General features: G+C 45.7%; 43 protein-coding genes (2 of these 43 cut by a window edge). 20 read left to right on the top strand and 23 right to left on the bottom strand.

The genetic code is table 11. The features are described 5' to 3' along the window. The 7 genes from panC to sfsA all read right to left on the bottom strand — a co-directional run. On the bottom strand, positions 1-591 hold the 5' portion of the coding sequence (gene panC, locus L1D23_RS07870; protein WP_239865232.1) for a pantoate--beta-alanine ligase. It extends 312 nt beyond the left edge of the window; 591 of the gene's 903 nt are visible here — the first part of the coding sequence; the start codon lies at positions 589-591; its stop codon lies beyond the left edge, outside the window. 11 nt (positions 592-602) lie between these two features. Next, a complete protein-coding gene (panB, locus tag L1D23_RS07865; RefSeq protein ID WP_239865231.1) occupies positions 603-1,397 on the bottom strand; it encodes a 3-methyl-2-oxobutanoate hydroxymethyltransferase in 795 nt (264 codons plus the stop codon). 23 nt (positions 1,398-1,420) lie between these two features. After that, positions 1,421-1,906, bottom strand: a complete 486-nt coding sequence (folK, locus tag L1D23_RS07860; protein WP_239837799.1) for a 2-amino-4-hydroxy-6-hydroxymethyldihydropteridine diphosphokinase — start codon at positions 1,904-1,906, stop codon at positions 1,421-1,423. Continuing rightward, on the bottom strand, positions 1,903-3,273 hold the full coding sequence (gene pcnB, locus L1D23_RS07855; RefSeq protein ID WP_239865230.1) for a polynucleotide adenylyltransferase PcnB: 1,371 nt from the start codon (positions 3,271-3,273) through the stop codon (positions 1,903-1,905). The genes folK and pcnB overlap by 4 nt, the downstream gene beginning before the upstream one ends. A gap of 115 nt (positions 3,274-3,388) precedes the next feature. After that, complete coding sequence (gluQRS, locus tag L1D23_RS07850; protein ID WP_239865419.1) at positions 3,389-4,279, bottom strand: tRNA glutamyl-Q(34) synthetase GluQRS; 891 nt, start codon at positions 4,277-4,279, stop codon at positions 3,389-3,391. Between the two features lie 70 nt (positions 4,280-4,349). After that, positions 4,350-4,796: an RNA polymerase-binding protein DksA gene (gene dksA / locus L1D23_RS07845; RefSeq protein ID WP_006958112.1), complete on the bottom strand. Its 447-nt coding sequence runs from the start codon at positions 4,794-4,796 to the stop codon at positions 4,350-4,352. Positions 4,797-4,935: 139 nt separating this feature from the next. Further along, the gene (sfsA, locus tag L1D23_RS07840) at positions 4,936-5,649 is read right to left on the bottom strand and encodes a DNA/RNA nuclease SfsA (protein ID WP_239865229.1); all 714 of its coding nucleotides are present in this window, start codon (positions 5,647-5,649) and stop codon (positions 4,936-4,938) included. 54 nt (positions 5,650-5,703) lie between these two features. Between sfsA and hrpB the strand changes: the two genes are divergently transcribed. From hrpB to L1D23_RS07790, 10 genes are all read left to right on the top strand, one after another. After that, positions 5,704-8,163 (top strand): ATP-dependent helicase HrpB, encoded by a 2,460-nt coding sequence (hrpB, locus tag L1D23_RS07835; RefSeq protein WP_239865227.1) that lies wholly within the window; start codon positions 5,704-5,706, stop codon positions 8,161-8,163. Further along, positions 8,160-10,520, top strand: a complete 2,361-nt coding sequence (gene mrcB, locus L1D23_RS07830; RefSeq protein ID WP_239865225.1) for a penicillin-binding protein 1B — start codon at positions 8,160-8,162, stop codon at positions 10,518-10,520. The genes hrpB and mrcB overlap by 4 nt, the downstream gene beginning before the upstream one ends. 100 nt (positions 10,521-10,620) lie before the next feature. Then, a complete protein-coding gene (locus L1D23_RS07825) occupies positions 10,621-12,873 on the top strand; it encodes a patatin-like phospholipase family protein (RefSeq protein ID WP_239865416.1) in 2,253 nt (750 codons plus the stop codon). A 298-nt stretch (positions 12,874-13,171) separates the two neighbouring features. Continuing rightward, positions 13,172-15,760, top strand: a complete 2,589-nt coding sequence (acnB, locus tag L1D23_RS07820) for a bifunctional aconitate hydratase 2/2-methylisocitrate dehydratase (protein WP_239865223.1) — start codon at positions 13,172-13,174, stop codon at positions 15,758-15,760. A 105-nt stretch (positions 15,761-15,865) separates the two neighbouring features. Further along, the gene (locus L1D23_RS07815; RefSeq protein WP_239865220.1) at positions 15,866-16,237 is read left to right on the top strand and encodes a YacL family protein; all 372 of its coding nucleotides are present in this window, start codon (positions 15,866-15,868) and stop codon (positions 16,235-16,237) included. 189 nt (positions 16,238-16,426) lie between these two features. Further along, on the top strand, positions 16,427-16,765 hold the full coding sequence (gene glnK / locus L1D23_RS07810) for a P-II family nitrogen regulator (protein WP_004742633.1): 339 nt from the start codon (positions 16,427-16,429) through the stop codon (positions 16,763-16,765). Positions 16,766-16,791: 26 nt separating this feature from the next. After that, the gene (locus L1D23_RS07805; RefSeq protein ID WP_239865218.1) at positions 16,792-18,021 is read left to right on the top strand and encodes an ammonium transporter; all 1,230 of its coding nucleotides are present in this window, start codon (positions 16,792-16,794) and stop codon (positions 18,019-18,021) included. A 154-nt stretch (positions 18,022-18,175) separates the two neighbouring features. Next, complete coding sequence (locus tag L1D23_RS07800) at positions 18,176-19,189, top strand: Fe(3+) ABC transporter substrate-binding protein (protein WP_239865216.1); 1,014 nt, start codon at positions 18,176-18,178, stop codon at positions 19,187-19,189. Between the two features lie 165 nt (positions 19,190-19,354). Next, the gene (locus tag L1D23_RS07795; protein WP_239865215.1) at positions 19,355-20,980 is read left to right on the top strand and encodes an iron ABC transporter permease; all 1,626 of its coding nucleotides are present in this window, start codon (positions 19,355-19,357) and stop codon (positions 20,978-20,980) included. Beyond that, positions 20,980-22,011, top strand: a complete 1,032-nt coding sequence (locus L1D23_RS07790) for an ABC transporter ATP-binding protein (RefSeq protein ID WP_239865213.1) — start codon at positions 20,980-20,982, stop codon at positions 22,009-22,011. Before L1D23_RS07795 ends, L1D23_RS07790 begins: the two co-directional genes overlap by 1 nt. A gap of 48 nt (positions 22,012-22,059) precedes the next feature. Here the strand turns inward: L1D23_RS07790 and L1D23_RS07785 are convergent, their stop codons facing one another. The 14 genes from L1D23_RS07785 to hemL form a co-directional block, all read right to left on the bottom strand. Continuing rightward, the gene (locus L1D23_RS07785) at positions 22,060-23,472 is read right to left on the bottom strand and encodes a phosphoglucomutase/phosphomannomutase family protein (RefSeq protein ID WP_239865212.1); all 1,413 of its coding nucleotides are present in this window, start codon (positions 23,470-23,472) and stop codon (positions 22,060-22,062) included. A 54-nt stretch (positions 23,473-23,526) separates the two neighbouring features. Continuing rightward, positions 23,527-25,935 carry a N,N'-diacetylchitobiose phosphorylase gene (locus L1D23_RS07780; RefSeq protein ID WP_239865211.1) on the bottom strand — a complete coding sequence of 803 codons (2,409 nt, stop codon included), beginning with the start codon at positions 25,933-25,935 and terminating at the stop codon, positions 23,527-23,529. An 88-nt stretch (positions 25,936-26,023) separates the two neighbouring features. Further along, complete coding sequence (locus tag L1D23_RS07775) at positions 26,024-27,931, bottom strand: family 20 glycosylhydrolase (protein WP_239865210.1); 1,908 nt, start codon at positions 27,929-27,931, stop codon at positions 26,024-26,026. A 9-nt stretch (positions 27,932-27,940) separates the two neighbouring features. Next, the gene (locus L1D23_RS07770; RefSeq protein ID WP_239865209.1) at positions 27,941-28,816 is read right to left on the bottom strand and encodes an N-acetylglucosamine kinase; all 876 of its coding nucleotides are present in this window, start codon (positions 28,814-28,816) and stop codon (positions 27,941-27,943) included. 1 nt (position 28,817) lies between these two features. Continuing rightward, positions 28,818-30,539: a glycoside hydrolase family 9 protein gene (locus L1D23_RS07765; protein ID WP_239865208.1), complete on the bottom strand. Its 1,722-nt coding sequence runs from the start codon at positions 30,537-30,539 to the stop codon at positions 28,818-28,820. A 57-nt stretch (positions 30,540-30,596) separates the two neighbouring features. After that, positions 30,597-31,592 (bottom strand): ABC transporter ATP-binding protein, encoded by a 996-nt coding sequence (locus L1D23_RS07760; RefSeq protein WP_239837783.1) that lies wholly within the window; start codon positions 31,590-31,592, stop codon positions 30,597-30,599. Between the two features lie 41 nt (positions 31,593-31,633). Then, positions 31,634-32,617: an ABC transporter ATP-binding protein gene (locus L1D23_RS07755; protein ID WP_239837782.1), complete on the bottom strand. Its 984-nt coding sequence runs from the start codon at positions 32,615-32,617 to the stop codon at positions 31,634-31,636. A gap of 2 nt (positions 32,618-32,619) precedes the next feature. Then, positions 32,620-33,645, bottom strand: a complete 1,026-nt coding sequence (locus L1D23_RS07750) for an ABC transporter permease (protein ID WP_239865207.1) — start codon at positions 33,643-33,645, stop codon at positions 32,620-32,622. A 2-nt stretch (positions 33,646-33,647) separates the two neighbouring features. Continuing rightward, positions 33,648-34,634 carry an ABC transporter permease gene (locus L1D23_RS07745; RefSeq protein WP_239865206.1) on the bottom strand — a complete coding sequence of 329 codons (987 nt, stop codon included), beginning with the start codon at positions 34,632-34,634 and terminating at the stop codon, positions 33,648-33,650. A gap of 171 nt (positions 34,635-34,805) precedes the next feature. After that, on the bottom strand, positions 34,806-36,488 hold the full coding sequence (locus tag L1D23_RS07740) for an ABC transporter substrate-binding protein (RefSeq protein ID WP_239865205.1): 1,683 nt from the start codon (positions 36,486-36,488) through the stop codon (positions 34,806-34,808). Positions 36,489-37,172: 684 nt separating this feature from the next. Beyond that, positions 37,173-40,559, bottom strand: a complete 3,387-nt coding sequence (locus L1D23_RS07735; protein ID WP_239865203.1) for a response regulator — start codon at positions 40,557-40,559, stop codon at positions 37,173-37,175. A 192-nt stretch (positions 40,560-40,751) separates the two neighbouring features. Further along, positions 40,752-41,774 carry a 16S rRNA (guanine(1207)-N(2))-methyltransferase RsmC gene (gene rsmC, locus L1D23_RS07730; protein ID WP_239865200.1) on the bottom strand — a complete coding sequence of 341 codons (1,023 nt, stop codon included), beginning with the start codon at positions 41,772-41,774 and terminating at the stop codon, positions 40,752-40,754. Positions 41,775-41,851: 77 nt separating this feature from the next. Continuing rightward, the gene (locus L1D23_RS07725; RefSeq protein WP_239865199.1) at positions 41,852-42,937 is read right to left on the bottom strand and encodes an AI-2E family transporter; all 1,086 of its coding nucleotides are present in this window, start codon (positions 42,935-42,937) and stop codon (positions 41,852-41,854) included. Between the two features lie 261 nt (positions 42,938-43,198). Then, positions 43,199-44,491, bottom strand: coding sequence for a glutamate-1-semialdehyde 2,1-aminomutase (gene hemL, locus L1D23_RS07720; protein ID WP_239865198.1), 1,293 nt, complete (start codon positions 44,489-44,491; stop codon positions 43,199-43,201). Positions 44,492-44,746: 255 nt separating this feature from the next. Here hemL and erpA point away from each other — a divergent pair, with 255 nt between their 5' ends. From erpA to L1D23_RS07705, 3 genes are all read left to right on the top strand, one after another. Then, the gene (erpA, locus tag L1D23_RS07715; RefSeq protein ID WP_239837774.1) at positions 44,747-45,088 is read left to right on the top strand and encodes an iron-sulfur cluster insertion protein ErpA; all 342 of its coding nucleotides are present in this window, start codon (positions 44,747-44,749) and stop codon (positions 45,086-45,088) included. Positions 45,089-45,270: 182 nt separating this feature from the next. Beyond that, positions 45,271-46,347: an efflux RND transporter periplasmic adaptor subunit gene (locus L1D23_RS07710; RefSeq protein WP_239865197.1), complete on the top strand. Its 1,077-nt coding sequence runs from the start codon at positions 45,271-45,273 to the stop codon at positions 46,345-46,347. Between the two features lie 15 nt (positions 46,348-46,362). After that, positions 46,363-49,476 (top strand): efflux RND transporter permease subunit, encoded by a 3,114-nt coding sequence (locus L1D23_RS07705; protein WP_239865196.1) that lies wholly within the window; start codon positions 46,363-46,365, stop codon positions 49,474-49,476. Between the two features lie 90 nt (positions 49,477-49,566). Here L1D23_RS07705 and L1D23_RS07700 read toward each other — a convergent pair whose 3' ends face one another. Beyond that, positions 49,567-50,589 (bottom strand): porin, encoded by a 1,023-nt coding sequence (locus tag L1D23_RS07700; protein ID WP_239865195.1) that lies wholly within the window; start codon positions 50,587-50,589, stop codon positions 49,567-49,569. Positions 50,590-51,120: 531 nt separating this feature from the next. Between L1D23_RS07700 and greA the strand changes: the two genes are divergently transcribed. Next, on the top strand, positions 51,121-51,594 hold the full coding sequence (gene greA, locus L1D23_RS07695) for a transcription elongation factor GreA (RefSeq protein WP_239837770.1): 474 nt from the start codon (positions 51,121-51,123) through the stop codon (positions 51,592-51,594). A gap of 72 nt (positions 51,595-51,666) precedes the next feature. On the opposite strand, the gene yhbY is transcribed toward greA, so the two are convergent. Then, entirely contained in the window at positions 51,667-51,963 is a 297-nt protein-coding gene (gene yhbY, locus L1D23_RS07690; RefSeq protein ID WP_239837769.1) for a ribosome assembly RNA-binding protein YhbY, read from the bottom strand. A gap of 113 nt (positions 51,964-52,076) precedes the next feature. On the opposite strand from yhbY, the gene rlmE reads away from it, so the two are divergent. The 6 genes from rlmE to rimI form a co-directional block, all read left to right on the top strand. Further along, entirely contained in the window at positions 52,077-52,706 is a 630-nt protein-coding gene (gene rlmE, locus L1D23_RS07685; RefSeq protein WP_239837768.1) for a 23S rRNA (uridine(2552)-2'-O)-methyltransferase RlmE, read from the top strand. Between the two features lie 107 nt (positions 52,707-52,813). Continuing rightward, positions 52,814-54,778: an ATP-dependent zinc metalloprotease FtsH gene (gene ftsH / locus L1D23_RS07680; protein ID WP_239837767.1), complete on the top strand. Its 1,965-nt coding sequence runs from the start codon at positions 52,814-52,816 to the stop codon at positions 54,776-54,778. Positions 54,779-54,826: 48 nt separating this feature from the next. Continuing rightward, complete coding sequence (gene folP / locus L1D23_RS07675) at positions 54,827-55,657, top strand: dihydropteroate synthase (protein ID WP_239865194.1); 831 nt, start codon at positions 54,827-54,829, stop codon at positions 55,655-55,657. 26 nt (positions 55,658-55,683) lie between these two features. After that, a complete protein-coding gene (gene glmM / locus L1D23_RS07670) occupies positions 55,684-57,024 on the top strand; it encodes a phosphoglucosamine mutase (protein WP_239865192.1) in 1,341 nt (446 codons plus the stop codon). 85 nt (positions 57,025-57,109) lie between these two features. Next, the gene (locus tag L1D23_RS07665) at positions 57,110-57,508 is read left to right on the top strand and encodes a DNA polymerase III subunit psi (protein WP_239865191.1); all 399 of its coding nucleotides are present in this window, start codon (positions 57,110-57,112) and stop codon (positions 57,506-57,508) included. Between the two features lies 1 nt (position 57,509). Next, positions 57,510-57,671, top strand: partial view of a ribosomal protein S18-alanine N-acetyltransferase gene (rimI, locus tag L1D23_RS07660; RefSeq protein ID WP_239865189.1) — the 5' end (the start) only. 279 nt of this gene lie beyond the right edge of the window; the window shows 162 of its 441 coding nt (coding positions 1-162); its start codon is at positions 57,510-57,512; its stop codon lies beyond the right edge, outside the window.

The following is a 57,671-nucleotide window of genomic DNA, read 5'->3' as shown; positions in this document are numbered from 1 at the left end:
CTCATCAATCGTCAGGAGGCCATTACGTGAGCTCATGGCAAGGCCATCCATTTCACGCACTGTGGCCACACCGATAATATCAATATCCATTGCGAGATCTGCGGCCATTTTACGAATGACGGCTAACTGCTGGAAATCTTTTTCGCCAAAGCAAGCCACATCTGGCTGAACGATGTTAAACAGTTTTGTTACTACGGTTGCGACACCACGGAAGTGGCCAGGACGAGAAGCGCCCTCAAGGATATTTGATAACCCTGGGACCTCAATAAAGGTTTGTTTTTCTAGCCCTTCAGGGTAAATGACCTCTGGTGTTGGAGTGAAAACGATCTCGACGCCTTCACCGCTCAACTTACTTAGGTCTTCATCTAAAGTTCTAGGATAATTATTAAGATCATCGCTGCGATCAAACTGCATAGGGTTAACGAAGATACTGACGATGACAATGTCAGCATGTTCGCGCGCTTTGCGTACTAAAGTTAGGTGTCCTTCGTGGAGGTTACCCATGGTCGGAACAAAAGCGATTGTACGACCATCACGCTTATACTGTTTGATCTGCTCACGGAGAGCGGCAATTTCAGCAAAAGTTTGCATCAGTCAAATCCTTACGCAATTGTGTGAGCTTCGCTTGGGAATGCACCACTTTCAACTTCGTCTTTGTACATAGCTACAGCTTTACGCATGTCACCTGTTTCAGCAAGGAAGTTCTTTGAGAACTTCGGCATGTAGTTGGCTGAAATACCAAACATATCATGCATGACGAGGATCTGCCCGTCGGTCACATTGCCAGCGCCAATGCCAATAACAGGTACATCGCAGACTTCAGTGATGCGTGCTGCTAGCTCTTGAGGAACACATTCAAGGAGAATGATTTGCGCACCAGCTTCTTGTAGAGCGAGGGCGTCACGTACCATACGATCGGCTTTTTCTTGCTCACGACCTTGAACTTTAAAGCCGCCGAAGATGTTGACTGATTGAGGTGTTAAGCCAAGATGAGCACAGACTGGAACGGCACGCTCTGTTAGCATTTTTACGGTTTCGACTAACCAGTCACCCCCTTCAATTTTTACCATGTTTGCACCTGCACGCATGATTTGTGCAGCGCTGTCACACGCTTGTTCTGGAGTGGCATAACTCATGAATGGCATATCCGCCATTAGCAAGCAGTTAGGGCTTCCAGCACGTACGCAACGTGTGTGATAAGCGATTTCTTCTACGGTGACAGGTAACGTATCGCGGGTACCTTGCAGTACCATTCCTAGTGAATCACCCACTAGCAGTACTGGCATTTCTTCACTTTCAAATAGCTGGGCAAAGCTAGCATCGTAAGCAGTTGAAGTCGCAAATTTACGACCTTCCTGCTTCCATTTCATCAGGTCGTTAATGGTAATTTTTTTCATGATTTTTCCTTTTAAGGAGTTGGCTATGATTGCCAAATACGCAGACCGTTTTGATCGACAACTTTGAGTAAGTCTTCCAGTCTGGTCCCACATGGGAGGGTTAAATTTGGTGCGATTTCTGCGAGCGGATAAAGCACGAATTCGCGCTCTTTCATTCCATAGTGTGGAACTGTCAGACGCTCGGAATCAATCACCTCATTGCCATAAAGAACAATATCTAAATCGAGAGTTCTTGGCCCCCAACGTTCATCTTTACGGACACGCCCTTGTTCTTGCTCGATCGCTTGAGTACGGTCAAGCAGCTCAAAAGGCGTTAATTCAGTGTGGATTTCGACCACCGCATTAATGTAATCCGGCTGGTTTTGTGGCCCCATCGGAGTGCTACTGTACAGCATCGATGCCTGACTAAACTCAGATCTTGGTAGCTTTTTCAATGCATCAATCGCACTTTCTGCTTGGGCCACAGGATCGGCAAGGTTACTGCCGACAGCAATGTACGCCGTGATCATGATGTTGAAGCCTTGTTCTTTTTCTTACGAAATGGCTTACGACGACGTTTTTTACCTTGTTCTGGTGCGTCCGAATCCAGTTCGGCGACCATAGCTTGGCGCATGTTGCGTCCAGCATTTTGGAAGGTTTCCCACCATTTGGCTAATTGTTCCGTTTCACCGCCTTCTATTTCTCCTCTCATTTCAAGGAAATCGTAGCCGGCTCTAAACTTATTTAGCTCCATCAGTCGGAAAGCACGCTTGCCATTTCGACGTGGCATACGCAGTTGTAATTGCCAAATCTCACGAATAGTCGCGGTGTGACGGCGAGGAATTGCAATCGTGCGAACTTGCTCATCAAGAATGTAGTTACTCGCTTCCATGATAGCGTCGTAGTAAGACAGCTTACGCTTTTCCATCAGTAAGGCTGCGCGTTCTTGTAACGGGTACCACAACATAGCCGCGAACATAAATGCAGGGTTGATGCGTTTACCTTCTTCGATTCGTTGATCCGTTGAATCAAGAACCAAGTCAAGCATCTGCTCTGTTTTTGACGAATACTCTTCCGTGAAGTCAGCAGAGATTATTGGGAATAACTGCTGGAAAAGATTGTATTCACGCATCAGGTGATAGGTTTCCAGTCCATATCCTGACTGGAGCATTTTTAGTGATTCTTCGTATAGTCGTGCGGATGGAATATCACCCAGCAGTGAAGACATTTCTTCGATCGGTGCTGCGGTGTCTTCTTCGATATCAAAGTCTAACTTTACAGCAAATCGAATGGCGCGAAGCATTCGTACTGGGTCTTCGCGGTAGCGTGTCTCTGGGTCGCCTATCAAACGTACCAGTCGATCTTCGAGGTCTTCATTACCGCCAGCGTAGTCGTGAATCGCATAGTCAGCAATGTTGTAGTACATGGCATTGATGGTGAAATCACGGCGCTCTGCATCTTCATCGATAGTGCCATAAACATTGTCACGTAGTAGCATTCCTTCTTTGGATTGCTGAGAGATATTTTTGCTGGTTTCTTGATGGTGGCCACGGAATGTCGCCACTTCAATGATGTCGCGGCCAAACATGATGTGTGCGAGACGGAAACGGCGGCCGATGAGGCGGCAGTTTTTAAACAGCTGACGAATTTGTTCTGGTGTGGCATTGGTTGCGATATCAAAATCTTTAGGGTTTTGTCCCAGTAGCAGATCGCGCACACCACCACCGACTAGGAAGGCATCAAAGCCTGCACCATGAAGTCGGTATAGCACCTTCAATGCATTGTCACTGATTTGTTTGCGAGAGATATTATGCTCTTGGCGAGTAATAATGTTCAGAGATAACTCTGGATAACTGTCTTTTTCGCTTGGTGTATAGTCGTTTTTATTCATGTGCATTAATGACTCGTTACGCTGATTCCGCTTGGCGTGAACAGCGGTTGAGTGTGTCTAGTTAGGACTAGCTTATGATTCCGTTTATTGCCCTTGGGGCGAATTTGCGGCTAATAATAGCTTACAGTGAGCGGTTTGAGAATCTTGGTGTGAGCTCTGTTGATTCTGGTAGCTGGTCAATTCGCCAGTTTGAGACGCCCCACTCAATGATTTCTGCCACACTAGCCTGCGTGATTTCTTTATGTATATCAAAACCTAAAAAGTGCATTGCTTCGATAAGAGCTGGCCGAGGCTGGCTGTTGTCGATAGCTGGAGCATGGTTTTGCTTGGATAACTTATGACCATTCTCATCCAATGCCAGTGGCAGATGAAGGTAACGGACAGGTGTCTTACCTAACATCTTATACATACTGATTTGGCGGCCTGTCGGCTCAATCAGGTCTGCGCCGCGAACCACCTCTGTGATGCCTTGGTCAATATCATCCAATACTACTGCAAGGTTGTAAGCAAATAATCCATCCCGACGTTTTATAATAAAATCTTCATCTGCTAAGGGTTTAGGAATACTCAATTTACCGTGTTTTTGGTCATCAAAATCATAAACAGGATGTGTCATGGTTAAACGCACAGCACAATCTTTAGGATTGTTGAGGGCAAGGTGACGACACGCGCCATTATAAAAACCGCCCAGAGCTTTGATTTGCTTACGGGTGCATTGGCAATAATAGGCTTGCTGTGAGTCTAACCATTGCTCAATTTGGCCTTGATATAAGTCGTGGCGTTGACTTTGGAAGACGATTTCTTGGTCCCAGTGGAGTTGATAGGCTTCTAATGTCCGCAAGATCAAATCTGACGCACCGGGCATTTCTCTTGGTGGGTCAAGATCTTCTATTCGGACTAACCACTGTCCCTGTTGAGATTTTGCCTGAAAATAACTGCCCAAAGCGGCAACCAAAGAACCAAAATGCAATGGGCCAGAGGGAGAAGGGGCAAAACGGCCTATATAACTCATCATTTCCTGTCGTATCAAAATCAAAAAGGGAGCTTATGCTCCCTCTTACCTTAATGATTAAAAGCGCATGCTAGCCTTGCATCTGCTTTTCTTTGATTTCTGCCAGTGTCTTACAATCAATACACAGGTCAGCTGTCGGACGTGCCTCAAGGCGACGAATACCGATTTCAATGCCACAAGAGTCACAGAAGCCAAATTCATCTTCTTCGATCTTGTTAAGCGTTTTCTCAATCTTCTTGATTAGGCGACGCTCGCGATCACGGTTACGAAGCTCAAGGCTGAATTCTTCTTCTTGAGAAGCACGGTCAACTGGATCTGGGAAATTTGCCGCTTCATCCTGCATGTGGTGCACGGTGCGGTCAACTTCTTCCCTGAGCTGGTTGCGCCATGCGGTCAAAATTTTTGTGAAATGAGCCAGTTGCTCTGGTGACATGTACTCTTCACCAGCTTTTTCTGTGTATGGCTCAACCCCTGCAATGGCTAGGATGCCTAGCGCTTTTTTCTTCGATTCTGGCATGCAGCATCTCCTACTAACACCTAGTCAACTGCGCTCGCAGTTAGATTTTAAGGCGGGTATCTATAGCAAAAAGAACAATTTGAGGCAAACTCTAGAGAGTAAAGTTGTTGTCAATGTGAAGGTGACATCATTTTTTCTCTCAATAGGTGAAATTGATGCGCTCCACCAGTTTCATCTCAGTGTTTGAAAGTTCTGCTTTATAGCACAGAACTTCAACTCCTTGGTCTTGTGCGTTTTTCAACAATTGTGAATAATTTGCGTCTATATGGTGTGCCGGAGAGACTTTTTCAATCCCTGAATGTAAAACAGTGAATAAAAGTACCGCTCTGCTTCCATTTTGTGCCATTTCTGTGAGCTCTCTCAGATGCTTTTGACCACGTGTGGTCACCGCATCGGGAAAGTAGCCCTGCCCGTGCCGTTCTTCATCAAGCAACGTCACGCTTTTTACCTCTATATAGCACGTTGGCTGATGTTGTGACTTGAGCAAGATATCAATCCGACTATTTTCATTGCCGTATTTGACCTCTGTCTTTAACTGTTCATAGCCTTGCAGCTCACTAATGACACCTGATTCTATCGCTTCCACTGCTAATTGGTTGGCTCTTGCAGTATTAATGCATATACGGTGCCCAAGCGTTGTCTGTGTCAGTTCCCAGCTATTGGGGTATTTACGCTTCGGGTTGTCTGACGTTGAGTACCAAACGGTGTTGCCTACAGTAGCGCAGCCGGTCATCGCTCCGGTATTGGCACAATGAATAGTACGCTCGCTGCCGTCGGGTAGGGTAATGTCTGCCAAAAAGCGTTTGTAGCGTTTAATTAAGATGGCAGATTCAAGTTGGGGATCAAACTTCATTTGGGACTGGATTTATGTACAATATTCACATTATTACACCATAAGGTTTTTCCATTGTCACAGCTGCCTATCGAGAGCGTGATGCCTGAGTTGCTCTCGGCTGTACGCGACAGCACTCAAGTCATCCTTAAAGCGGCGCCCGGTGCCGGTAAATCGACATACTTTCCCTTACAACTACTACGCAATAATGTGGTCGAAGGCAAAATTATTATGCTTGAGCCTAGGCGACTAGCGGCGCGCAATATTGCCCGTTACTTAGCCCAGCAATTAGGAGAGAGTGTAGGTCAGCAGGTTGGCTATCGAGTTCGTGGAGAAACTAAAGTCAGCCCTGAGACAAAACTTGAGATCGTGACCGAGGGCATCATGACCCGAATGATTCAATCTGATCCAGAACTCAATGGTGTCTCTCTACTGATTTTTGATGAGTTTCATGAGCGCAGCATTCATGCTGATACCGCGCTCGCGTTTAGCTTGGAAATTCAAGAAGCCTTAAGAGAGGATCTTAAGTTAGTCGTTATGTCTGCGACATTGGATGAGCGAGCATTGGGCCGATTGATGCCGGAAGCGAGCTACATTGAGTCGCAAGGACGCAGTTTTCCGGTTGAGTACAGATACCACCCGTTACGTCCCAATGAGCGATTTGAAGATGCAATGGTCAAACATATCAGTATGTTGCTCCATTCAGAGTCAGGGTCGTTGTTGGCGTTTCTCCCCGGTGTGGCGGCAATCAAGCGCATTGAAGAGCGGCTGACTGCATTGCCAGATGAGGTAGAGGTGTGTCCTTTGTACGGGCAGTTGGGTTTCACTCAGCAGCAAGCTGCGATTCAGCCTGCAGCTTCAGGTAAGCGCAAAGTGGTGTTAGCGACGAATATTGCTGAAACTTCGCTGACCATTGAAGGTATTCGATTGGTGGTTGATGCAGGGTTGGAGCGAACCGCAAAGTTTGACATTAAAAGCGGTATTACTAGGCTTGAGCAAGTTCGGATAGCACAGTCGTCTGCGGAACAGCGGGCTGGACGTGCAGGGCGAGTTGAGCCTGGTATTTGTTTACGCTTATACAGTGAAGGTCAGTTAAATCAGCAGCCTGAAGTACCTCAAGCCGAAATCTTGTACTCTGACCTTGCCGCTTTAAGTCTTGAACTTGCTCAGTGGGGAACGGTAGATTCGGCTGAACTAAACTGGCTCGATGAACCGCCTGTGAGCGGTTTGAGCCAATCTCGTTCTCTTTTACACAAGCTGGGATTATTGGATACCAATCATAAGTTAACGGAACGAGGTCGGTTAGCGAGCGAGCTTAGTGTTGAGCCACGCATCGCAGCTATGCTGACGCATTCAGCACAGCAAGATTGGGCTAATACTGCGGCGGCTGTTGCCGCTTTATTAGAAGAGCCTGAGCGTCATATTTTGGACTTTCTGCAGAGCATTGACCGCCTGAAGCGCGGCCAGCACAGCAAGCAAAAAATGGTTTTCCAACGGGCGCAAACATTGGCGCGCAAGTTGTCTGTCAACTTTTCTCTGGCGTCTGTTGATGAGGCTTTGGTTACGGCAGCTCTGGCTATCGCATTCCCTGACCGTATTGGGCAATTAAGAACTGGGCAGGCAGGTAAATTTCTTTTGGCTAATGGTCACGGGGCTGAAATGGCGGATGATGAACGATTGTCCAGCTCGGAATACATAGTCGCGATTGAGCTCATGCGCAGTCACTCTGAGGCTTCCAAAGTATTCTCTGCAGTAGAGTTGGATTTATTGGCTGTCGAATCGTGGCTTTCTTCCCTGATTGATGACAAAGAGAATGTAGATTGGGATGAAAATAAAGGTCGACTGATTGCTGAGCAACATAGAACAATTGGTCGCTTGGTCATTAGTCGTCGCTCACTTCCAGAGCCAGATAAGCAAAAAATGACTCAAGCTTTACTCAACTATGTCCGCCGCAAAGGACTCGATGCATTAAACTGGTCGGAAAAAAGTAAAGAAACCCTCGAACGCATTAGATGTGCGGCAGAGTGGTTGCCAGAGCAGCAATGGCCGGGAGTGTCGGACGTTGAGTTACTGGATAATTTAGAGCAGTGGCTGGAGCCTTATCTTGTAGGAGTGACCTCACTGAAAGCATTAGCAAAAGTGGACTTGGAGCCGGCATTACAGGCTTATATCGCTTGGCCACTCAATCAAGAAATTGAACAATGGTTACCGACACACTATGTTGTGCCCACTGGGTCAAAAAAGAAGATACGCTATCAACAAGGCCAAGAGCCGGTACTTTCTGTTCGCATGCAGGAAATGTTTGGTGAGCAAACGTCGCCTCATATTGCTGATGGCCGAAAAACACTGGTTATGGAGCTGCTTTCTCCTGCGCAAAGGCCACTGCAAGTGACACGCGATTTAGCCAGTTTCTGGGCTGGGGCTTACAAAGAGGTGCAAAAAGAAATGAAAGGGCGTTATCCCAAGCATGTGTGGCCTGATGACCCAGCTAATCATGTGGCAACGACCAAAACTAAGCGACAAATGAACTCATGACCAAGAAAAAAACTACTACGAGCAGTAAAGCGAAAACAACCAAGAGACCAACTCGAAAGCGGGCTCAAACTCAACGTAAATCGTCCTCCAAAGGCCCACACCGCTGGTTGAAGACGCTATGGAGTGTGAGTTGGAAGTTAAGCTTGGCTGGTTTTGCTGTGCTTTTGTTTGTTGGGATTTACCTCGATAGTGTGGTCAAGCAACGCTTTGAAGGTCAGTTATTTGATCTCCCAACGGTCGTGTATGCGCGCATTCTTAACCTTTCTCCTGGCGATTCAATATCCATTCAAGAAGTGCGTAATGAGTTAGACGTGCTCAATTACCGCAAAGTGCAGCAGCCGCGTTACCCTGGTGAGTACTCTTCCTCATCGACTAAGATTGAGCTGATTCGTCGCCCATTTGAGTTTACTGATGGGCCAGAGCCTGACCGTCATGTAATGCTGCATTTTGACCGTTCAGAACTGACGCGAATTCAGTCGCTTGAATCATCAGGCGATCTTGGTTATCTGCGCATTGAACCTAAAATGTTGGGCATGTTGGAAAAAAATCATGATGAGCAGCGCTTATTTTTGCGGCGAGATCAGTTCCCAGAGGTGATGGTTGATGCACTACTAGTAACCGAAGACAGAGATTTTTACCAGCATGATGGCGTATCACCTTTCGCTATTGCTCGGGCGTTAGTCGCCAATATCAAAGCTGGTCGCACCGTACAAGGCGGTAGTACGCTGACCCAGCAGTTAGCCAAGAACATTTTTCTTTCCAGTGACCGCACTTTGTGGCGTAAGATCCGTGAAGCTTACATCGCGTTGATCATTGATTATCGTTATAGCAAAGATCGCATCCTCGAAGGTTATCTTAATGAAGTGTATCTAGGTCAAAGTCGAGGTGAGGCTATTCACGGTTTTGGCTTAGCGTCGCGTTTGTATTTTGGGCAGCCGATTCAAGAGCTGAGAATCGATCAATTGGCCTTATTGGTTGGGATGGTTAAAGGTCCGTCCTATTACAATCCCATTCGCTTTCCTGAGCGTGCAAAAGAGCGCCGTGATTTAGTGTTGCGTTTAATGATGCAGCAGGGAATGTTGAGTGCTAACCAATTTGATATGGCAGCCAGCCAGCCGCTCGATATTCAAGACAATCCACGTATCGCCAGCCGTCAGCCTGCTTATTTCCAGCAACTGAAAATTGAGCTGAAAGAAAAAGTCGGTGATGCATTTCAGGCTGATATGGGGTTGAGGGTGTTTACTTCTCTCGATCCGGTTTCTCAACAAGAGCTGGAACAAGCGATTGCGAAGAAAATTCCTCAACTGAGTAAGGTAGCAGGGAAGTCTTTGGAAGGAGCGGCTATAGCCGTGGATCGACATACTGGAGAAATCCGCGCCATGGTAGGGGGAAAGAAGACCGGCTATGACGGTTTTAACCGCGCACTCAATGCCAGTCGGCAAATCGGTTCATTGGCGAAACCTGCGGTTTACCTAACGGCACTCGAACAACCTGATAAATACAACTTGGCGACCACTTTGCATGATAAACCTCTCAGCCTTAAAGGATCGAAGGGCAGCGTTTGGTCACCTCGTAATTACGATCGTAAGTTCCGGGGTGATGTACCTTTGTACATTGCATTGGCAAAGTCTCTCAATGTGCCGACGGTAGAGCTTGGGATGAAATTGGGAATCCCTAATGTAGTCAACACCTTGGAAAAGCTGGGGGTGGACCGTAATGAGATCCGTCCGGTACCATCCATGTTTCTTGGTTCATTTACTTTAACGCCGTTTCAAGTCGCGCAGATGTATCAAACGTTAACGAACTCGGGTAAAAAAGCCCCACTCTCTGCACTGCGTTCAGTCGTTGATTTGGAAGGTAATGTTTTGTATCAGTCTTTGCCTCGTATGTCGCAAACTATTGACCAACAAGCGGCATGGTTGACGACGTATGCCATGAAGCGTGGTGTGCTTGAGGGAACAGGCCGTTATCTCAACAGCCAGTTTGGCTGGGCGGCTCTGGCTGGGAAAACCGGTACCAGTAACGATACTCGAGACAGTTGGTTTGTTGGCGTAGATGGCCGGGAAGTGACAACCATTTGGTTAGGTCGTGACGATAATAAACCGACAAAGCTGACAGGCTCTAGTGGTGCGCTACGAGTTTATGCAGAATATCTCAATCACCGCATACCAGAAAAACTGACGCTACCTTGGCCAAAAGGGATCAGTACACTTGGCTTTGCTTCCACAGAGCAGGGGAGCTTACAACTGGATTGCGATAACTCGTTTAAGTTGCCCGTTTGGGATGCTAACGGTGTGCTTAAACAGCAGTGTGACAATCAACCCACACAATGGATAAAAAAAATATTCAGTTGGTAAATCGTTGGGCGTATCTATTGCTCGATTCGGTGTATGAGAATGAGAAGGGAACTCTAGAGTGAGAAAACTAGTTTGGCTTCTAATCACGAATATAGTTGTGATGCCACAAGTCGCCTTTTCTGAGACGAAAAGAAAGCCAGAACCTGTAGAGCGCCCCAAAATTGCGGTGGTTCTGGCTGGTGGTGGCGCGAAAGGCGCTGCCCATATCGGTGTTTTGAAGGCGCTTGAAGAGTTGAGAATTCCCGTCGACTTTATTACCGGTACCAGTATGGGAGCCTATGTTGGCGGTTTGTACTCGACAGGTATGAGTGCCGATGAAATTGAAGCTCTGATTGAAACGGTGGATTGGAATAGTGGTTACCGCGACCGTGTTGACCGAAGTGAACGTCGCGTGCGTGATAAAGAGTATGAAGACAGATACCAGTTGACCACTGATTTGGGGCTGCGCTGGGGAGAAGTGCATGCTGCTCGTGGTATTGTTCAGGGGCAGGGCATGTTAAAAATCTTGCGTGAAACCTCTGGTAACCTCCCCCCATTTACCTCTTTTGATGATCTTGCCATTCCTTACCGTTCGGTGGCTACCGACATTATTGAACTGACACCTGTCGTGATCGATAGCGGATACTTGGTCGATGCCATGATGGCGAGTATGTCGGTGCCAGGGGCACTGCCTCCTTACGAGTTAAATGGTCAGCTATTGGTCGACGGTGGAGTGACGAATAACATGCCAGTCAACATTGCCCGTAAGCTGGGAGCAGATGTGGTGATTGCTGTTGATATTAGTACGGACTATAAAGGCGAAGATGATTTCACGACCCTATTCACCATAGCGGATCAGTTATCCAATTATTTGGTTCGAAGTACTACCAATCGTCAAGCTAAAACTCTCACTGATCAAGATGTCCTCCTTCAACCGGAAGTTGGGGGGATGGAAACAACAGAATTCAATAAAATGCCTGAGGCTTTCGAGAAGGGCTATCAGATTGCCATTGAGAATGAAGCATTACTGAAACGCTACAGTGTTTCGTCATCTCAGTATCAGGATTACATTGATAAGAAAGAAGATGCGAGACGTCGGTTACGTTATGGCGATGAAATCCAAGTCGAGCGAATCATCATCCACAATCACACTCACTACAGTGATGATGTGCTTAAAAAGCATCTTAACTTAAAAGTTGGTCAACGATATCGCACCTCTGATGTAGAACAAAGTATCCAAGACCTTTATGCCTTAGACCGTTTTGAATTGATCACCTATCGCTATGAAAAGGTGGATGATCAAGAGGCGTTAGTGGTCAACGTTCGAGAAAAATCTTGGGGTCCTAATTATGTCAATTTCCGCTTTTTCCTCGAAGATGATTTTGATACTGACAGTCAATATTCTATCGGGGTGTCGACTAATTTTACTGACCTCAATGAATACGGTGCAGAATTTACCCTCAATTTGGAAATGGGCACGGACAAACTGATTGAAGGTCAGCTCTATAGTCCGTTGTTCTCTAGCTCAGATCTCTTTACGACGTTGGGAGTTACATTCAGTAATGAGAAGGTTAATGTACCTTTTGACGGAGTGGAAGAACCCTCATTGAAAGCGACTCAGGACTTTCTCCCGGTATCGTTTACTGAATGGGAGTCGGAGTGGGCGATTGGCTATCAAGATACTTTATGGCGCCGATTTAAAGTGGGAGTCAGGTATACGGATGGGTCAGGTGAGCTAGCTTCGGTCCCCTCATTGGGAGATGTCTCATTTAGAAGATTGGGAGCCTTTGCTAATTATCGTCTCGATACATTGGATAACTTCAGCTTGCCAAGTCGAGGGCTGTATCTCAACTTAGATTATTTAGTGTCCCATGATGAGAGTGTTGGTAGCTCCGGTAGTGTGTTTGATGGTCATGACGAAGACACGGCTTATGAGTACGGCGCTAAGATCATTTATGCTAACAGTTTTTCACGACATACTTTGGTCGCAAATCTTGATATGGGGGTTGTTGAGAGCAAAAACTCGTCATTGATTATTGACCCTAAGGAACTTGGCGGCTTCCTTAATTTGTCGGGTATCCCACGTAATAGTTTGATTGGTCAAAATAAAGCGTTTGGCAGCTTGGTATACCGTTATCGTTGGTTTGATAATGATTTCGGCTTGTTCTCATCACCATTCTATCTCGGTGCGTCTTTTGAGTATGGCGGAGTGTGGTCAGATCCAAGTATCAAGCTGGATGACGCCCCTTTATACGCGGCAGGTTCCGTATTTGCTGGGATTGATTCTCCCGTTGGGCCTATCATGCTTGGTTATGGTCGAACCGAGCAAAACTATGATTCAGTTTACCTGATCATAGGAACAAGTTTTAAATAGTTATGCAATGATTGATTTGGTCGATTATGCGTTCTCGTCACATGAGATTGACGAAATTAAGCGAAGAAAATCATAGAACTTTAGTCTTAAGTTGCTATGTTGGTCAAAATGATGAGATTTTAATTTATCGTTAAATTTGCTATTCTACCGCCCACAGTTTGGCCTCTTTGGCACTGTTTCTCACTCAAAATGAATGAAAAATATGGCAAAAAGGAGAGCCAAGTTTCCAAGGATGTTCACTTCGTTACGTTGAATAATAGTAATAATAACGAAGGAACCGCAATGAGAGGAAAAAGTCGTGCTTGAAGCCTACCGTAAACACGTCGAAGAGCGTGCTGCTGAAGGAGTTGTTCCTAAACCACTAGACGCTGAGCAAGTTGCTGGTCTTGTCGAACTTCTGAAAAATCCCCCTCAAGGTGAAGAAGATTTTATTCTTGACCTGTTAGAAAATCGTATCCCTCCTGGTGTTGATGAAGCTGCCTATGTTAAAGCAGGTTTTCTGACGGCAATTACCAAAGGTGAAGTGGAATCACCACTTGTTAGCCGTGAAAAAGCAGCTGAGCTGTTGGGTACGATGCAAGGTGGCTACAATATCGCGCCACTTGTTGACCTTCTTGATGATGACGCTTTGGCACCCATTGCAGTAAAAGCGCTATCTCACACGCTACTGATGTTCGATGCTTTCTATGACGTAGAAGAGAAAGCCAAAGCAGGTAACTCATACGCACAGCAAGTACTTCAGTCATGGGCTGATGCTGAGTGGTTTACCTCAAAAGAAAAAGTGGCTGAAAAAATCACAGTTAAAGTCTTTAAAGTGACCGGTGAAACCAATACCGATGACTTATCTCCAGCGCCTGATGCTTGGTCACGTCCAGATATTCCAGTGCATGCGAAAGCGATGCTTAAAATGGAGCGTGAAGGGATTAACCCAGATCAGCCGGGTAGTGTCGGTCCAATCAAACAAATTGAAGAACTGCAAAAAGATGGTATCCCTTTAGCGTATGTGGGTGATGTCGTTGGTACAGGCTCTTCACGTAAGTCAGCGACCAACTCAGTGCTATGGTTCATGGGAGAGGATATCCCTTACGTACCGAATAAACGCACTGGAGGCATTTGTCTAGGTGGTAAAATCGCGCCAATCTTCTACAACACAATGGAAGATTCCGGAGCTCTACCTATCGAGTTGAACGTTCAAGACATGCACATGGGAGATGTGATTGACATCTACCCATATGAAGGTGTTGTGCGTAAAGATGGTGCAGAAATTTCAAACTTTGAACTGAGCAAAGTGCTTCTTGATGAAGTACGTGCTGGTGGTCGTATTCCATTGATCATTGGTCGTGGTTTGACAAGCCGTGCTCGTACTTCTCTTGGTCTAGAAGAAACCGATTTGTTTGCTAAGCCTGTTGATCCAACGGCTTCAGACAAGGGCTACACACTCGCTCAGAAGATGGTTGGTAAAGCTTGTGGTGTTGAAGGCGTTCGTGCTGGTCAATATTGTGAGCCTAAGATGACAACAGTAGGTTCTCAGGATACAACGGGCCCTATGACGCGTGATGAGCTAAAAGACCTAGCATGTCTTGGCTTCTCTGCTGATCTTGTGATGCAGTCTTTCTGTCATACTTCTGCTTATCCAAAACCAGTCGACGTAAACACACACCATACGCTACCTGATTTCATCATGAACCGTGGTGGTGTCTCACTTCGCCCAGGTGACGGTATTATCCACTCTTGGCTAAACCGTATGCTATTGCCTGATACGGTCGGGACAGGCGGTGACTCACATACTCGTTTCCCGTTGGGTATTTCGTTCCCGGCAGGTTCAGGTCTAGTCGCATTCGCAGCGGCAACGGGTGTTATGCCATTGGATATGCCTGAATCTATTTTGGTGCGTTTTAAAGGTGAGATGCAACCAGGTATCACACTACGTGATTTGGTTCATGCAATCCCTTACTACGCGATTCAGCAAGGTCTATTGACGGTAGAAAAAGCCGGTAAAATCAATGAATTCTCAGGCCGTATCCTAGAGATTGAAGGCCTAGAAACTCTGACAGTGGAGCAAGCATTTGAATTGTCTGATGCTTCTGCTGAGCGTTCTGCGGCCGGTTGTACGGTTAAACTGTCGCAGGAGTCAATCGAAGAGTACCTAAACTCGAATATCACCATGCTGAAGTGGATGATTTCGGAAGGTTATGGCGACCGCCGTACGATCGAGCGTCGTATTTCAGCGATGGAAGAGTGGCTAGCGAATCCTGAATTGATGGAAGCGGATAAAGATGCTGAATACGCACATGTGATTGAAATCGACATGGCTGAAATCAGCGAACCAATCTTATGTGCACCAAACGACCCTGATGATGCTCGCCTTCTATCAGAAGTGCAGGGCACTAACATTGACGAAGTGTTCATTGGTTCTTGTATGACCAACATAGGCCACTTCCGTGCTGCAGGTAAGTTGCTAGAGCAATATGGTGGCCAATTAGATACTCGTTTATGGGTTGCTCCACCGACTAAGATGGATCGCGATCAGCTCACTGAAGAAGGTTACTACGGTATTTATGGTCGCGCCGGGGTGCGTATCGAAACCCCAGGCTGTTCATTGTGTATGGGTAACCAAGCTCGTGTCGCTGACAAAGCGACAGTAATGTCGACATCAACGCGTAACTTCCCGAACCGTTTAGGTACGGGAGCTAATGTTTTTCTAGCTTCCGCTGAACTTTCAGCAGTCGGTGCAATTCTAGGTAAGATTCCAACCAAAGAAGAGTACTTAGAATATGCCAAGCAGATTGATGCGACAGCGGCTGATACCTATCGCTACTTGAACTTCCATAAGATGGATCAGTATACCAAGAAAGCAGATTCGGTGATTTTCCAAGAACCAGCTTAAGCTTTCTAAAAGCGAACGATAAAGCGTCTGCCTCGGCAGGCGCTTTTTTTGTGCTTTTCATACACACTCTATATACTCTGCGCTCGGTTTTTATGAGGCAGCACGATGGAATTTGAATTTATCCGAAATACATTGATGGGTGAGTACTATGTAAAGTCGAGTATGGGCCATGAAATTGTGGGTCGATGGCTGCAAGAAGAAATAGGTAAGGATTGGCAAAAAATAGCGCAGGTAGAGTCTTTGCTCACGTCTGTCCATCAATCTCCGCTCAAAGAACACGCTATGGTGGGCACTGAAATCTCTATCTTGATTCAAGGGGATGAAGTTACTGTGCAAGAAAATGTATTAGCACACGGCGATGTAATGGAAGAGGGCAGTGAACTTAATTTTTATAACAGTGAGAGTACGGCCAGTTGTGGCTTAGATGACTTTGAGCTGTTAATTGATCAATGGAAAGAGTTTCTGACCACCAAATAGATCTGCACTGAAATAGTGAAGAATTGAATATCTGCTTCATAATTGTGATAGGGGCGCACCATAACGGTGCGCCCTTTTGCGTTTTTCATTAAGAGAAAGTAATAAATTATTATTTATCAATGATTTAATAAATTGGCACGTACCTTGGATTAATAAAGTAAAAAGGATGACTGCTTCAGAGAGGATGCGATGAAACTAATTAATGCGATTATCAAACCATTCAAATTAGATGATGTTCGAGAGGCTTTGGCCGATGTGGGTATCGAAGGGATGACGGTATCAGAGGTAAAGGGTTTTGGACGTCAGAAAGGTCATACAGAGCTTTATCGTGGTGCAGAATATCAGGTGGACTTTTTGCCTAAAGTGAAGCTCGAAATCGCGACACAGGCAGAAAATGTCGACCGCGTGATTGAAGCGGTATCGAAGGCTGCACATACCGGAAAAATCGGTGACGGAAAAATCTTTGTCTATGACCTGAGTCAGGCAGTGCGAATCCGCACTGGTGAAATGGACGCTGAAGCACTTTAAGAATTCAAAGGACTGGAGACACAACAATGGAATTAACAACGACAGTAACGGAGTTACGTTACGCACTCGACACTTTTTTCTTCCTCATTTCAGGTGCGTTAGTCATGTGGATGGCAGCAGGGTTTGCCATGCTTGAAGCGGGTTTAGTTCGCTCCAAAAATACAACTGAGATTTTAACTAAGAACGTTTGTCTTTATGCGATTGCCTGTACCATGTACTTGGTAGTCGGCTACAACATTATGTATGTTGATAACGGTGAAGGCGGTTGGTTACCTTCATTTGGTGCACTCATCGGTACTCAAGGCGAAGGTGCAGATCACTCGCTAGAGTCAGACTTCTTCTTCCAGGTAGTGTTTGTCGCAACAGCCATGTCAGTTGTGTCAGGTGCCGTTGCTGAACGTATGAAGTTATGGTCTTTCCTTATCTTCTCGGCAGTGTTAACAGCATTTATCTACCCAATGGAAGGTTACTGGACTTGGGGTGGTGGTTTCCTATCAGAGGCGGGCTTTAGTGACTTCGCAGGCTCAGGCATCGTTCATATGGCAGGTGCTGCTGCTGCGCTAGCCGGTGTTCTACTTCTAGGTGCCCGTAAAGGTAAATACGGTAAGAATGGTGAAATCTATCCAATTCCAGGCTCGAACATGCCTCTAGCGACATTGGGTACCTTTATCCTTTGGTTTGGCTGGTTTGGTTTTAACGGTGGTTCTCAGTTGATGGTCTCTGACTTTGAGAATGCAACGGCAGTAGGTCAAATCTTCCTCAACACAAATGCAGCAGCAGCGGCTGGTGCGATTGCAGCCCTTCTTGTGTGTAAAACTACGTGGGGTAAAGCTGATCTCACAATGATTCTTAACGGTGCTTTAGCAGGTTTGGTTGCCATTACTGCCGATCCTCTGTCGCCATCACCAATCTATGCAGTAGCCATTGGTGCTGTATCAGGTGCTCTAGTCGTGTTTAGCATCATTGCTCTTGATAAGCTTAAGATTGATGATCCAGTGGGTGCGATCTCTGTTCACGGAGTGTGTGGCTTCTTCGGCTTGATGGTGGTGCCTCTAAGCAATGGTGATGCAACGTTTGGGGCTCAACTATTAGGTGCGGCGGTTATCTTTGCTTGGGTGTTCTTTGCTAGCCTTGTGGTTTGGGCGGTATTGAAGGCAACGATCGGAATCCGAGTATCTGAAGATGAAGAGTTAGAAGGGATGGATATGCACGACTGTGGGGTAGGTGCCTACCCAGAATTTGTGACTGTGAAGTAAGTCAGAATAAGACATAAACTGTTACAAATAAAATACTCAAAAACCTGCTCTAAGAGGCAGGTTTTTTTGTTTTGCATCATTGTTTTCTAAATCATCATGAATATAATAACGCAACTGATAAACGTTATCATTACGAAGTTAAAGGACTGAACCAATGAAAAAACTGCTAACTCTTTCGGCTCTAGCGTGTGCGACATTAGCACCGACAGCGATGGCTGCAGAAGAAGTGAACGTGTACTCTTACCGTCAACCATTCCTAGTTGAGCCTATGTTCAACGAGTTCACTAAAGAAACAGGCATCAAAGTTAACGTTAAGTTCGCAAAGAAAGGTCTAGCAGAGAAGCTAGCTCAAGAGGGTGAATACAGCCCTGCTGATGTGATCCTGACTGTGGACATCAGCCGTCTTGCTGAGTTAACTAAGCAAGGCTTGGTTCAGTCTGTAGAAAGCGACGTTCTTGAGAAGAATATCCCAGCTCAATACCAAGATACTGACAATGAGTGGTTTGCTCTAACTACTCGTACTCGTAGTGTTTACTCTTCACGTGACCGTGTTGGTAAGCTAGGTGATGATTTCACGTATGCTGATCTTGCTAAGCCTGAGTTCAAAGGCAAAATTTGTACTCGTAGTGGTAAGCACCCTTACAACGTTTCTCTAGTCTCTTCTATGATTGCTCATAAAGGCGAAGCGGAAACTAAAGAGTGGCTAGAAGGCGTTAAAGCTAACCTAGCGCGTAAGCCTCAAGGTAACGATCGTGCACAGGTGAAAGCGATCAAAGAAGGTCTATGTGACGTTTCTCTGGGCAACAGCTACTACCTAGGTAAGATGGTTAACGATAAAGAGCAAAAAGCATGGGCTGATGCGGTTTACATTAACTTCCCTAACCAGAACACAACTGGTACTCACGTAAACATCTCTGGTATGGCAATGGCTAAGTACTCTCCAAACAAAGAGAATGCGCTTAAGCTGATGGAATTCCTAGCGGGAGATACAGCACAAGGTATGTACGCTGAAGTTAACTACGAATACCCAGTAAAAGCCGATGTGAAACCTTCAGAGCTGGTTGCTTCTTGGGGTGAGTTTAAAGCGGATACGATTTCTCTGGATGAAATTGCTGAGCACCATGCCGCTGCAATCAAGCTGCTTGATGAAGTCAAGTTTGACCTGTAATCATTAACGCTTCATATCATTCTAGACGGCCTCAAGTCGCTCTTTTACAAGGGTCGCTTGAGGTTGTTTGTTTATAAGGGTATAACTGACCCTTAAGCGTATTAAAGGTATATGAGATGTATTAGCAAATGCATTCGAGTTATATATACCGATGATTATTAAGCAATGAAAGAAAATAATTATTTATGGAAAACCAGTAGTGGGACGCTAGCTCTGCTACTGGTTTTGCCGATCTTAGCGATATTCTTTACCGCGATTGGCGAAACAGATGAGCTGTTTTCTCATCTGATGTCAACCGTGATGCCAACCTATACATTCAATACCGTGGTATTAGCGTTGGGGACGATGGCTCTGTCCCTCGTATTTGGTATTCCTTCCGCGTGGATTATGGCGATGTGTCGCTTGCCCAGTGAACGTATTTTACAATGGGCGTTGGTGTTACCTTTAGCCATGCCAGCTTATATTGTGGGTTATATCTTTACCGATTGGCTCGACTTTGCTGGGCCCGTGCAAATCTTACTTCGTGACCTCACTGGTTGGGGGCCGGGAGATTATTGGTTTCCTGATATAAGAACACTGACGGGGGCGATTATTGTTCTCGCTCTGGTTCTGTATCCCTATGTTTATTTACTTTGCCGCGCGGCTTTTATGGAGCAAAACGTTTCCTTGCTGCAATCAGCACGCCTGCTGAAATGCTCGCCATGGGAAAGCTTTCGTCGTATTTCACTGCCGCTGGCTCGTCCTTCAATGGCGGTTGGCTTATCGCTAGTGGCCATGGAAACCATTGGTGACTTTGGAACGGTGAGTTACTTTGCCGTTAACACTCTAACAACTGCGGTTTACGATACTTGGCTTGGGTATTCTAGCTTGACAGCGGCAGCGAAAATTTCTGCCATCATGTTGGTGTTTGTCATCTTATTGCTCAGCACAGAGCGTTACAGTCGCCGTAAACAAAAACTGTTTCAGAATCAGTTTAGTAGCAGAGAAGATTTTCGTTACGAGCTAAGCGGCTGGAAAAAATGGCTAGCACTCACTTGGTGTTGGGGTATCGTTGCCATTGCCTTTCTTCTGCCTCTGTTACAACTGTCTATCTATGCCTATAAGTATTTTGCTCAGAGCTGGACACCTGAATTTCGCGAGTACGCATTAAACAGTCTTTATGTTTCTTTAAGTGCAGCTTTTATTGGTGTGGTGGTCGCGCTTATTGTTAATTTTTATAGTCGCTTGTCTAACAACCGCCAGAGCGTGGCGTTTATGCGTTTATCATCAATGGGGTATGCCGTGCCGGGTACTGTACTGGCCATTGGTGTTATGGTCTCTGTGTTATTGATGGATCACTTCGTCAATGATATTGCCAAATATATGCAGTGGGGCCGGCCAGGGCTGATATTTTCTGGATCTATGTTTGCTCTTATTTTTGCTTTAGTGGTTCGATTCTCTGCGGTAGCGATCGGCAGTATTGAAAGTAGCTTGAATAAAGTGTCTCCATCGTTGGATATGGCTTCTCGTACCATGGGGTGTAACTCCAATCAAATGCTATGGCGTGTGCATTTTCCATTAATTCGTCGCGGTGCTTTGATTGCTGGGCTCCTTGTGTTTATTGAGTCGATGAAAGAGCTGAATGCTGCGCTACTCTTAAGGCCTTTTAACTTCGAAACATTAGCTACTTACGTTTATAATTTTGCCTCTGATGAGCAGCTGGAATTAGCGGCGTTACCTGCTGTCCTGCTGGTTTTAGTTGGCTTGATCCCCCTTGTTATGGTTAACCGTTCACTGGAGCATACACACTGATGAGCTGTGCATTATCGATCAATAACTTAACTTGTAAGTACGATGAGCAGACGACTGTACTTGAATCCTTATCGTTGAATGTAGAGCATGGGGAAATTGTGTGCCTTTTAGGGGCAAGTGGCTGTGGTAAAACGACTTTGCTTAAAGCCATTGCTGGCTTATTACCACTCAGCTCGGGTTCCATGAGTTTGAATTGTCTGACCATTGATGATGGTGAGAATTGGTTGCCTCCAGAACAACGCAATATCGGTATGATCTTTCAGGATTACGCCTTGTTTCCTCACCTGACAGTTGAGGACAACGTGGCGTTTGGTCTTAAAGCGCTGACTAGCGAAGAGAGAAAAGCTAAAGTGGCGGAGATGCTGGAGTTGGTGCACTTGACTGGCTATGGCGAACGTTACCCGCATCAGTTATCTGGGGGGCAACAACAGCGTGTCGCGATAGCTCGTTCGTTGGCTTATAAGCCTGATTTACTTTTGCTGGATGAGCCCTTTTCCAATATTGATACTCAGGTTCGTCATGAGTTAATTAGAGAAATACGTAAAATCTTTAAGAATCAAGGTGTTACAGCAATTTTCGTCACACACAGCAGAGAAGAGGCGTTTGCTTTCGCCGATAAGATGGCGGTTATGAACCATGGTGTAATTGAACAATATGGCACTGCGAGTGAATTGTATTACCAACCATCAAGTAAATTTGTAGCCGACTTCTTAGGCGGCGGTAGCTATCTTATGGCCAAGCGTGTTTCGGAGTCTGAATTTGAGACCGACCTTGGGATAGTGGAAGCAAAAGCGCAGCAGGAAATTCAGTTGCAAGCGGAATGTGAGCTATTGTTGCGTCCACAGCATGTTCAAATCAGTGCCACAGAAGAAAGCAGTGTGACCGTTTTAGAGCAACAGTTCATGGGCGACCATTGTCGTTATGTGATTGATGCTAGCGGGAGTCGATTACTGGCTAGTTCGGCGGAACCTTTGTCGATAGGGCAGCCTGTCTCGGTCAAAGTAGAGACGCAAGGCGTTCTGGCTTTTTAAATAACAAAACACCCAGCAAATCGCTGGGTGTTTTGATCTCTAGGCTAGTTACAGTTGTAAGAATGTTTTGAACTGTTCAACGATGCCTTCTGCGGTCTCTTTGTCTTCCATTTCAGAAAAAATACGCAGTAAAGGCTCAGTGCCAGAGAAGCGAGCAATCACCCAACCACCATTTTTGAAGTAAACCTTAGCCCCATCATCATAGCTGACTCTCTCTATTTCAAACTTAAACTTCGGCAATTGCTTCTCGACGTAAATCTTGTTGTGTAGGTGCAGCTTTTGACCACTTTTGAAGCTGCAATCACCTTCGGCTGTATAGGCATAACCGTATTTAGTGTAGATTTCGTCTAAGAGCTCTGACAGTTTTTTGCCTGTGACTGAAATCATCTCAACCAGCAGACTGGAGGCGAAGACACCGTCTTTACCTTTAATGTGACCACGAATGGTTAGGCCGCCAGAGCTTTCTCCACCGATCAGTGAGTCATCGGCTTCCATTTGTGAGCTAATGTGTTTGAAGCCAACGGGGACTTCAAAGCTCTTCTCACCATGGTCTGCTGCTATTTTGTCGAGGATATGAGTGGTCGCAATGTTACGTACAACAGAACCTTTCCAACCTTTGTACTCCAGCAGGTAGTAGTAGAGCAAAATAAGCACTTCATTTGGATGAATGAAGTTGCCTTTTTCATCAATGATACCTAAGCGATCAGCGTCTCCGTCCGTACCAATACCAATGTCGTAACCTTCAGCGGCGACAAGGTGCTTGAGACGATACAGAGTCGCAGCATTCGGTGAAGGCATTAATCCGCCGAAATCAGGGTTCTTGCCGTCATTGATAACATCAACGTCACAGCGGCCATTGATCAGTACAGTTTGCAATGCGTTTTTCGCCACACCAAACATAGGATCGATCAACACGCGTAAATTGGCTTTTTTGATCGCTTCTATGTCGATAAAGTCGATGATTGAATCAACAAACTCGTTCATGGGATTGATCAATTGAATCAGTTTATCTTCAACTGCTTGATCAAACTCGACGGAGGCTACATGCGCTAGGCTTAAGTTTGCGATCTGCGATTCGATCTTTTCCGTGATGATTTCATCGGCGTCACGCCCCCCTTCAATAAACACTTTGACGCCATTGTAGTCGGCTGGGTTGTGAGAAGCGGTGATACATGCGGAATAAGCGCAGTTCATCTCTTTCGCTTTGAACATCACGATTGGGGTTGGAACAAACTTGTCGATAAAGCTGACGGTGATGCCATTGGCTGCGAGAACTTCCGCGAACCAGCGCCCGGCTTTGTCTGAAAGGAATCGGCGATCGTAGCCAATCACAAAACCGCGCTCGGCAACTTGTTCATGGTTAATGATGTTCGCCACGGCTTGAGCAACTAAGCGTACATTGTCTTTAGTGAATTCTTCACCGATAAAAGCACGCCAGCCGCCAGTACCAAACTTGATCATATCTATAATCCTTTATTTATCGCGAAGAGCCTCTGTGAGAGGCTCATTGGGTAGTTAACCAAGCACAACGACGACGTTGTTTACGCTACCTTTTGGCTGTACGGGTATCGTGGCGCCAGACACTTTTTCTCCATTGACTAGGATCGATTTGACCCCTTTGCTCACTGAGTCTGGGTTCTCCACTTTGATGTTGTAGGTCGCCTCTAGCCATTGGCGAGTCACTTCAAAACCGGGCCAATCAGTTGGGATACATGGGTCGATCGTTAAGCCATCGAATCCTGTACGCACACCAAGAATAAAGTTGGTGACTGCGAAGTAAGCCCAGCCGGATGTCCCTGTTAGCCAAGGGTGGTTAGCTCGGCCATGATCTTGGTGATCGCGCCCCATAATGAATTGTACGTAGGAGTATGGTTCAGCGATGCGTTTTTCGATGATGTCGTTTTGGTTGTATGGATTGAGTGCGTCGTAGAATTTCATTGCACGGTCACCACGGCCTAGTTTCGCTTCAGCAACCCAAGCCCATGGGTTTGGATGCGAGAAGATGGCCCCATTCTCTTTTACGCCTTGGTAAACACGGGTTACAAAACCAATGTCGTCATTTGGTGTTGCAAAGGATGGAGAGTTGAGGTGTAAGCCGTATTCAGAGAATAGGTTCTCGTCTACGGCGTCCATCGCTTTTTCACCACGCTCTTGGGAGACCGCGCCTGAAAGTACGGCTAGTGTGTTCGACTCAAGGTGTACTCGGCCTTCTGTTTGTTGCGCGGTACCTATCTTGTCGCCATTCTTCGTCAGACCACGGATGTACCAACCGCCTTCGTCATCCCAAAGGTGGGTTTCACATGCTTCACGAACATTTGCTGCCATTTCCGTGTATTTCTCAACGTCGGCTTGTTTACCTAGGTATTTCGCTAGGTCGATGAACTCTTGCAGTGCCCAGAAGTGTAGGAACGACACCATTGAAGATTCACCACCCCCTAGGTTTAGGCAGTCATTCCAGTCTGCCCGCAGACCTTTACAGATACCAGTTTGACCCACGTATTCAGCTGAGAAGTCTAGTGCGGCTTTCATATGGTCATAAACGCTCGCGTCGCCGCCATCTGCGTAAGGGATCACTTCGTCAAAGAAGCTGTGCTCACCGGTTTCCATCACGTACTTACAGATGGTTGGAACTAGCCATAGATGGTCATCAGAACAGGTGTCTTCGATGCCGTGGATCTTGTCCTCGTCAGATGGAGTGGGGACAACCGTTGGTGATTTCGATGGTTTAACGTCTGCTTTTTCAGGATCAAACCAATCTGGATCGAATAGGTGTAGGCCGTACCCCGCTTTTACTTGGCCGCGCAGTAGGTCAACGATACGTTTACGCGTCATTGCCGGGTTGGCGTGAGGTACGGAAATCGCATCTTGCGCGGTATCGCGGTAACCAAGACCAGTGCGACCACCGACTTCGATGAACGACGCAAAGCGAGACCACACGACACAAGTTTCTGCCTGGTATAGCGTCCAAGCGTTGATCATTGTATCTAGGCCTTCGTTTGGCGATGTCACTTGGAACTTGCCACAACGCTCATCCCAGTGTGCTTTGATACCAGCGAATGCATTGTCGACTTCAGCAAGTTCTTGGTATTTAGCACGCAGACGCTCTCCGTTGCCTTTACCTATACCTAGAATGTAGGCAAAGCGTACTTCTTCACCAGGCTGGATAGTAAACTGCTTATGCAGAGAGCCGCAGTGGTTGTAACACGTTTGCGCGGTGTTGAAACATTGACCTTGTTCTACGGCTAGCGGGTTTGCTTCGTCGCGGTATAGACCTAGGAAACTGTCACGTTGGCCGTCGTATGAATCTGGGTCAAACGTCGAAGCTAGGTAGTAGAAACCTTCGGCATCGTTGGTATTGTAATACAGGTCGTACTCAATCACGCCCTCGTTGTAAGCCGTGCCTGCTGAGTACAGAGACATCTGATGGTTTTGGTTATCAGATTGAATGTGGCTGAATGAGAACTCAACAAATGAGAATGCGCTGATGGTACGTGGTTTGTCAGAGGTGTTTTTAATCACTACATCCCAGATTTCAGCATCTTCACCTTTTGGTACGAATAGTGTTTTGGTTGCGATAATGTCGCTGTATTCACATTTAAACTTAGAGTAAGACAAGCCATGACGAACTTCGTAGTTGGCTTCATCTAAGCTTTTTGCAACGGGTTGCCAAGAGATTGACCAGTAGTCCCCCGACTCATCATCACGCAGGTAAACGTAGTGCCCCGGGCGATCGAATGTTGCGTTAGGGCGGAATTTAGTAACACGGTTGTATTCTGGAGAGTTGTAGAATGAGTAGCCGCCCGCGTTGTGCGAGATAACCGTACAGAACCTCTCTGTGCCCAAATAATTTGTCCATGGTGCAGGGACATCAGGGCGAGTGATGACGTATTCGCGATTGTCGTTATCGAAATAGCCGTATTTCATGTTTTATTCCTTTTCCTACTGCCACTGAAGCCGTGGCCTAATATATATGCTAGAGAAAACTGCTAAGGGCTATGGCCGTCAGCAAAAGTTACTTCCAAGGGTTGCGATAATTGATGTGTTGCTTATCCAATAAAGATAAGTGGCCTTTCAGTCTTGCTTGATAGTCGTGCCAGTCGCGATGTTCTTTCATTGTCCAGCAAGCTTCCGCTAGTGCTGTGAGACGAGGGAACACCATATAATCAAGCCGTGGTTGATTGTGGATAAGTTCACACCATAGAGCGCACTGAATACCAAGAATGCGTTTACGTATTGGGTCCTCATCTGGAATATCCGCGAGGGGTTCATAGCGGTAGGCGCTTTCAAGTGGAATGACGTTTGCCCAGTCAACCCCCGGCTCTTCTGGTGCGTAATCTTGGGCCATATCTAAATAGGTGGACTGAGCTGGCTGAAGGATGACATCAAATCCTTGTTTCGCGCATTTGAGTGCAGCGTCTTCACTCAGCCATGAATAGATGACAGTATCTTTACTGACTTTGTCGCCATGTTGGGCTTCCTCCCAACCAACCATGCGTTTGCCGAGTGAGCGTAGCTTCTGCTCGGCATAGCGAAGCAGGTGTCCCTGCAGTTCTTTGCTATTTTGATATTCTTGCGTTTCCATCAGAGCTTGGCAGTTTGCGCTTTGTAGCCAGACACCGTCGGGCACTTCATCGGCGCCTATATGCACCCAAGGTGCAGGGAACAGCTGGGCAACTTCTTCGAGTACTTTATCGAGAAACTCATACGTACCAGGAATTGCAGGGGAAAGTACATTGTCGGTGTAATGTTGAATACTGCGAAATTCTGACTTATCGCTAGGGTCACAGAGCAATTCAGGCAATGCTTTAATCGCTGCGCGGCAGTGCCCGGGAATATCAATCTCTGGAATGACGGTGATTCCGCGCTCTTGAGCATAAACAATCACTTCACGCACTTGTTGCTGGGTATAGTAACCGCCATACATGCTAGATAGGTGGCTGAATTGAGGCTCAAGTGTCGCTGTTTGACCACGATGAGCTCCTACTTGTGTTAGCTGTGGAAATGCGTTGATTTCCAGCCTCCAGCCTTCATCATCGGTTAAGTGCCAGTGAAAAGTGTTGAATTTGTAATGAGCGAGTTGATTGATCAGCCTTTTGATATCTTCGAGCGGATGAAAGTGACGGGCGCAGTCAAGCATCATGCCGCGATATCTAAAGCGCGGTGTATCCACGACTTTGACATACGGAACCGAGAGTTGATGGTTTTCCTGCTTGATCAATTGCATTAAGGTTGCGCTCGCATGAACAAAACCAGCTGCTGAAGCGGATTCGAGCCGGATGCCTGTGGCAGAAACGAATAACTGATACTGGCCTTCATCGAGAGTAGGGTTATTGCGAAACAAAATTTCGCTTTGACCAATCGCTTTAGCTTGATAGCCATACAAAGTCTGGAGTTCGTCTTCGAGCCATGTTGCTGCTTTTTCAGCTTGAGCGGTTTGGAGAGTGATTTGACTGGCGGCAGATAAATAAAAAACGCCCTCCTGATAGCTAATATGATTAGGCATAGGTATCAGCGCATGTTCGGCCGCTGTGGTCGGAGATAACTGAGTACGTTCTTGGTAAGGGGAGGCGAGCACGATGGGTGTTATTGAAACCGGCAATTTAATGGCACCATGCTGGTTGAGCACTAATGCATCTTTCAACCCATCAGTATAGAAACGTAATGGGGCAGTATTGATGCTAAATTCGCAATAATAATGCTGATTGGCCGCCAAAGTGTGATTATCTGGTTCAACAACACAAAAGCTCCCTGTCTGCTTTATTTGCCCGTTACTGAAGCTATCGGGAAGGATGTATCGGTCAATGACAAACTGTAATTGCCAGTTCACTAGCGCTTGTTCAGATAGGTTGTGCAGGGTTAGACCAAACCGGCAGTAGTGTTTGTGTTCTGATAAGACAGTAAGGTCAATGCGATAGCTCATGATAACCTCTTAATACAAATTGTGTTCAGGCTTGCCTGCAAACATCAAGGCACCTTCAATCGCGTCGAGCTGTGGCTCAACAATCCATTGTTGGACAGGAGGAGAAAGCCAATCGTAAATGCGTTCTGCGATACTCCCCATTAAACAAATTCGTGTTGCTCCTTTGCGATGAAGAGCACAAATGAACATTTCGATATCTTCAGCAGTCTGCTTAAGCAGTGAAAGTGCTAATGGGTCAGCGCTTTTAGCGTAGTGAAATATTGTTGGTGAGAATTGGCCATAATCCCGAGGCAAGGCGTGTTTAGACCAGCTAACAATCTGATCAACATCGTTGGAGAAATGAGCCATCACCTTATGACATAGCGGAGTTTTCTCTTGAATACCATCCTCTGCTAGTAAGACTTTCTGGATTAGCCTTAGCCCCATAATTGCGCCACCGCCTTGATCGGAAATGGGAAATTCGCGACCACCAACGACATGTTGTTCGCTACCAGCCAAGTAAATGCCACACGATCCTGTGCCCGCTATCATGATGGCGCCACTATCTCCGTTGTGGGCGCCTAAGCAGGCACCATAAGCATCAGTATTGAGCACCAGTGAAGCAAAAGGGTGAGTAAGAGCCATGAAGTCATGCCAAGCGGATTTTTGTTCGGCTCCTGCAAGGGCTAAACCTAAGTGCATGTATTGGAAGTGGGTATGATCTAAGCCTGCACCTTGGGCGGCTTTGGAAGTCGCTTCGATAATGGAGTTCAGCGCAATGTCTACACCCAGCAAAATGTTGGCACTACCACTTTTGGCTTCGCCTAGTAGCTTTCCGTGTGGATCTCTGATGCGTACGCGACAGGAAGTGCCACCACCATCCACACCAACGTAATAATGCGTCATCTTAGTGATTCTCCGTGGATTGAAAATGCGTGTGTTGGGCGAGTATAGCTAGCAGGAACCATGCGCCATGAGGGAGCCATTGCTCACCCCAGCGCCAGTTCTGTAGCATGTCATCTTTGTGCTCATTAGGGTTAAAAGCGATCCCTTCGGCGTCATCAAATCTTGCAGTGATACCATTGCAAATACCGCCTTTGGCATTAAAGAAACCGAGATGGGGTAAGTAGTCAGGGTTGTTATGTCCATGACCATCTAACATACACATGTCATACGGATTTAACCCAAGAATCCAGTTAAGGGCGTGCTGTGAGAAATCAGTTAATGCTTGTTTGAGGTTGGTATCGGTTAAGTGAGTTTGAGCAAGGTATCCCATGCTGGCTAATGAGGCTAATCGAGCATTTTCTCCTTGCCACCAGTAACCACTCTCATTGTCTTGCGCGATGAAAAAAGAGTCACGCTTGCTTTGGCTGATCCCTTTGACGTACTGACGAGGATAGCCGAATGGGTTGGCGACTTTATGGGTAATAGATAACTCGAAATGGCAAGCTTGTGTGAGCGTTGCTAAGACGGATTCATACAAATCTGAACGGTTTTCAATCTCTAAATATTGGCACAACGCAATCGCGGGTAACCCAGCTTCGGCTGCATGATAATAAGGTCTAGAGCCATCGCTGTTGGCCGACCAGAAGTGCTGAATGTAAGCATCAGAGTGTTGGCGCTGTGTGAGACGTTGAGCCCAGTCGCGACTTTCCTCTAAATAGTGAGTATTGAGTGTGGTCTTATAAAGCTCGGTTGAGGCGAGCAAAGCGCAATACTCATCAATGATATTTTCTTCACCATCATCAAGGTAGTAGCGATTGCACTCTTTGAGGTGCTGGTAGCCTAATTCAGCAGTATGGAGGTATCGTTGAGTGCTGAATTCTCCTTCTTTACCTAATCGGGCGGTGGCTGCCAACGCTGCAATGCTCGCTCCTGCGCCTTGGCGGAAGCCCGCTTGAAAATCCTCTGATTTATGGCCTTCTTGTGTGGTGTAGGCACAAATTTCGCGTTGCTCTGGATCTTTTGACCACTTATCAAATACCGTTGTGTAGAAATAACCGGACTTATGCTGCATTCTGACCAAAAAATCAGCACCAAATAGAGCTTCTTCTTCCATCCTTGAGCGAGTGTAGGAAGCCAAGCTAGTACTGGATTGGCTCAACTCGAGGCCTTTAAGAATATTCCAAACCACAATTGGAATCTGTTGAGGATTGAGGTAGTTAGCATAAGAAAGGTGGCTTAGATATTTGCTGACATCACCTGATGCGTCATACCAACCGCCACTGACATCCACGCGTTCTTCAGTATTGAACAGTGGAACACTTTGATCCTGACGATCGTAGATGCCGCTGCAGCGTTGGGATTTTAAATAGTGCAGTACGTCTGAAAGCGTTGACGTTAGAAGTCTATCTTTTGCGATGGAGAAGATCTCAGACTGACTGTTATCAAAAGTGAGGTAGTAGCGCCCAGCTTTCTGAATGTTAGAAAAATCAATGCGAAAAAAATATCCCTGGTGCCAATTTGCGACTCGAGTGCCAGTCTCGACATCCAGTGACGCAACAGTCTGATGACTATCTGCACACACCAAAAGGGCAGTGGAAGATGGTAGGTTGGGTACATCTGCCATCAGAATAGCCTGTTTTGGTCCCAGGGATTCATAACCAATGTGGTTAGTAAGTAGCAGCATTGAAATCTCCGAGTGAGTTAGGTGAAGCCAGTCACTCTTGCTGACTTCGATATTGTTTTAGTGTTGGTACAAGTAACAGCGCACAAAGTGGTTGTCTGACAGTTGAGTGACTTCCGGAAGCTGCTCACGGCATTGACTAGTGGCATGTTGGCAACGTCCAGCGAAAGGGCACCCTAGAGAACTTGGAGTCCAAAGAGGGATTTCGCCCTTATTGCCTTTTAACTTTTCGTGAATTGATTTGCTTGGATCTGGTACTGCTGAGACCAATAGCTGGGTGTATGGATGCTGAGGGTTGTGAATTATCTCTTCGGTGTCCCCCCATTCAACCATATGGCCCACATACATCACGGCAAGATCTTCGGCAATGTAACGAGCTGTAGCGATATCGTGAGTGATATAAAGCAGTGACATCTGCTTCTCAAATTTCATTTCTTCCATTAAGTTGAGCACACCAGCTCGAATCGACACATCCAGCATTGATGTTGGTTCGTCGGCTAGTACCACCTCTGCACCCACCGCGATGTTGCGCGCAAGATTAACCCTTTGGCGTTGCCCACCAGATAGTTGGTGGGGAAATTTCTGAGAGGTTTCTTTAGGCGGGATCAGCCCGACTTGTTCGAGTAGATCGTAAACACGCTCTTCAAGCTCCTTCTTATTACCAGGCTTCACTTTTTTGTGAATCAGTAATGGACGGGCAATGTGGTGAAAAATGTTGTGGGTTGGATTTAAAGATCCAAATGGGTCTTGCCACACCATCTGAACCCCTTCTCGGTAAGCCATCAGATCAGATCGAGAATCAATCGTTTTGATATCTCTTCCTTTGTATTCAATGGTTCCAGATGTCGGGGCATACATTTTTGCGATCATTTTGGCTGTGGTTGATTTACCTGAACCAGATTCGCCGACCACTGAAAGGCCACGACTTTTATACATTCTGAATGATACGTCGTTGATTGCACGCATCATGGGTTGTTGTAGTGCATTGCTGTTAATCGGAAAATCCTTAACTAGATTTTTTCCTTCGATTAGTAGTTCGCCAAATTCTTTGCTCATCATTCTCTCCAGTATTTTTACTTTGTTGTCTCGTGCCAGCGCTAGAGTTTGGCTTGGGCGATAGGTTCGCCATAAAGGTGGCAGTTTGAGAAACGATTTGGCTCTATTTGTTTCAGTTGAGTTGGTATCTTGGTACAGGTTTCATGTACGCGATCACAGCGAGCTTGGAATCGACAACCTTGGGGGATTTCAAGCAAGTTAAGCGGATTACCTGGAATACCAGTTAACTTAGTTTTAGGGCCAGTTAATGGAGGGAAAGAGCTACCTAGTCCTTTGGTATATGGATGGTACGGGCTCTCGAGAATTTGCTTTGATGGAGCAACTTCGATTAATTCACCCGAGTACATGATGCCAATGCGATCAGAAAACTCGACCATCAAAGAAAGGTCATGAGTAATGAATAAGATTGAGAATCCAAACTCTTCTTTCAGAGCGTAGATTTTCTGTAAAATCTCGCGCTGAACGACCACATCTAACGCCGTAGTGGGTTCGTCCATGATGATCATTTTAGGGTTGAGTGCCAAAGCAATTGCAATAACTAAACGCTGGCGCATACCACCGGAGAACTGATGTGGATAATCTGTCAGTCGACTTGGATGAATATCGACGATTTCCAACAAGCCTTCAGCACGATTACGAGCTTGTTCTCGTGTCATATTGGTATGGCGCATGATCACATCGCAAAACTGCTCTTCCATCGGAAGAACGGGGTTTAATGCGTTCATGGCGCTTTGGAAAACCATTGACATTTCACTCCAACGAAAGGCCTGCATACGCTCATCGCTGTAGTTGAGAATGTTCTCACCATTGAAGATAACTTCACCGCCAGTGATAAATGCGGGTGGCTTATGTAGGCGCATCAGTGAGAAGGCCACAGTGGATTTTCCGCAACCTGATTCTCCGGCCAAACCGAAGACTTCACCAGGCGCGATATCAAAGCTGACATTGTTGCAAGCACGGACGTCGCCAGCTGCCGTAATATAGTCAACACATAGGTTACGGATAGAAATGAGTGGTGCTGTCATGATTATTTATCTCCGCTCCAAAGTGCACTTTGTGGGGCCAATTCTGGCTCACGTTCTTTTTTGTCTTGCTGAGCAAGTTTTTTCCAGCGCTTCATCCCTTTGTGAGATCGCAGCTGTGGATTGGCGATTTCATCGACCGCGAAGTTGAGTAAGGCCAAGCCAGTAACGAGTAGGACTAGAGCAGCACAAGGGGCAAACAGTTCCCACCAAGCGCCAATCAGCATTGAAGATGAGGTCTGAACGTTGTAGAGCATGATGCCCCAACTCACCGTATTCGGGTCGCCTAATCCAAGAAATGAGATTGTTGCTTCCATCATGATGGCGTACATAACCGAACCGATAAAACTTGCACCGACAATCGGGATAAGGTTAGGTAGGATCTCTACAAAGATGATTCGCCATGATGATTCACCAAGTACCTCTGCCGCTTTAACAAACTCTTTTTCTCGTAAAGCTAAGGTTTGCGAGCGAACGACTCGCGCTCCCCAAGCCCAAGCTGTGAGGCCAATGATCATCGCAATGGTTAATGGACCCGCTTCGCCAATAAAGGCCGCGAGAACGAACAATAGTGGGTATTGTGGAATGACCAGCATGATGTTCATCGCTGCGGTTAGGATGTCATCGATACGTCCCCCGAAGTAGCCTGCAGAGATACCAATCACTGTGGCGAGAAAACACACGGTGATACCGGCACCAAAACCTACGGCGAGAGATACTCGCGCACCATGGATAAATTGAGACCAGACATCACGTCCCATGCGTGTTGTACCGAGAGTGTGATCCGCTTTTTTTGACATCAGCAGGGTTCGGCGGTCTGTGGCAAGGTTTTCTGCTACCCAGCCATCTGGGTTGGCTTGAGCAGCCTTAACAACAAAAGCAGGATATTCATGCGGGTTACCTGTACGTTTATCAGGCGCGTGTTTACTGAGTAGCGGCGCAGCAAGAGCGATGAACAGAAAAACACTGATGATGATGCTACCAACCAAAGCGATTGGGTTACCTATGATGAGTTTGATGAATCCCTTCATGATTATTTACCTCCCTTACGTAGGCGAGGGTCGAGTACAACGTAAAGCATGTCAGCCAGTAGGTTAAAGAACAGCATAAACAGCGTCATGATCAGTAATTGACCTTGAAGCACCTGATAATCACGGGCTTTGATTGCATTGAACAGTACCGAGCCTAGGCCTGGGTAGTTGAAGATGATTTCGATGATGAGCTGGCCACCAATAGCCATACCTAATGCCATTGATAAAGCGGTAACACTCGGTAATAAGGCGTTACGGGCGGCATAGTTGAACACGACGCGGTTCTCGCTCAATCCCTTGCCTTTAGCCATGGTGATGTAATCTTCAGCGAGAAGGTTAATCATGTTGTTTCGCATGTTAACGAGGAAGCCACCTATTTGGACAACAGATGCGCAGAATAGGGGTAAGACTGCGTGATAAGCTACGTCTTTGATGAACGCCCAGCTTGTCCAGTCAGGTAAAGTACCAGCGGTGTACGCATACCCTGTAGGGAACCATTTCAAACCAATAGCAAAGATGAACATGGCGAGCATGGCTATCACCACTTGTGGTACAGCTTGGATGATTAGCATTCCAGGAGTGATGAAGGCATCGTACTTACTGCCTCGTTTCCAAGCGGCATAAATACCGAGAATAGAACCTAATGAAAAAGATAAAACAACGGCGGTACCCGCAAGAAAGAGTGACCAGCCAAAAGCACTTCCTAGCAACTCATTCACAGATAAAGGGTAAAACTGAATCGATGTTCCCAGCTCCCAGCTGAGAATGTTCTTCATGTACGCGATGTATTGAACAAATAGTCCACCATCAACAAAACCGAGCAGTTCTTTCATCGCGGCAATGCGCTCTGGGGTCACTTGTACTGATGCATTTGCGAACATCATGGTGACCGGATCGCCCGGCATCGCCCGGGGAATAATAAAATTAAGTGTTGCTGCAACTAATAGTGCGACAAAATAAAATGACAAACGTCTTAAAAAATAGCCCATAACTTACACCTTACTGACCCAGATATTTCCTGTTTCTGGTTTCAGGTCGCTCCTAGCGAAAAGCCAAAATTGAGAGCGAACAATCCCCTGACGACTGGCGCCATACTTTAAATAGTCAAAAGCTTGGGGGATAAAGCGGTGCACGGGATGTGCACCGCAAAGATTGAACGCTTACTTAACTGGTTTTAGGTCCAGTACGTGAAGTAGACGCTCAGGGATACCAGCCCAAATGTTTGGACGGCCCTTCGGATTGTCTTTATTCCACCAACCTGTGAAGCGTGTTGTGTTGTACTGATACATGTAGGCACCAGACATAACAGGCACGGTCACTTGGTCTGCGGCGATGATTTGCTGGATACCATGAGCAATTTCTAGCTGCTCACTCTTGTCAGCGGTTTTGTAGAAGCTGTTAAGAAGTCCATCAAGTTTATCGTTTTTGTAGAAGTGCATAGCAAAGCGAGGCATGCCGTCACCAGATTGCAATGATGAGTTGTATGCACTGTTCCAGTAAGTATATGGATCTGCACCGTGGAAGTAGTTGGTGTACGATACGTCGTATGTTCCTTCCAACATAGCTTGATTGTAGACAGAGAAATCAGGTGTACGTGCTTTCGCTTTAATCCCCACTTCGGCCAGCTGTTCAACTGCCAGTTGAACTGTGTTGTTGAAGTCTGTCCAACCATTTGGTGACTGAATTAGCAGCTCAAATGATTTGCCAGATGGGGTATCGACGAAACCATCATTGTTGACATCTTTAAAGCCAGCTTTGTTGAGAAGATCTTTAGCGCCCTTGACGTTGTATGTGTTGTATGTTTTGTACTTGTCGTGAACTTTTTCATCTGACCAAGCTTCAAAGGCATAGCCGAGGCCAGAGGCAAAGTCATTCACTGTGCCACCACCGTAGAAGGCAATATCGATGATAGTCTGACGGTCTAGAGCCATTGAGAATGCACGGCGAAAATCGACATTAGTTAATGCTTCGTTTTTCGCGGCGTCTGGGTTCTTAAAGTTAATCACGAATGCTTGAGTACCTGCTGGTGGGTACCAGTACTGGTGATTTGGACTAGAGGCTGCGTAGGTGCGGTCAATATCTGGAATGAAAGATGATGTCCAATCCATTTCGCCGTTAACCACTTTACCTAGGAACTGATCGTTGTTTGCAATTTGAGGCACGCGAAGACAATCGACTTCTAGGTTGTCGGCATCCCAGTAGTTTGGATTGCGACACTGGATGTACAGTTGCGCAGTGAAGGTATCGATCTCAGTGAAAGGGCCTGAACCAACAGGATTTTCATTGGTAAAAGTGGCTGGATCTTTTACGTCTTTCCAAACGTGTTCAGGAACAACAGGTACCTTGGCAATTTCGTAAGGAACGTTTGAGTTCGCTTCAGTTAGGCGGAACTTAACTTGGTAGTCATTCAGCTTTTCAACGCCAGCTACCCATGAGTTGATACCACTTTGGTCAAGCTCTGGCTTTTCTTTAACTAAATTAAAAGAGTAAACCACGTCGTTCGCATCAAATGCCTCACCATCTGACCACTTTACCCCTTTGCGAATGTCAAACGTTACGCTCATAAGATCGTCAGACATTTTGAAGTTTTCTGCCAAACGGAATACTGGTGTGTTGCCGTGCATTTCATTAAATACAACAAGGGGTTCGTATAGAAAGTCCGTTGTTGTGTGTAGGTTAGTGGCACCTAGGAATGGGTTAAAGTTGCGTACAAAAGTGGTGAATTCTTTAGGGTGTACTGTTAATTCACTGCGCTCAGCAGCCGTTGCGACAGAAGTAAACCCAGTTGTCGCGGTTGCAATAATTGCTGTAGCTAGTGCAGTTTTTTTTATGTTGGCAAGCATAGCTGTTCCTTACTATTTGCTTTCATTTCACTGTATGGAAGTTGATGGTTCTTAATAAATAGACATTTCCTAAACACCTACCTCAATCTTCATTCCCTCATACCGAAGGAGTCGAGGGTATTGAGTGGCCTGTAGGCCTTAGGCAAGTTAAGAAAACACCTTTACGTTAAATTTGGCAATTAGCTTTCTCGTTAAAAACGTTAAAAAGTACCCAAACAACGTTAATAACGTTGATTCGTCCTTTTTTTAGTCTGTTGTTGACGTATTGTTAAATTTGAGTTCACTCGCACTATTTACTGATCTTAAAATTGAATGTGAGTATTCACTAACTCCTTGTGGTTTTATTTTTAAGGTCTGTCTTTGATTTGGTTTGTATGTGAGATCATTATCACTAGTGTTAGGGAGGGTTAATTTATAGTGAAAAATTAATTCTGCCGTCTTGTTGTGATTATGTTCGCAAACTGAATTCTTTTCTTTAAATCCTGGTGAAGTAACGGCCCTTTTCTCTATTAAGTTGATTTGAATTGTCAGTCTTTGCTAGGGGAATATGAGTTGTTTTATGTTGTGTAAAAACTCTTTACTCCCTTTTGGGCTCAGTGGCCGACGTGCGTAAGGTGTATGCCGATAGCTTGGTTTAGGCAATAAAAAAGCCCGTTTCCGGGCTTAATCAATAGACTGGGTTGTTTAGCTGGTGAGAAGGTGTTGAAGCTTGTCACGAAGGTTTTCAATATGGGTTCGCTCAGGGCTCATCTCTTTACAGTGTTCCAAAATGTACTCTAATGAGCTCAACACGGTTCGCCAGCGAGGTGTTTTAGGCAACGTCTCGACTCGTAGATATTTATCTAGAGTTCGAGTTTGTAATGTACTGCGGTCAAGGTACACTCGCCACAAACCACTTTGCTCTGCAAATGCAAACTTACTTTGGCCCGTGACACTTTCCCAGTAATTCAGGGCACTTGTCATGGAATCGACCAATACTTCACGCATAATTTCCTGTTTGGACTTATTATCCGTTGTGACGCGGTCGGCCAAGCGTGTGAACTCACCTCCGAGTTCTTTTAATTCCTGAAGTTTGGCTTTGTCGCCTTCGAAGGCATAGCTGGAAAGCGCTTCAATGGCTGTTTCAAGATTGGTAATGCGTGCTGCATTCACACCGCCACCGACATCGAAAATATACATGGATTTCAGCCCAGAACCCTCGGGAAGCTTTAGAATATCCGCAGATAAATGCTGACGAACATCTTCCACGTATATATCAATGACTCCACAATAATGCGGCTGTTCTACATTAAGGTATTTGGGTGCGATAAGTTCATCGGCGCTGGAGCGTCTAAGCTGCTCAGTTGTGCGCTTAAATAGTCTTGAGGCCGCGTCATTGGTGAAACGGACTTTATTATCATCACGCACACAGATAATGGCTTCTGGGGCAGACTCTAACTGTTCTAGTAATCGTCCTTGGGTTTCCAGCAGGCTAGCTTCAACCATGGCGCGCTGTTTAAGCTCATTTTGTAATTGTTGATTTTCAATTCTGCGCTGCTCCGCCTTACTGGCGGTTAAGTGTGCGGTTATTCGAGCGGCGAGTTCCTGTTTATTGAATGGCTTTGATAAGTAATCGTTCGCTCCGGCTTCAAAACCACGTACACGATCGTCAGGCTGATTTAATGCAGTCAGCATAATGACAGGTAATTGAGCGTGGTCGTAATCTTGTCGAAGCGTTTCGCACACTTGATAGCCGCTCATACCCGGCATCATGATATCGAGCAATAAAAGTTCGGGCTTCTCTTCTCGAACTGAGCCAATCGCTTCTTCCCCATTGTTAGCCGTACGTACTCGGTAACCTTCTAAACGGAGGAAGCTGTCTAACACACGTAGGTTGACCGGTTCGTCATCCACAATCAATAACAATGGCCCTTCGGGGTTTTCAGGCAAATTTGAACTCTCTATGAGTTCAAGATTATTGCTCTCCGGTGCAACGAAGTGAGCGTTCTCAATATCGTTGATTTGAGCGATCTGCTCTACTGATGCGATTGGTAGAGTGAAGCTGAAAGTGGTGCCGACCATTGGCTGGCTGCTCACATAGAGCGTACCTTGCATCAAATCAATTAACTGTCGGCTAATGGATAGGCCTAACCCTGCCCCTTGTCGATAGCGGCTGCTGTCGCTACCCGCTTGAATGAGTGGCTCAAAGATATGTTCAAGTTGATCGGCTGGTATACCTTGGCCAGTATCGACAACTTGTACGCGGATATTATCATCAACCTGAGTGGCAGATATGACGATTTTGCCTTCACTGGTGTACTTAATGGCATTGCCAACCAAGTTATACAGTACCTGCTCAAGACGTTGTGGATCCGCACTGACCCAAAGAGGATCGGTAGGAACTTGGTTGATAATGCGAATTGGCTTGTTACCGACAAGGTGAGAAGACAGCTCCAAAACCAATCGTGTTGCGCCAGAAATGTCCACTGCGCGGGTTTCGATATCCAGATTACCATAACGCATTTTGTGATAATCAAGTAAATCATCGACTAAGGTTGCCAGCCTTTGACCACTACTGATGATGATATCAAGTTGATATTTGTGGCTGGCGGTGATGGGGCCATTCGCACCTGAAATCAGGGCTTCAGCAATCCCTACCATGCCATGCAAAGGCGTGCGTAATTCATGGGAAGTTGTGGCAAGAAACTCGTCTTTGAGTTTGTTGGCTAGCTGTAATTCATCATTTTGCTTCTGAATCAGTTTTAGATTGCTTTCCAGTTCTTCATTTTGCTGTTTGATGAGCTGCATTTTGTCACGGATGGAGCGTTGCATACGTTCAAAGCTCACCGCGAGACGACCAATTTCATCTTTACGCTCGGTATTGATGATATCGGTGTCAAGGTCGCCTGCAGAGACTTTCTCTGCAGCCCAAGTCAATTTAAGAAGCGGTGCGGTAATAAAGTTGGATAAGTAATGCGATGCCGCGACTACCAGTACAATTGCACATAACATGGCGAAGATGAAGAGGGTTTCGAGCTGATTCACTCGAGCAAAGGCTTCTTTTTCTGGAACTTCAACCACAATTGCCCATTCTACACCTTTGAAAGATATCGGGCTGTAAGCGGCAATAGTCGCTTCTCCAACTGTATTGATGTAAGTACCTACTTCCGTTCTTCCTGATAGCGCTAAGTCTACGACTTCGCGACTTTTGTCGATGTCTTCTTGCTCATAAGCCATGGTGCGTGAACGATGGTCGGCACCTACCAACAAGGTTTTCATAGCCGAAGCATTGTTGGTATCAGCGATCAGCTTAGTGATGCCATTATTCGGTAAGCGGAACATGGCATAGCTATGGAGGTAACCTTGCTGAATTATGGGCGCACCTAGCCAAGCAACGGGTTTCCCTTTATCCATTTCAAAATCAGAAATGATAACAGGGGTATAATCTTCATTGGTTTTACGCTTTTCGGTGACTTGAGTTTTGAGCTTATGGAAAGTTTTGCCTAGGTTGCTATCGCGGAAACGACCAGTGAGGAGATTAGTACCGTAGTTATCGTGTTTGTAGATCGAATAGGTGACATTACCTTCTAAATCAACTAGGAGGACGTCGTCAAAGTCAGAGCGTTTGAGAAGCTCTAGGTAAGCACGATGGTAGCGTTTATGCAGTAGGCGGTAGCGTTCAGTACCACTATAAACCTTAGACTGAGGAAGAATGGATGTTTTTATTTGATCGCCTGAACCTTGAATATAACGTCGTTGGGCATAGTCACGTGCTTGTTCAATATCTAATCCTAAGCTACGAAAAGCATTGACCAATCCATAAAAGCGTCCACCGCTCGCATAAGCCAATTCTGAACGAACGAAACCCATGACTTCAGATTCTTTTGCATACATATAATCGACGACTTGTTGCTGTTTGCTGTCGCGTACTGAGAGCAAGTGCGAAGTGCTTTGTTCTTGTAGATCTTTGGTGTGAGATTGTAAAAAGAAGATAGCGATAATGGTGAGAGGGGTAATGCTGAGCACCAAAAACGCTAGCATCAAAGTATGTTGCAGGCGCTTGAATCTTTGTTTTCGATACAACTTAAACATGAGCTAACGAGACTTTCCGTAATCAAGATAGGCATACAATGCCCAAGTAAAATGTCACTTTCCTAGAATGACAAAATTAACGAGTTTTTTTACTTTGACAAGTAAGTCTGATTTAAAGCGTGGAGGGATGCGCAAATTTAGCGTAGCGGAGTGAGATAAGCCCGATATACAGGTTTGAATCGGGCTAGCTAGTTATTTCTTCGCGTAATAAATCGCGAATTTATTGGTCTTATTTAGCGTCTCGCAATTACCAAACGCTTGTTGAATAATGGGTGGGTATTTGAGGAAACTATTCGCCACAATCAGTAACTGCCCCTGTGTATTCAGGTACTTTGGTGCATCAGCTAACAAGGTTTCTGTCGCACTGTAACTGGTATCTAGCCCTGCATGGAAAGGAGGGTTGCTGATAATGAAGTGGTAATCATTGCTAGTGTCAGAGTAAATATCAGAGGAAAATACGCAACCTTTCAATCCGTTGGCTTCTAAAGTAGCTTTGCTTGACTCGACCGCCAGTGCGCTGATGTCACACATTTCAAGTTCGATGCCTGAATTGATGGTGGCCATGACTGAGCCAATCACACCGGCTCCACAGCCAAAGTCGAGTACTTTCCCGGTCAAGGATGGCAGTGTATCAAGGAGCAGTTTACTGCCCACATCAAACTGACCGTGGCTGAATACCCCAGGTAGGCTTTTTATTGTCAAGTCGTGGCCTTGGTAGCTGACTTGATACTGCTTAAACCAGTCTTTGAGGTTAAACTGGGCGGGCTGTTCAAGGCATTGTCCCCAGTAAAAAGAGCATCGCCTTGCTGAGTCAAACTTATTAATTGGGCCATAAGCTTTAAACATCTTTTCAATGCTTTTTACCCCTGAACGGTTTTCGCCGACGACCACAATTTCCGTGCCTGGACCTAGCTTGGCGAATAGCATTGCCAGCAAAAACTCCGCTTCTGCTTTCGCTTTTGGCCAGTAAAGTAAGATCATATCTGCTTGAGTTGGCTGATCAAATTCAGCACCAAATACAGTCGTGAGCTGAGTGTAGGATTCTAGCTGACGGTAGTAACCATAGTGAGTTGTGAACACAGTAACGGATTCACAATGTTTGGTAAGTTCAACCGGAAATAGATCTTCTGATTCTCCGGCGACGAGAACATGCTTGCCTGCAAAGTAGGCGAGCTGTCGTTGTGCGATTTGGCTTGGGGCAATGTAAGCAGACATAGTGAACTCTGACAGAAAAAGACGGGGGATTTTCGCATAATCCCCCACATTCTTGAAGTTTTCCTGTTTCCTAGATCTTAGTTCTGATCTTGTTCATCAAGGAAGTCTTTAAACTCTTCCTCATAAATATTAAATAGCACCATAGTAATGGCGAAAATCAGTGGGCCGTAGATAAGGCCAATTAAACCGAATAAATGAAGACCACCTAACAAAGAAAAGAAGATCATTAAGGTGTTCATGCCTGCACTGCCTTGCATGAGCAATGGTCTTAGCAGGTTATCGATTGAACCAACAACCGCCACACTCCAAATAGTGAGGAATATTGCCCAGCTTGTGTCTCCGGTCAGAAATAGGTAAGCCGCGGCCGGAATCCAAATTAGGGCTGTCCCTACAACCGGTATAAAAGAAGCAAAACCCATCATCGTACCCCAGAATAAACCGGGAAAGCCTGCGAGCCACATACCGATACCCCCAGCGACCCCCTGTGCAATCGCTGTGAGAAAAGATCCCATTACCGCGGATTTTGAAACTTGTTCAACTTCATCCAGCAGCTTGTCTTCTTGGCTGCGCGAGAGTGGCAAAATATGGCGAATCGCCGCGATGATTTTGTCGTGATCGCGAAGTAAGAAGAATAAAACAAATAACATCAGGAAAAAGTTGAGTAGGAAGTTAGTCGCATCTCCCAGTATTTTGGCACTGATACCGACAAGGTTAGAGCCAAATGACGTTGCAAATTGGGCGACTTTCTGGCCGATTTCTTGAGGTTGAACTTCATCAAAAGGTAAGTAGGTGTTGATGAGTGACAAACCTTTAATGACCCAATGATGTTCAAATAACGCTTGGATACCACCGTGAGTTACCCATTGATAGACATTTTGCGAAAAGGAGGAGCCTTGTTGAACGATCGCGGCAAAAACAAACAGTAAAGGCAGTACTATGATGACAGTGAGTAAGGTACAGGATAGTAGTGAAGCGAGGTTTCTGTAATTTGGCATCCGGTTCTCAATCCATTCATGAATCGGAAACATGAGCAGTGAGATGATAAACGCCATCACAATTGAGTTGATGTAAGGTTCAACTAATAAGAAACATGCAAGGCCAGCAGCAAGCAGGGCAATAATCAACACTCTATGACTGGAAGTTATTTTGAGTTTTTCTGACACGTTAGTTGTCCAATGATTCGTCGCGATAGAAGTATAATGGCCGCAAAACACTGCGTCTTCAATGTAAAATCAAAATGTTATCAGCGGAGGGTAAAAATTATGGGCTGTTGTAACGATAAAAAAGCTTGTGGCGGGAGTACAAAGCAGAAGCGGAAGATACCATGGTTTTCTGTGATTATGATTTCTCTCTTAGTGTTAGTGATCGTGAACTGGCAATAAAAAGGCTGCAATTGCAGCCTTTTTGTTAGTTAAAAGAGGTTATTACGCCTCTTTAGCCAGAATGGCAAGACAGCGATCGGCCGCTTCTAAAGTTGCGTCAATCTCTTTACTGCCGTGTGCTAATGAAGTAAAACTCGCTTCAAATGCAGACGGTGCTAAATAAACCCCGTGTTCTAGCATTAGGTGGAAGAAGCGCTTAAAGCGTTCGATATCACACTTAGTCACGTCTTCGTAGCAAGTTATTTCTTGTTGGTCAGTAAAGAAGAAACCAAACATACCGCCAACTTGGTTAACCACCATTGGAATCCCGTGTTGTTCCGCTAGAGCTTTAAAACCTTCAGCCAGTTGTTTGGTTTTTGAAGCAAGGCGTTTTTCGTTGCCTTCCTCTTTCAGTAAGCTCAGACAAGCGTAACCCGCAGCCATCGCTACTGGGTTGCCAGATAAGGTACCTGCCTGATAAACCGGGCCTGTTGGCGCAATGTATTGCATCACGTCTTTACGGCCACCAAAGGCACCCACAGGCATACCGCCACCGATAACTTTACCAAGCGTGGTGATATCTGGCTTAATGCTGTAATGACCTTGAGCACCTCCTAAGGCGACACGGAAACCTGTCATAACTTCATCAAAGATCAGCAGTGCGCCTTCTTCATCACAGATTTGACGCAGGCCTTCGTGGAAACCTGCGACTGGTGGGATACAGTTCATATTGCCCGCGACGGGTTCAACGATGATACAAGCGATCTCGCCTTTATTGGCAGTAAAAAGCTCGCGAACCGAATCCAAGTCATTAAACGTGGCTGTGAGCGTGTGCTTTGCAAAATCCGCAGGAACACCTGGTGAGCTTGGTTGACCAAGTGTTAATGCGCCAGAACCTGCTTTAACCAACAAACTGTCGGCATGGCCATGGTAGCAGCCTTCGAACTTGATGATTTTATCGCGACCGGTGAAGCCACGTGCAAGGCGGATGGCACTCATTGTGGCTTCTGTACCTGAACTCACCATGCGGACTTGTTCCATGGATGGTACCAGCTCAGAAACCAGCTCTGCCATTTGGATTTCCATTTCAGTTGGTGCACCAAAGCTTAGACCACGCTGCGCTGCTTCAATCACGGCTTCACGAATGACTGCGTGGTTATGGCCAAGGATCATCGGGCCCCAAGAGCCAACATAATCAATGTAAGCTTTACCATCAGCATCGAAAATCAACGGGCCATCTGCGCGTTCTACAAAGATAGGTGCACCGCCAACGCCGTTGAAAGCACGTACTGGAGAGTTAACGCCACCAGGAATGGTTTGTTGTGCTTTTTCGTAAAGCTCTGCTGATTTGGTCATGGATATATCCTCTTCTGATTGCTCGGACCAATTTGGCTGGCATTGTACCTGCCGATTCCGGTTCAAGAAAACGCTTTGCGCCACATTATGGGCAGTTTTCCATCAGGAAGGCGGTGTTTTTGTGAAAAAAAGCCGTCAGAGGTGGCGAATACTTGAACGGATAACTCAGGTATTAGATAATGACACGATTATACAAAGATGATTTATCCAATCCTGCTGAGAGCGATTGGATTTACACGAGTGAGAGAGGTCATCGTGAGCGAATTAAATATCCCACTAACATTTTCAGATGCAGCGGCACAACGTGTTGGTGCGCTCATTGCTGAAGAAGAAAACCCGAACCTAAAGCTACGTGTTTATATCACGGGTGGCGGTTGTAGTGGTTTCCAGTACGGTTTCACCTTTGATGAAAACGTTAATGATGGTGATACAACCATTGTTAATAGCGGTGTGACACTCGTCGTTGACCCGATGAGTTTACAGTACCTAGTCGGTGGTCAGGTTGATTATACTGAGGGTTTGGAAGGTTCTCGTTTCTTCGTCAATAACCCTAATGCCACGACAACGTGCGGATGTGGCGCTTCATTTAGCGTCTAACGTAAAAGTCTAATTTGAAGAGCCGCGCTAAGTCGCGGCTTTTTAGTCTCTGCATATTCTATGCAACTAGGTCAGAACTGAGACCTCGGCTAGATTACTGTCCAACTGTATTTTATTTTTTATTGGTTAATTAATATCCTGAGCTTATCAAAGTTGGTGCTTTTACTCAGCAAAGGATTGTTATGGGCAGATTCTCACTTCTCCGCTTTCTCGCGGTCAGACCTTATATAGTGTCACTATTTATCATTCTACTTCTGTCTATTTGGCTCGGGCTAGGAACACTCAAAGCCGATGATGGTCAAGCAAATCATCAGGAAGAGGGAGTGCCGCTTGCCAAAGTCGCTTTCCAAAACTTTACAGCTCAAAATACCCACAAATCGATTGATTTATATGGTCGAACAGCACCAGATAAGCAAGCCCAACTGGGTGCTGAAATTGCAGGGAAAATTATTGAAATCAAAGTGCGCAAAGGCTCCAGTGTTAAACAAGGCCAAGTGATTGCTTTAATTGATAAAGGTGATCTCGAGATTCAACTTGAGCGAGCAAAAGCCATGCTTAAAGTGCGTGAGAAAGAGTACAAAGCGGCTCAATCATTGAAAAATAAAGGTTTGCAAGGTGAAGTCGCTTTTAGTAATGCCGAGGCTGCCTTGGTTGAAGCTCGAGCCATGGTGAGTAATGCGAACATCGCATTGAGAAATACAGCGGTGACAGCTCCGTTTAGTGGCATTGTCGATAGTTTATCGATTGAATTAGGTGACTTTGTTGGGGTTGGCGATCCAGTGGCGACATTGATCGACCTTAGCAAAATTGTTATTGAAGCGGATGTCAGCGAGCGCCACATTCAAGACTTGACCCTTAACCAATCAGCATCAGTCAGTTTTATTGGTGATGAAACGCTGGAGGGAAAAGTACGTTACATTTCACGGGTATCTTCTCCTTCTACTAATACTTTCCCGATTGAAATCGTGTTACCCAACCCACAGCAGCAGATTCCCGCAGGGATTAGTGCCGAGGTTGAGCTGAGTCTGAAACAGCAATTGGCGGTGAAAGTGACCCCTGCGATGTTAGCACTGGATGATTCGGGCAACCTAGGAGTCAAAACATTAGTGGATAAACGCGTTCATTTTGTTCCGATTCAGCTAGTCAAGGCTGAGCAGGATGGTGTGTGGCTGACAGGCTTGGGTGAGCAGGTCAGTATTATCACCACAGGGCAAGGCTTTGTGCGAGATGGCGATCGAGTTATCGCTGTCGAACAGTAATAATAAGGAGTCATTATGTACGCCTTAATTGATGCGGCCTTATCCCGCACTCGAACCATGCTAGTGCTGCTCGTTTTCGTCCTGATCGCTGGCGTTATGACTTACCTGACGGTACCGAAAGAGTCCAGCCCGGATATTACCATTCCAATAATCTATGTCTCCGTGGGGCATCAGGGAATTTCGCCGACCGATGCCGAGCGTCTCTTGGTTCGTCCGATTGAGCAGGAGTTACGTTCAATTGAAGGGGTTAAGGAAATGACCTCAACCGCTTCAGAAGGGCATGCTTCCGTGCAGTTAGAGTTCAGCGTCGGTGTGGATTTGAATAAAGCCATGGCGGATGTACGAGAAGCGGTTGATTTAGCAAAACCAAAACTACCGGAAGACAGTGATGAACCGACGGTCAATGAGGTGACGTTTGCTTCAGAAGAGCCAGCGCTAACGGTGGTTTTGTACGGTACCGTACCTGAGCGCACCATAGTGCAAATTGCCCGTCAACTCAGAGATAAGCTGGAGAGTTTTCGTCAGATCTTAGAAGTCGATATCGCTGGTGACAGGGAAGACATAGTCGAGATCGTTGTTGATCCTTTATTGATGGAAAGCTACGGATTAGACCAAGCGGATATCTATAACTTGATTGCTCTTAACAACCGAGTTGTGGCGGCAGGATTTGTTGATACCGGTTATGGCCGCTTCTCGGTGAAAGTCCCCTCCGTATTCGACTCGTTAAAAGATGTTCTTGAGTTGCCAGTTAAGGTTGATGGGAAACAAGTGATCACTTTCGGTGATGTCGCAACGGTGCGCAGAGCGTTTCGCGATCCTGAAAGCTACGCACGTCTTGACGGTAAATCGGCGATTGTTTTGGATGTGAAAAAGCGCGCCGGTGAAAATATCATTGAGACTGTCGCTTTGATCAAGAAGGTGATGGAGGAAGGACAAAAACGCGCCGATTGGCCGAATAATTTGCAGGTCAAATACACTTGGGATCAGTCTAAAGACGTCAAAATGATGCTCAATGATCTGCAAAACAATATTTTGTCAGCGATCATTCTAGTTGTTGTGGTGATCATCGCAATCTTAGGTGTCCGAACGGCCTTATTGGTGGGCGTTTCCATTCCTGGTTCTTTCCTCACGGGGCTATTGGTGCTTTCTGTATTTGGCCTGACGGTTAATATCGTAGTGCTGTTCTCTCTGATCATGGCGGTCGGTATGCTGGTGGACGGGGCAATTGTGGTGACAGAGTTTGCGGATCGGCGCATGCAAGAAGGCACGCCGCGTCGAGATGCATACCGGGATGCTGCTAAACGCATGGCATGGCCTATTACCGCGTCTACTGCGACAACTTTAGCGGCATTTGCGCCGCTCTTGTTCTGGCCAGATATTACTGGCGAGTTTATGAAATACCTGCCTTTGACACTGATTGCGACATTGGCTGCGTCATTGGCGATGGCATTGTTGTTTGTTCCTGTACTGGGCGGTTTGATTGGTAAGCCACAACATGTGACTAAACAGCAACGTGAGAAAATGGTCGCTCTGCACGACGGAGACTTTTCCAAGGCCACCGGGCTCACCAAGCTGTATTATGAAACGCTTAAACTGGCTTTACGCCACCCGCTCAAAATTCTATTAAGTGCGATTTTACTTGCTGTGGGAGTTGGTTTCACCTATGCCAAAGCGGGCTTAGGCGCGGAGTTCTTCCCTGAAGTGGACCCACCATTTTTTACTGTAAAAGTGCGTTCTTATGGCGATCTGTCGATAAACGAGAAAGACGTCATCATGCGTGATATCGAGGCAGTAATGCTTGGTCATGACGAATTTGAAAGCGTTTATACCAAAACGGGTGGGGATGATGAAATCGGGCAGATTCAGATCACGCCAGTGGATTGGCAATATCGCCGTAAAGTGAAGACCATTATTGATGAACTAAAGCAAACAACCGACCAATATGCTGGGGTAGAAATCGAGTACAAGTTCCCAGATGCTGGGCCGCCTGTGGAGCATGATCTGGTTATTGAAATGTCGACACGTATTCCTGGAGAACTAGATCGCGCGGCTAAAATGGTTCGTCATTGGGCAGATGCGTACCCTGCTTTCACCAATATTAGTGATACATCGAGTAAAGAGGGGATTGACTGGCAGATAGATATTCGCCGAGATGACGCGTCCCGATTCCTAGCTGATGCCACCTTAGTTGGTAACACGGTTCAGTTTGTCACCAATGGACTTAAGCTGGGGGATTACTTGCCAGATGATGCCACGGAAGAGGTCGATATTCTGGTGCGTTACCCAGAAGATAAGCGTGATATTGGCCGTTTCGATCAGCTAAAAGTCAAAACTGCAGCGGGTATGGTCCCTATCACCAATTTTGCCAGCATCATTCCCGATCATAAGCAGGACACTATTCGTCGTATAGACGGGCATAGAGTGATCAATATATTTGCCGACATGAAAGAAGGTTACAATTTAGCGTTGGAACTACCGAAAATCGAAAAGGACTTGGCTGAAATGGATTTACCTGAGGGGGTAGAGTTTAGGATACGCGGTCAGAATGAAGAGCAAGAGAACTCTTCAGCTTTCTTAAAAAAAGCATTTTTGGTTGCACTCGTCGTGATGGCACTGATATTGATCACTCAATTTAATAGTTTTTATCAGGCATTTTTGATCCTCAGTGCAGTGCTATTCTCTACCGTTGGTGTGTTTGTCGGCCTACTTATTTTTCAAAAGCCGTTTGGTGTCATTATGTCGGGGATAGGTGTGATTGCTCTGGCGGGTATCGTCGTGAATAACAACATTGTTTTGATTGATACCTACAATCAGCTTCTTAAGCGAGGTTTGGATAAACGAGATGCAATTTTAAGGACTGGAGTACAGCGCTTACGTCCTGTTTTGTTAACGACAGTGACGACCATTCTTGGTCTTTTGCCAATGGTGCTAGAAATGAATATCGACCTGATTAATCAGAAAATCGAATTTGGTGCTCCGAGTACCCAGTGGTGGTCGCAATTGGCGACTGCCGTTGCAGGAGGACTAGCGTTTGCAACGGTACTAACGCTGGTATTGACGCCCTGCTTACTCATGCTTGGACGACAGCATAAGGTCGAGGAAAGTGCAAATATTGTCCTAGAAGAGTAGCTCAGCTTCGTAAGGCTAAATGGAAAATGTCCCTTGAACACCAGCTCGGGGTTCAAGGGACAGACTATTAGCGCTTTAGTTAGTGACTAATTAGAAGTCGTAACGTAGACCTAGAGCAATTTCGTCTTCTGATTGGATCTTAGTTGCGTTACCAACTGTAGTGTCAACAGAGCCGATCTTGTCGCCTTCACTGATTAGGTTAAAGTTGTAAGAAACGTAACCACGGAAATTAGGCTTAAAGTAGTAGGTTGCATCGATTGCTACATTGTCAGCAGAAGTCTCGTTGTTAGTTTCTGCGTTGTTGTAGGTAGTCGAGAATACAGTCTGCCCCATAGTGTAAGCCGCTGCTAGTTCGTAACCCGTGTAGTCAACAGTGCTCTTTGAGTTAGAAAGCTGCTTTTCACCGTCAGTGTAGATACCAGCAAAGTAAAGGTCATTGATTGAGTATGACGCAGTACCCATGTACTCGTTAGCTTCGTCTTGAGCTGCGTAACCTGCACCTAGCTTAACGCCAGTTTCACCGATTGCGTAGATTGCGGATAGAGAGTAGCCATCTGCATCGTTATCTGTGTATGAACCAGGGTTTGTTGTGTCTTCTGTGCGGTCAGCAAAACGGTAGCTTGCTTTTAGACCTAGGTCAGCAAATTGGCCTTTGTAAGAGATCATATTGTCTGAACGATCAGCTACAGCTAGTTTGTCTGCTGCAGAGTTACCGTGGTAAGCCATGATATCGGTAAAGTCTGTTAACACGCCTAAGGCACCTTCGTTTTTACCGTAAGTCACCTCACCGAACTTACCACCAAGTCCACCATACAGGTAACGGTTTGTTAGAGTGTCCGTGCTGCTGTCTGTAGCGCCACCATTTTCGTTCGTAGTGAACTCACCTTCGTAGAAGCCGACACCGTATAGGCTGTCAGTGATCTGAGCTGTACCAAGGAAGTTTAGGCGTACGCGAGAGTTATCTTCAGCTTTGCCATCTTTTAGCGATAGGCGAGCTTCAGCACGACCACCCATTTCGATAGTGTTATCGTCTTGGTTGTAGATTTCCGCTGCGTTTGCGCCAGTTGCCACTGCTGCTGCAGAAACTGCTAGAGCGATCAGAGTTTTGTTCATCTTATAAGTCCTAATTTACTGTCCATAAATAGTTTGGAGAAAATGTTTAACGTTGTTGCTCGTTTCACTTTTTCCTTTCTTCCGTTCTATAGCCCAAGTGCACAGTGGAATAAGAAACACAACACACATTGAGTGCCATAGAGCATTTGGTGTGCATTGTTGTACCGTCAAAGTTCCTTGATGAGTTAGTAAAATGATATAAATTGGGCTAATGAACAGTGTTTTATTTAATGTAAAAAATGCTCAAGTTATTGTATTCTAATTATTATTTTTGGTTTCTTATCGCTTCTTTATATATCTGTTATTTAGATTTTTTTATTCAATAGTTGAACTATAAAAAGAATTTTGCGGAGCTATTTAGCTGATTGAATTATCATATTGAAGACGTAAAAGTTATGAGTATTGAATTCAGATGATTTAGTCGTTAACTTTGTTTACACTAAAGGAAATTGATTAGTTAACCCACTACCTAATCCACAGGATTAGGTAGTTTTGTTTTGTCCAAAGATAGCTTTGGCAATGAGGTAAACAATGGAAAAAGTCCCAATGACAGTGCGCGGTGAACAAAAGCTGCGCGAAGAATTAGACCGACTACTAAAGCTTCGTCCACAGATTTCTGAAGCTATTGCAGAAGCGCGTGAACTCGGTGACCTGAAAGAAAATGCGGAGTACCATGCAGCCCGTGAAGAGCAGGGGATCTGCGAAGCACAAATCCGTGACATCGAATACAAGCTATCGGTAGCTCAGGTTATTGACGTCACTAAAATGGATAACTCAGGCAAGGTTATCTTTGGTTCGACAGTGACACTTATTGACTGTGACACTGAAGAAGAGAAAACGTACCAGATTGTCGGTGACGACGAAGCAGATATTAAAGCAGGTCGTATTTCTGTGAGCTCACCAATCGCCCGTGGTTTAATTGGCAAGATGGAAGGCGATGAAGTTGTGATTTCTACACCAGGTGGTGATCGTGATTTCGAAATCGACAGTGTTGAGTATGTGTAAAACTCTTTTCACCTGAAACTAAAAAGGTCGCTGAGTGCGACCTTTTTTATACCGTTAAAATCTCAATCCACTTTATTTACGTGGTAATTCGATTTTACGATCTTCAGTCTGACGATACAGAACCAGTGTCTTACCGATGACTTGTACTTTTTCTGCGCCAGTTTCACGAACGATAGCTTCAATAATCAGGTTTTTCGTTTCGCGATCTTCAGAGGCTACTTTTACTTTAATCAACTCATGGTGATTAAGAGCAATTTCGATTTCCGCTAGAACAGCCTCAGTGAGTCCATTTGCGCCCATAAGCACAACAGGTTTTAGACTGTGCGCTAGGCCTTTTAGATGCTGCTTTTGTTTGGTGCTTAGGTTCATTACGCGGCCAATTTTCTTTACTATAAGGGTTGAAAAATACCATTTTAACGCCATCTACCCTTGAAGACTATAATTTATTGGGTAAGTTGGTCCCTCTATTAGTTAGGAATCGAATGAGTAAACAGAAACATTCGGCAAGCTCTGGCCGTTGGTTGAAAGAACATTTTGATGATAAATTCGCGAATGAAGCGCGTAAAAAAGGCTACCGTTCACGAGCCTATTTCAAGATGGAAGAGATTCAAAACAAAGACAAAATACTCAAATCTGGGATGACTGTCGTCGATTTAGGTGCGGCTCCCGGTGGTTGGTCTCAATATGCTGCTAAGATAGTAGGTGATGAAGGTAAAATCATCGCGTGTGATTTACTTCCAATGGATCCTATTGCTGGAGTGAGCTTTTTACAGGGAGACTTCCGTGAAGATGCTGTATTAGAAGCGTTACTGGATAGAATCCAACCTTCTATGGTCAATGTTGTGATGTCAGATATGGCGCCAAACATTGCTGGGAATAATTCGGTGGATCAGCCACGAGCTATGTATTTGGTCGAATTAGCGTTAGATATGTGTCGACAAGTTCTTGCGCCCAATGGTAGTTTTGTTGTGAAAGTATTTCAGGGTGAAGGCTTCGATCAATACGTTAAAGACGTTCGTGAAATGTTCAAAGTCGTGAAAATCCGTAAACCTGATTCTTCAAGGGCTCGCTCCCGAGAAGTGTTTATTGTAGCCACTGGTTACAAAGGTTAACTATTTGCTCTACAGAGCAGCAGTTAACACTGTAGCTACAGTCAACAAACTGTAGTACCCTACCTTTAATTACAATTAGTTATCGCGAGGCTGACACCTTGAGTGACATGGCAAAAAATTTAATTCTGTGGCTTGTGATCGCCGTAGTCTTGATGTCGGTTTTCCAGAGCTTTGGCCCTGGGGAAAGTAACGGCAGAGCGGTTGATTACACCACGTTTGTACAGGAAGTTGGCCAAGGCCAGATTCAGGAAGCAACATTTAAAGGCGAGGAAATCACTTTCACTCGTCGTGGCGGTGGCTCGCGTTATGTTACTTACATGCCGGTCTATGACCAGAAATTGCTGGATGACCTGATTAACCAGAATGTGAAAGTGCAAGGTACTCCTCCAGAAGAGCAGAGCTTACTTGGCACGATCTTTATTTCTTGGTTCCCAATGATTTTACTGATTGGTGTATGGATTTTCTTCATGCGTCAAATGCAAGGCGGTGGCGGTAAAGGTGCCATGTCTTTCGGTAAGAGCAAAGCTCGTATGATGAGCGAAGAGCAAATCAAAACCACATTCGGCGATGTTGCTGGTTGTGATGAAGCGAAAGAAGACGTTAAAGAGCTGGTAGATTACCTGCGTGATCCAAGCCGCTTCCAGAAGTTGGGCGGTAAGATCCCAACTGGTGTTTTGATGGTTGGTCCTCCAGGTACAGGTAAGACGCTTTTGGCTAAAGCGATTGCCGGTGAAGCGAAAGTACCATTCTTTACCATTTCTGGTTCTGACTTTGTGGAAATGTTCGTTGGTGTTGGTGCATCTCGTGTACGTGACATGTTCGAACAAGCGAAAAAAGCAGCACCTTGTATCATCTTTATTGACGAGATTGATGCAGTTGGTCGTCAGCGTGGCGCCGGCGTGGGTGGCGGTCACGATGAACGTGAGCAAACATTAAACCAAATGCTGGTTGAAATGGATGGTTTTGAAGGTAACGAAGGTATTATTGTTATCGCTGCAACCAACCGTCCAGACGTTCTTGACCCTGCTCTACTTCGTCCTGGTCGTTTTGACCGTCAAGTGGTTGTTGGTCTACCAGACGTTCGTGGTCGTGAACAGATTCTTAAAGTTCACATGCGTAAAGTACCACTAGCTGGTGATGTAGAGCCATCTCTTATCGCTCGTGGTACACCAGGCTTCTCGGGTGCTGATCTGGCTAACCTAGTTAACGAAGCAGCCTTGTTTGCAGCGCGTGGTAACAAGCGCAACGTTTCTATGGTTGAGTTTGAATTGGCCAAAGACAAGATCATGATGGGTGCTGAGCGCCGTTCTATGGTGATGTCGGAAGAGACGAAAGAGTCTACGGCTTACCATGAAGCGGGTCACGCGATTGTTGGTCGTTTGGTTCCTGAACATGATCCAGTTTATAAGGTTTCTATCATTCCACGTGGTCGTGCGTTAGGTGTGACGATGTACTTGCCTGAGCAAGACCGAGTGAGCATGTCTCGCCAGCACTTAGAGTCAATGGTTTCCAGCCTATACGGCGGCCGTCTTGCTGAAGAGCTTATCTACGGCGCGGACAAAGTATCGACTGGTGCTTCTAACGATATCGAACGTGCAACCGATATTGCGCGTAAGATGGTGACTCAATGGGGCTTCTCTGAAAAGTTAGGTCCGTTACTTTACGCAGAAGATGAAGGCGAAGTTTTTCTTGGTCGTAGCGTAACGCAAACGAAGCACATGTCAGATGATACGGCTAAGCTCATTGACGACGAAGTGCGTAGTATCATTGATCGCAACTACGAACGTGCTAAGAAAATTCTTGAAGAAAACATGGACATTATGCATGCAATGAAGGATGCATTAATGAAATACGAAACCATCGATGCGGGTCAAATTGATGATCTGATGGAGCGTAAAGCTGAAATTCGTGAGCCTGCAGGTTGGAGTGATAATAGTGGCAATAAGCCAGAATCCAAGCCTGAGAATAAGGTAGAAGAGAAAGAGTCACCAAGTGAAGCAAAAGACGAAGAGCCAACTGCTTCACAAGAGAACACTTCAGCAGAAGCGACTGAGAAGAAAGACTCAGAATAGTGTATTTGATTAAGAGAAACCCCGAGGAAACTCGGGGTTTTTGTATTTATGATATTAAAAGCAAACAATAAAACTCTCGATTTATCTGAACCCCAAGTGATGGGGATATTAAATGTAACGCCGGATTCTTTTTCTGATGGCGGTCAGTTTCAAGCATTAGACGATGCACTTAATCAAGCTCGACGTATGATTGATGCCGGCATCACCATTATTGATATCGGTGGCGAGTCGACTCGTCCAGGAGCTCCTGATGTTGATTTAGAAGAAGAATTACAGCGAACTATTCCTGTGATTAAAGCGATTCGTACATTCTCTGATGTGTGGATCTCAATTGATACCAGCAAAGCTGAAGTGATGAGGCAAGCGGCTGAAGCCGGAGCTGACATCATTAATGATGTGCGAGCACTTCAAGAACCTAATGCGCTTGAAGTCGCAGCCGCGACTGGATTACCGGTTTGCCTCATGCATATGCAAGGCCAACCTCGCACTATGCAAGCCAATCCACATTATGATGATCTGCTCAAAGAAGTGGAAAAGTTTCTTCACGAGCGTATTAAGGCGTGTGAAGAGGTAGGTATCGCACGAGAACAGCTCATACTCGATCCCGGGTTTGGTTTTGGAAAAACACTAGAGCACAACTATCAGATGCTGTCTCATCTAGAAGAACTTCATCAATTTGGCTTGCCAATACTAGCGGGAATGTCGAGAAAATCTATGATCTTCAAGCTGCTCGACAAAGCACCCACGGAGTGCGTGTCAGCTAGCGTAGCATGCGCTACAATCGCGGCGATGAAAGGGGCTCAAATCATCCGAGTTCACGATTTTGAACAAACGCTTGATGCGATGAAAATAGTCTCAATGGTACGAAAAAACCACTGAGAAAAAGATGATAAAAAGGAATAAATATGTCTGATAAAAGACGATATTTTGGGACTGATGGTGTACGTGGAAAAGTGGGGCAGTACCCCATTACTCCTGATTTTGTCCTTAAACTTGGTTGGGCTGCGGGGCGTGTTCTAGCAAAGCAGGGCACAAAGAAAGTCATTATTGGTAAAGATACGCGTATTTCAGGTTATATGCTGGAATCAGCACTTGAAGCAGGCCTTGCGGCTGCAGGCCTAAAGGCCACGTTTACAGGGCCAATGCCGACCCCAGCAGTTGCTTACCTAACTCAAACATTTCGTGCTGAAGCGGGTATTGTGATTTCGGCTTCTCATAACCCTTATTATGATAATGGTATTAAATTCTTCTCTTCGGAAGGGACTAAGCTACCTGATGATATTGAGTTAGCGATTGAAGCTGAGCTGGACAAAGATATTGAATGTGTTGAGTCATCTTTGCTGGGCAAAGCAAGCCGTTTGAATGACGCGGCTGGGCGTTATATCGAATTCTGTAAAAGCACTTATCCTTCCGAGCTGAGCCTTGCTGGGTTAAAAATTGTCGTGGATTGTGCGCATGGCGCAACTTACCATATTGCACCAGCCGTCTTTAGTGAGTTAGGCGCCGATGTTATTGCTATGGGCATTGAGCCTGATGGTACGAATATTAACCACGAAGTCGGTGCAACGGACGTTAAAGCTTTACAGAAAAGAGTTGTGGAAGAACAGGCTCACCTAGGCTTAGCATTCGATGGCGATGGTGATCGCATTATTATGGTTGATCATCTAGGTAATAAGGTAGATGGTGACCAGATTGCCTATATTATCGCTCGTGATGCGCTGCGCCGTGGAGAATTAAAAGGCGGGGTTGTCGGGACTCTGATGACAAACCTAGGCATGGAAAATGGCCTCAAACAACTGGGTATTCCCTTTGTTCGTGCTGCAGTCGGTGACCGCTATGTTATGGAGCAATTGCTTGAGAAAGGCTGGAAGATCGGGGCGGAAAATTCGGGCCACGTGATTTTACTTGATAAAGTGACAACGGGAGATGCTATTGTCGCTGCGTTGCAAGTACTTGCTTCAGTTGTTGGTAGTGACATGTCCCTGCATGAACTTTCTCAAGGTATGACCTTATACCCTCAAGTACTGGAAAATGTCCGTTTTTCTGGTGATTCTAATCCTCTTGAAGCGGAAGCGGTGAAAGCGTCTGTTGTTGAAGTTGAAACAGAGCTCGGTGATAAAGGTCGAGTGCTGTTACGTAAATCAGGCACTGAGCCGCTTATCCGAGTCATGGTGGAAGGTGAAGACGCTGAATTAGTGAAATCATCAGCACTAAAAATTGCAGAGGCGGTGAAAGCTAGCTTCTAAGGCTTTTCATTTCGTTTAGTCGTATAATAGCGGTGCCTGCTTGTGATAGCATTGCACCGTTTTTTATTCTAGCGATTTGCCAATTATGACGACTCAAGAGCTTACATACTTACACGAAATGGGGATTCAAGCCTATCAACTGGCTCACCCGGAAAGGTTGCAAGGCTACAGTGTTGAAGGTATTGCTTTACCTGATGATTGCAAAATGCTCTTAGTATCACCTCAACAGCCGTTAGGCTCTACCGTAACCTTGTTTGAGAATATTTTAAAAACCATCAATTTGACGTTAGAGCAATCTCTCTATTTAGCCCCAGAGCATCTGGCTTTACTGGAGAATTCTCAGGTTGATTGGATCTGGTTTGCTGGTTGTGAAGCTCAGTTGGAGTTGGGGCAGAGGACGCTGCGATCTCCATGCCTAAATGAAATTGATGGCAATCAGCAACATAAACGCGTGCTCTGGCAACAAATCCAAGCTTTAAAATAATATGACCCTACTTCCTTTAGCTGAGGCTCACCTCGATTCGGTGTACTCAATAGAAACCCAAGCACATAGTCACCCTTGGTCAGAAGCGATGATTCGCGATGTGACAAGCAGAGGTGCGTGTCATCATGTGCTATTGGATGACAATACGGTTGTTGGCTATTTT

The organism is Vibrio sp. Isolate24 (genome assembly GCF_022398215.1).
GTDB classification, from domain to species: Bacteria; Pseudomonadota; Gammaproteobacteria; order Enterobacterales; family Vibrionaceae; genus Vibrio; species Vibrio coralliilyticus_A.
The sequence above is the reverse complement of the archived record's forward strand: the minus strand, read 5'-3'. Positions and strand labels throughout refer to the sequence as shown.

Coding starts and splice junctions, on each gene's coding strand:
- panB (WP_239865231.1), bottom strand. CDS start 1,397: ATGAAAAAAATTACCATTAACGACCTGATGAAATGGAAGCAGGAAGGT.
- folK (WP_239837799.1), bottom strand. CDS start 1,906: ATGATCACGGCGTACATTGCTGTCGGCAGTAACCTTGCCGATCCTGTG.
- pcnB (WP_239865230.1), bottom strand. CDS start 3,273: ATGCACATGAATAAAAACGACTATACACCAAGCGAAAAAGACAGTTAT.
- gluQRS (WP_239865419.1), bottom strand. CDS start 4,279: ATGAGTTATATAGGCCGTTTTGCCCCTTCTCCCTCTGGCCCATTGCAT.
- dksA (WP_006958112.1), bottom strand. CDS start 4,796: ATGCCAGAATCGAAGAAAAAAGCGCTAGGCATCCTAGCCATTGCAGGG.
- sfsA (WP_239865229.1), bottom strand. CDS start 5,649: ATGAAGTTTGATCCCCAACTTGAATCTGCCATCTTAATTAAACGCTAC.
- mrcB (WP_239865225.1), top strand. CDS start 8,160: ATGACCAAGAAAAAAACTACTACGAGCAGTAAAGCGAAAACAACCAAG.
- L1D23_RS07825 (WP_239865416.1), top strand. CDS start 10,621: ATGCCACAAGTCGCCTTTTCTGAGACGAAAAGAAAGCCAGAACCTGTA.
- L1D23_RS07815 (WP_239865220.1), top strand. CDS start 15,866: ATGGAATTTGAATTTATCCGAAATACATTGATGGGTGAGTACTATGTA.
- glnK (WP_004742633.1), top strand. CDS start 16,427: ATGAAACTAATTAATGCGATTATCAAACCATTCAAATTAGATGATGTT.
- L1D23_RS07805 (WP_239865218.1), top strand. CDS start 16,792: ATGGAATTAACAACGACAGTAACGGAGTTACGTTACGCACTCGACACT.
- L1D23_RS07800 (WP_239865216.1), top strand. CDS start 18,176: ATGAAAAAACTGCTAACTCTTTCGGCTCTAGCGTGTGCGACATTAGCA.
- L1D23_RS07795 (WP_239865215.1), top strand. CDS start 19,355: ATGAAAGAAAATAATTATTTATGGAAAACCAGTAGTGGGACGCTAGCT.
- L1D23_RS07790 (WP_239865213.1), top strand. CDS start 20,980: ATGAGCTGTGCATTATCGATCAATAACTTAACTTGTAAGTACGATGAG.
- L1D23_RS07785 (WP_239865212.1), bottom strand. CDS start 23,472: ATGATCAAGTTTGGTACTGGCGGCTGGCGTGCTTTTATCGGTGAAGAA.
- L1D23_RS07780 (WP_239865211.1), bottom strand. CDS start 25,935: ATGAAATACGGCTATTTCGATAACGACAATCGCGAATACGTCATCACT.
- L1D23_RS07775 (WP_239865210.1), bottom strand. CDS start 27,931: ATGAGCTATCGCATTGACCTTACTGTCTTATCAGAACACAAACACTAC.
- L1D23_RS07770 (WP_239865209.1), bottom strand. CDS start 28,816: ATGACGCATTATTACGTTGGTGTGGATGGTGGTGGCACTTCCTGTCGC.
- L1D23_RS07765 (WP_239865208.1), bottom strand. CDS start 30,539: ATGCTGCTACTTACTAACCACATTGGTTATGAATCCCTGGGACCAAAA.
- L1D23_RS07760 (WP_239837783.1), bottom strand. CDS start 31,592: ATGAGCAAAGAATTTGGCGAACTACTAATCGAAGGAAAAAATCTAGTT.
- L1D23_RS07755 (WP_239837782.1), bottom strand. CDS start 32,617: ATGACAGCACCACTCATTTCTATCCGTAACCTATGTGTTGACTATATT.
- L1D23_RS07750 (WP_239865207.1), bottom strand. CDS start 33,645: ATGAAGGGATTCATCAAACTCATCATAGGTAACCCAATCGCTTTGGTT.
- L1D23_RS07745 (WP_239865206.1), bottom strand. CDS start 34,634: ATGGGCTATTTTTTAAGACGTTTGTCATTTTATTTTGTCGCACTATTA.
- L1D23_RS07740 (WP_239865205.1), bottom strand. CDS start 36,488: ATGCTTGCCAACATAAAAAAAACTGCACTAGCTACAGCAATTATTGCA.
- L1D23_RS07735 (WP_239865203.1), bottom strand. CDS start 40,559: ATGTTTAAGTTGTATCGAAAACAAAGATTCAAGCGCCTGCAACATACT.
- rsmC (WP_239865200.1), bottom strand. CDS start 41,774: ATGTCTGCTTACATTGCCCCAAGCCAAATCGCACAACGACAGCTCGCC.
- hemL (WP_239865198.1), bottom strand. CDS start 44,491: ATGACCAAATCAGCAGAGCTTTACGAAAAAGCACAACAAACCATTCCT.
- L1D23_RS07710 (WP_239865197.1), top strand. CDS start 45,271: ATGGGCAGATTCTCACTTCTCCGCTTTCTCGCGGTCAGACCTTATATA.
- L1D23_RS07705 (WP_239865196.1), top strand. CDS start 46,363: ATGTACGCCTTAATTGATGCGGCCTTATCCCGCACTCGAACCATGCTA.
- L1D23_RS07700 (WP_239865195.1), bottom strand. CDS start 50,589: ATGAACAAAACTCTGATCGCTCTAGCAGTTTCTGCAGCAGCAGTGGCA.
- greA (WP_239837770.1), top strand. CDS start 51,121: ATGGAAAAAGTCCCAATGACAGTGCGCGGTGAACAAAAGCTGCGCGAA.
- yhbY (WP_239837769.1), bottom strand. CDS start 51,963: ATGAACCTAAGCACCAAACAAAAGCAGCATCTAAAAGGCCTAGCGCAC.
- rlmE (WP_239837768.1), top strand. CDS start 52,077: ATGAGTAAACAGAAACATTCGGCAAGCTCTGGCCGTTGGTTGAAAGAA.
- ftsH (WP_239837767.1), top strand. CDS start 52,814: ATGGCAAAAAATTTAATTCTGTGGCTTGTGATCGCCGTAGTCTTGATG.
- folP (WP_239865194.1), top strand. CDS start 54,827: ATGATATTAAAAGCAAACAATAAAACTCTCGATTTATCTGAACCCCAA.
- glmM (WP_239865192.1), top strand. CDS start 55,684: ATGTCTGATAAAAGACGATATTTTGGGACTGATGGTGTACGTGGAAAA.
- L1D23_RS07665 (WP_239865191.1), top strand. CDS start 57,110: ATGACGACTCAAGAGCTTACATACTTACACGAAATGGGGATTCAAGCC.